43 protein-coding genes (1 of these 43 running past the window's edge) are annotated in these 57,671 nt (G+C 37.3%); 19 read left to right on the forward strand and 24 right to left on the reverse strand.

Going from position 1 to position 57,671, the window contains the following annotated elements; translation table 11 throughout:
* Window positions 1–921: 921 nt before the first annotated feature.
* Entirely contained in the window at window positions 922–2,319 is a 1,398-nt protein-coding gene (locus IEV57_RS12770) for a sensor histidine kinase (RefSeq protein ID WP_188443427.1), read from the forward strand.
* A gap of 177 nt (window positions 2,320–2,496) precedes the next feature.
* On the forward strand, window positions 2,497–3,183 hold the full coding sequence (locus tag IEV57_RS12775; protein ID WP_188443429.1) for a LytR/AlgR family response regulator transcription factor: 687 nt from the start codon (window positions 2,497–2,499) through the stop codon (window positions 3,181–3,183).
* 17 nt (window positions 3,184–3,200) lie between these two features.
* Here IEV57_RS12775 and IEV57_RS12780 read toward each other — a convergent pair whose 3' ends face one another.
* From IEV57_RS12780 to IEV57_RS12790, 3 genes are all read right to left on the reverse strand, one after another.
* Window positions 3,201–4,292, reverse strand: a complete 1,092-nt coding sequence (locus IEV57_RS12780; RefSeq protein ID WP_188443431.1) for an AI-2E family transporter — start codon at window positions 4,290–4,292, stop codon at window positions 3,201–3,203.
* A 202-nt stretch (window positions 4,293–4,494) separates the two neighbouring features.
* A complete protein-coding gene (locus IEV57_RS12785) occupies window positions 4,495–5,910 on the reverse strand; it encodes a DEAD/DEAH box helicase (protein ID WP_188443434.1) in 1,416 nt (471 codons plus the stop codon).
* A gap of 12 nt (window positions 5,911–5,922) precedes the next feature.
* Window positions 5,923–6,267 (reverse strand): DoxX family protein, encoded by a 345-nt coding sequence (locus IEV57_RS12790; protein WP_188443435.1) that lies wholly within the window; start codon window positions 6,265–6,267, stop codon window positions 5,923–5,925.
* Between the two features lie 108 nt (window positions 6,268–6,375).
* On the opposite strand from IEV57_RS12790, the gene IEV57_RS12795 reads away from it, so the two are divergent.
* The 4 genes from IEV57_RS12795 to IEV57_RS12810 all read left to right on the forward strand — a co-directional run bounded on the left by IEV57_RS12795 (window position 6,376) and on the right by IEV57_RS12810 (window position 13,371).
* The gene (locus IEV57_RS12795) at window positions 6,376–8,217 is read left to right on the forward strand and encodes a gamma-glutamyltransferase family protein (protein WP_188443436.1); all 1,842 of its coding nucleotides are present in this window, start codon (window positions 6,376–6,378) and stop codon (window positions 8,215–8,217) included.
* A 374-nt stretch (window positions 8,218–8,591) separates the two neighbouring features.
* Window positions 8,592–9,884, forward strand: coding sequence for a tyrosine--tRNA ligase (gene tyrS / locus IEV57_RS12800; protein ID WP_188443437.1), 1,293 nt, complete (start codon window positions 8,592–8,594; stop codon window positions 9,882–9,884).
* 228 nt (window positions 9,885–10,112) lie between these two features.
* The gene (locus IEV57_RS12805) at window positions 10,113–10,814 is read left to right on the forward strand and encodes a TetR/AcrR family transcriptional regulator (protein ID WP_188443438.1); all 702 of its coding nucleotides are present in this window, start codon (window positions 10,113–10,115) and stop codon (window positions 10,812–10,814) included.
* A 76-nt stretch (window positions 10,815–10,890) separates the two neighbouring features.
* Complete coding sequence (locus IEV57_RS12810; protein WP_188443439.1) at window positions 10,891–13,371, forward strand: S9 family peptidase; 2,481 nt, start codon at window positions 10,891–10,893, stop codon at window positions 13,369–13,371.
* 673 nt (window positions 13,372–14,044) lie between these two features.
* On the opposite strand, the gene IEV57_RS12815 is transcribed toward IEV57_RS12810, so the two are convergent.
* Window positions 14,045–15,013 (reverse strand): zinc-dependent alcohol dehydrogenase family protein, encoded by a 969-nt coding sequence (locus IEV57_RS12815; RefSeq protein ID WP_188443440.1) that lies wholly within the window; start codon window positions 15,011–15,013, stop codon window positions 14,045–14,047.
* A gap of 171 nt (window positions 15,014–15,184) precedes the next feature.
* On the opposite strand from IEV57_RS12815, the gene IEV57_RS12820 reads away from it, so the two are divergent.
* From IEV57_RS12820 to IEV57_RS12840, 5 genes are all read left to right on the forward strand, one after another.
* Entirely contained in the window at window positions 15,185–15,952 is a 768-nt protein-coding gene (locus IEV57_RS12820; protein WP_188443441.1) for an SDR family NAD(P)-dependent oxidoreductase, read from the forward strand.
* Window positions 15,953–15,980: 28 nt separating this feature from the next.
* Window positions 15,981–17,186: an acyl-CoA dehydrogenase family protein gene (locus tag IEV57_RS12825; protein WP_188443442.1), complete on the forward strand. Its 1,206-nt coding sequence runs from the start codon at window positions 15,981–15,983 to the stop codon at window positions 17,184–17,186.
* Between the two features lie 106 nt (window positions 17,187–17,292).
* Window positions 17,293–18,321, forward strand: a complete 1,029-nt coding sequence (locus IEV57_RS12830) for a phosphotransferase family protein (RefSeq protein ID WP_188443443.1) — start codon at window positions 17,293–17,295, stop codon at window positions 18,319–18,321.
* 3 nt (window positions 18,322–18,324) lie between these two features.
* Window positions 18,325–19,203 carry a 3-hydroxyacyl-CoA dehydrogenase gene (locus IEV57_RS12835; RefSeq protein ID WP_188443444.1) on the forward strand — a complete coding sequence of 293 codons (879 nt, stop codon included), beginning with the start codon at window positions 18,325–18,327 and terminating at the stop codon, window positions 19,201–19,203.
* A 56-nt stretch (window positions 19,204–19,259) separates the two neighbouring features.
* A complete protein-coding gene (locus tag IEV57_RS12840; protein ID WP_229744447.1) occupies window positions 19,260–21,671 on the forward strand; it encodes a hybrid sensor histidine kinase/response regulator in 2,412 nt (803 codons plus the stop codon).
* Between the two features lie 86 nt (window positions 21,672–21,757).
* Here the strand turns inward: IEV57_RS12840 and trmB are convergent, their stop codons facing one another.
* From trmB to holA, 9 genes are all read right to left on the reverse strand, one after another.
* Window positions 21,758–22,420, reverse strand: a complete 663-nt coding sequence (trmB, locus tag IEV57_RS12845) for a tRNA (guanosine(46)-N7)-methyltransferase TrmB (protein WP_188443445.1) — start codon at window positions 22,418–22,420, stop codon at window positions 21,758–21,760.
* Window positions 22,421–22,422: 2 nt separating this feature from the next.
* On the reverse strand, window positions 22,423–23,706 hold the full coding sequence (locus IEV57_RS12850; RefSeq protein WP_188443446.1) for a bifunctional folylpolyglutamate synthase/dihydrofolate synthase: 1,284 nt from the start codon (window positions 23,704–23,706) through the stop codon (window positions 22,423–22,425).
* Between the two features lie 8 nt (window positions 23,707–23,714).
* Window positions 23,715–24,671 carry an energy transducer TonB gene (locus IEV57_RS12855; protein WP_188443447.1) on the reverse strand — a complete coding sequence of 319 codons (957 nt, stop codon included), beginning with the start codon at window positions 24,669–24,671 and terminating at the stop codon, window positions 23,715–23,717.
* 2 nt (window positions 24,672–24,673) lie between these two features.
* Window positions 24,674–25,066, reverse strand: coding sequence for an ExbD/TolR family protein (locus IEV57_RS12860; RefSeq protein WP_188443448.1), 393 nt, complete (start codon window positions 25,064–25,066; stop codon window positions 24,674–24,676).
* 2 nt (window positions 25,067–25,068) lie between these two features.
* Window positions 25,069–25,761, reverse strand: coding sequence for a MotA/TolQ/ExbB proton channel family protein (locus IEV57_RS12865; protein ID WP_041779401.1), 693 nt, complete (start codon window positions 25,759–25,761; stop codon window positions 25,069–25,071).
* A gap of 1 nt (window position 25,762) precedes the next feature.
* Window positions 25,763–26,614: a hypothetical protein gene (locus IEV57_RS12870; protein WP_188443449.1), complete on the reverse strand. Its 852-nt coding sequence runs from the start codon at window positions 26,612–26,614 to the stop codon at window positions 25,763–25,765.
* 82 nt (window positions 26,615–26,696) lie between these two features.
* A complete protein-coding gene (locus IEV57_RS12875) occupies window positions 26,697–28,364 on the reverse strand; it encodes a TonB-dependent receptor (protein WP_188443450.1) in 1,668 nt (555 codons plus the stop codon).
* A 25-nt stretch (window positions 28,365–28,389) separates the two neighbouring features.
* Entirely contained in the window at window positions 28,390–31,377 is a 2,988-nt protein-coding gene (locus tag IEV57_RS12880) for a tetratricopeptide repeat protein (protein ID WP_188443451.1), read from the reverse strand.
* Window positions 31,378–31,394: 17 nt separating this feature from the next.
* The gene (gene holA, locus IEV57_RS12885; protein WP_188443452.1) at window positions 31,395–32,417 is read right to left on the reverse strand and encodes a DNA polymerase III subunit delta; all 1,023 of its coding nucleotides are present in this window, start codon (window positions 32,415–32,417) and stop codon (window positions 31,395–31,397) included.
* Between the two features lie 130 nt (window positions 32,418–32,547).
* Between holA and IEV57_RS12890 the strand changes: the two genes are divergently transcribed.
* Window positions 32,548–33,267 (forward strand): tetratricopeptide repeat protein, encoded by a 720-nt coding sequence (locus tag IEV57_RS12890; protein ID WP_188443453.1) that lies wholly within the window; start codon window positions 32,548–32,550, stop codon window positions 33,265–33,267.
* Here the strand turns inward: IEV57_RS12890 and IEV57_RS12895 are convergent.
* Together IEV57_RS12895 and IEV57_RS12900 are read right to left on the reverse strand one after the other, a co-directional pair.
* Complete coding sequence (locus IEV57_RS12895) at window positions 33,254–34,096, reverse strand: universal stress protein (protein WP_188443454.1); 843 nt, start codon at window positions 34,094–34,096, stop codon at window positions 33,254–33,256. The genes IEV57_RS12890 and IEV57_RS12895 overlap by 14 nt on opposite strands.
* A 14-nt stretch (window positions 34,097–34,110) precedes the next feature.
* Window positions 34,111–35,031, reverse strand: a complete 921-nt coding sequence (locus tag IEV57_RS12900) for a 2-hydroxyacid dehydrogenase (protein ID WP_188443455.1) — start codon at window positions 35,029–35,031, stop codon at window positions 34,111–34,113.
* A gap of 220 nt (window positions 35,032–35,251) precedes the next feature.
* Between IEV57_RS12900 and IEV57_RS12905 the strand changes: the two genes are divergently transcribed.
* The 7 genes from IEV57_RS12905 to IEV57_RS12935 all read left to right on the forward strand — a co-directional run bounded on the left by IEV57_RS12905 (window position 35,252) and on the right by IEV57_RS12935 (window position 43,419).
* Complete coding sequence (locus IEV57_RS12905) at window positions 35,252–36,103, forward strand: DUF2911 domain-containing protein (RefSeq protein ID WP_188443456.1); 852 nt, start codon at window positions 35,252–35,254, stop codon at window positions 36,101–36,103.
* Window positions 36,104–36,182: 79 nt separating this feature from the next.
* The gene (locus IEV57_RS12910; protein WP_188443457.1) at window positions 36,183–36,671 is read left to right on the forward strand and encodes an NUDIX hydrolase; all 489 of its coding nucleotides are present in this window, start codon (window positions 36,183–36,185) and stop codon (window positions 36,669–36,671) included.
* Window positions 36,672–36,824: 153 nt separating this feature from the next.
* Window positions 36,825–38,717: a phosphoglycerate dehydrogenase gene (gene serA, locus IEV57_RS12915; protein WP_188443458.1), complete on the forward strand. Its 1,893-nt coding sequence runs from the start codon at window positions 36,825–36,827 to the stop codon at window positions 38,715–38,717.
* Window positions 38,718–39,012: 295 nt separating this feature from the next.
* A complete protein-coding gene (locus IEV57_RS12920; RefSeq protein WP_188443459.1) occupies window positions 39,013–39,657 on the forward strand; it encodes a SatD family protein in 645 nt (214 codons plus the stop codon).
* The gene (locus IEV57_RS12925) at window positions 39,654–40,361 is read left to right on the forward strand and encodes a DUF3307 domain-containing protein (RefSeq protein WP_188443460.1); all 708 of its coding nucleotides are present in this window, start codon (window positions 39,654–39,656) and stop codon (window positions 40,359–40,361) included. Before IEV57_RS12920 ends, IEV57_RS12925 begins: the two co-directional genes overlap by 4 nt.
* Before the next feature lie 145 nt (window positions 40,362–40,506).
* Complete coding sequence (locus IEV57_RS12930; protein ID WP_188443461.1) at window positions 40,507–41,889, forward strand: exonuclease domain-containing protein; 1,383 nt, start codon at window positions 40,507–40,509, stop codon at window positions 41,887–41,889.
* Window positions 41,890–42,045: 156 nt separating this feature from the next.
* A complete protein-coding gene (locus IEV57_RS12935; RefSeq protein ID WP_188443462.1) occupies window positions 42,046–43,419 on the forward strand; it encodes a Gfo/Idh/MocA family protein in 1,374 nt (457 codons plus the stop codon).
* A 175-nt stretch (window positions 43,420–43,594) separates the two neighbouring features.
* Here the strand turns inward: IEV57_RS12935 and IEV57_RS12940 are convergent, their stop codons facing one another.
* The 9 genes from IEV57_RS12940 to IEV57_RS12980 all read right to left on the reverse strand — a co-directional run.
* Window positions 43,595–46,837: a S41 family peptidase gene (locus tag IEV57_RS12940; RefSeq protein ID WP_188443463.1), complete on the reverse strand. Its 3,243-nt coding sequence runs from the start codon at window positions 46,835–46,837 to the stop codon at window positions 43,595–43,597.
* A gap of 1,413 nt (window positions 46,838–48,250) precedes the next feature.
* The gene (locus IEV57_RS12945) at window positions 48,251–49,840 is read right to left on the reverse strand and encodes a glycoside hydrolase family 99-like domain-containing protein (protein WP_188443464.1); all 1,590 of its coding nucleotides are present in this window, start codon (window positions 49,838–49,840) and stop codon (window positions 48,251–48,253) included.
* A gap of 274 nt (window positions 49,841–50,114) precedes the next feature.
* The gene (locus tag IEV57_RS12950) at window positions 50,115–51,083 is read right to left on the reverse strand and encodes a transketolase family protein (RefSeq protein ID WP_188443465.1); all 969 of its coding nucleotides are present in this window, start codon (window positions 51,081–51,083) and stop codon (window positions 50,115–50,117) included.
* Window positions 51,084–51,094: 11 nt separating this feature from the next.
* Window positions 51,095–51,946 (reverse strand): transketolase, encoded by an 852-nt coding sequence (locus IEV57_RS12955; RefSeq protein ID WP_188443466.1) that lies wholly within the window; start codon window positions 51,944–51,946, stop codon window positions 51,095–51,097.
* 15 nt (window positions 51,947–51,961) lie between these two features.
* Window positions 51,962–52,411: a thioredoxin-dependent thiol peroxidase gene (bcp, locus tag IEV57_RS12960; protein WP_188443467.1), complete on the reverse strand. Its 450-nt coding sequence runs from the start codon at window positions 52,409–52,411 to the stop codon at window positions 51,962–51,964.
* 24 nt (window positions 52,412–52,435) lie between these two features.
* On the reverse strand, window positions 52,436–54,295 hold the full coding sequence (locus IEV57_RS12965; RefSeq protein WP_188443468.1) for a M23 family metallopeptidase: 1,860 nt from the start codon (window positions 54,293–54,295) through the stop codon (window positions 52,436–52,438).
* Window positions 54,282–54,893, reverse strand: a complete 612-nt coding sequence (locus IEV57_RS12970; RefSeq protein WP_188443469.1) for a fumarylacetoacetate hydrolase family protein — start codon at window positions 54,891–54,893, stop codon at window positions 54,282–54,284. The genes IEV57_RS12965 and IEV57_RS12970 overlap by 14 nt, the downstream gene beginning before the upstream one ends.
* An 89-nt stretch (window positions 54,894–54,982) precedes the next feature.
* Entirely contained in the window at window positions 54,983–56,563 is a 1,581-nt protein-coding gene (locus IEV57_RS12975) for an NAD(P)/FAD-dependent oxidoreductase (RefSeq protein WP_188443470.1), read from the reverse strand.
* Between the two features lie 341 nt (window positions 56,564–56,904).
* Window positions 56,905–57,671 carry the 3' portion of a tryptophan 2,3-dioxygenase family protein gene (locus IEV57_RS12980; RefSeq protein WP_188443471.1) on the reverse strand. It continues 193 nt past the right edge of the window, so only the last 767 of its 960 coding nucleotides appear in the window; its start codon lies off the right edge, out of view — the gene reads right to left on this strand; it ends in the stop codon at window positions 56,905–56,907.

Raw genomic sequence — 57,671 nt, forward strand, 5'->3', positions numbered from 1 at the left:
TTGCCACTTGCTTGGCTTCGGGACGTTACCCCCGCGCTTAAGGGACTTTCACCCGTTGGAACGGTCAACTTTTTGACCTATATTCACCATTCAAGGCACACACAATGTATATAAAAAATAGGCGAAACAGTAACAAATTCAAGGCTTTTAGCTCGCATCAAACTTTGTGCTTAACCGAAAGTTCCGTGCTTCGAAATCGCCTACTTTTCATATACTAAACGTTATTATTTTGGCTAATGCTTTCTTTTTAATTGCTCCTTCATTTCCCCCAACTGAAGCAGGAGGCAATTAAAGAGCATTATCACTAAAAAATTGGCATTTTTCCAAATAAGATATTAATTCAATTGGGATGGTGCTTTAGCCCATCCACTAATAGGTAATATTTATGATTGTAGGCTTTAGCCAAATCTACATTTTTCAAAAGCCTATTGATAATGTCTGTATTTTTCACTCTTGTTTCCAAAAACCTAATATTTTCTAATACATTAAGGATTTAAATAAACTGCCATGAAAATCACCCTCCTATCATTTGTACTTATCGCGTTTTCCAATCCAATATTTGCTCAAGAAGTCTCCTCTATCGATCAACTTCGGTTGTTGCTGGATAAGAATTGAAAGACTGATGATTTGAAAATTGGTGAAAATTAAATTTCGGTAGTACTTAGCATTTCCATCCCTAAATCCCCCTATTTCATCACATTTTTTTGCCTAGATATACCCTGATGTCTATTGTTGTGTCATGTTTAAATGGAGGGACATGAAAAAGAATAAGCGAATCTATTATTGGATCATTTTGGTAGGTGTACTTTATAATTTTATCCTGCTTGCTAGGAGTGAAAAACCAACTTCCCAAAAGTCCTCAGAAAGTTTATAAGTAGATATTCCCTCAATTCCAGTTACAAATACTAATTTCAGCAAACTATGAAAGACAAAATTTTAGCCTTTAGACAAATCGAGTGGTGGGTAGTCACTTTCCTTTTTGTAAGTATCATACTTTCCAATGTTTTATCCTCGCCCACATTCAGTCTTAATTACGAGCAAGGAACCATCTATTTTGCAAAGATTTTCATCCCTTTGATTTTCCTTGCAACCTTTTATTTGTTTCATATGAAAGTATTTCCCACATATTTGAAAGATGGAAAAACAGCAAAATTTATAATTTATACCATTTTAATTTTCTTTGGTTCTTTTATATTGATAGGTGCATTCTCTATAAATGCCAATTTCACCTCTGATTTTTTGATGCCTTATTATTTCAATTCTTTGGCAGTCTATGCAGGTTACGGAGCTATTGTATACATCCTAAAGCAAATAATGCTTAGGAATGATGACCAAGACTTCCGATTGTATAATTCCATCAGATTAATTCTGATTTATATTTTCATAGTCATCTTTCTCTTACAGTTTCAAAAAATAGCGGGTGAACCCATTTTAATTCTATTTGTAATAATTATTCCTTGTATTATCGGATTGATCTTGTACAATTTTTTCTTTATCTATGGACTTAATAAGCAAGGAAGAAAAGGAGAAGCAACGGCATTTTATGTTTTGATAATTGCCATTACTTCTATTCCATTTATCGTGATAAAAATCAATGGTTATTTTATTCTTCTTGGCTTTGTTGCCATAATAAGTGTAATGGTAATAATTTTTCCTATCTCCAACTTCTTCTTCAGAAAATATGAAAACTACCTTGGTCAATTGAATACGCTTTCTGTGAAAGTTGACCGAAGTTTAGCTGATCTTTCTTTCTTGCGCTCCCAGATTAATCCTCACTTCCTATTTAATGCACTGAATACCCTTTATGGAAATGCCTTGCATGAAAATGCTGATAAAACAGCAGAAGGCATTCAAAAACTGGGAGATATGATGCGTTTTATGCTCCATGAAAATAATCAGGACAAAATCCCTGTTATCCGTGAAAAAGAATACCTTGTCAACTATGTAGATCTTCAGAATTTGAGAATCAAAGAACAAGAGAATATTGAAATCCTCTTTAGCCAATCGGAAGAAAACTGTCCGGGAGAAATCGCTCCCATGCTTTTGATTCCTTTTGTAGAAAATGCTTTCAAACATGGTATCAGTTTTCAGAAAAAGTCATGGATAAAAATCAGTTTACGCTGCCTAGATGGCTCTGTACACCTTGATGTGAATAATAGCATCCACCGCAGCAATGAAGAGGACCCAGAACGCAAATCATCCGGAATTGGCTTAGAAAACGTCAAACAAAGACTCAAACTCCTCTACCCGAATAAGCATGAACTTATCATCAGAGAAAATGAATTGGAGTATTTTGTACATTTGAGTGTGAAGCTTTGAAATAGACGGGAGATGATAGATACAAGAATTAAGAGTCAAGAATCAAGAAACAAGAGAATTTCCAAGCCAAATCCACACAACAAATCTGGCAGACTTCAACAACCTTTGAACTTTCCAACATTAAAACTTTAAAACAATACCCTAATCTAAAATCTGAATTCTAAAATCTAAAATTTAATGCTAACAGCAATCGCAATAGACGACGAACCCATGGCTTTGGAAGTGGTGAAAGCCCATGCTTCTAAGGTGCCATTTCTTGAGTTAAAGGAAGTATTTACAGATGCGATCAAGGCTTTGGAATATCTCAAAAGCAATCAGGTAAACTTGATTTTTTTGGATATCAAAATGCCTGATATCTCAGGCTTAGAATTGGCCACCTTGATTCCAAAGGACACCATGATCGTATTCACTACTGCTTATTCCGAGCACGCTGTCAAAAGCTTTGAGTTGGATGCTATAGATTATTTATTGAAGCCTTTCAATCTCAGTCGATTCCTTAAATCCTGTCAAAAAGCTCAGGAATTGTTTGATTTGAAAAATGGTCAAAAACCTTCTTCCGACTCAATTTTCATCAAAACAGGTTCAGAGCAGGTGAAAATAAATTTTGAAGAATTATTGATCTGTGAAGCAAATGGAAACTATGTGAACTTCCACCTAAAAGACAAGAAAATCCTCAGCAGAATGACGCTTTCAGAAACTGAATTGCTGCTTCCCTCCCACTTTATCAAAACGCATCGCTCTTATCTGGTTAATACCCAGAAAATAGAAAAAGTAGAAAGACATCAGGTTTCCTTACAAGGCAAAACTGCACCCGTAAGCAATGGGTTTTATGATGATTTGTTGAGCAAGCTGAACAAATCTTAAACAATTATTAGACTATGCTATGATTCGCTTTTTGAGCTAACTTTCCTCAGAATTTTCCTGAGATAGTTTTCCTTCTTTTCAATTACAGGATAATCATCTCCCAATAAATAGCCATAAGCCTCCAAACTTGGGACTCTTTCGAAGATGATTTTCAATAGACCGACCATTGGAATAAACAAAATCATTCCTGAGATCCCCCAAATATAGCCACCGAGTAAAATCGCCAAGATGACTGCAAAAGCATTGACCTTCACTCTTGCTCCAACTACAACTGGTGTGATCAAATTATTTTCAATCAGCTGAATCATCCACAAAAGCAACATGGTCGCAAGAGGATAAAAAAGGCTATCTGTCGTTAACAAAACATAGATGATCAGCAACAAAGAACTCAAGAATACCCCAACAAAAGGAATCAAATTCATCACAGCTACAAAAACTGCAAAAAGTATGAAGTACTTGACACCAAGAAAATATAAGACCACTCCTGCCATCAAGCTTACGATTATTGTCACGATCAACATTCCAAAGAGGTAATTTTGAATCACTTTTCCAGAATCTTTGATGAAATTTAAAATAGAAGGACTTTCTGTGGTTGAACGCTTTTTTAAAAACTCAACGAAAAAGTCTCTGTAATAGAGCATTAAAAAAATGAATAGAGGTATTATCCCTACCAATATCAATGACCTACCAGCTCCAAAAAGCGCTGATTCTAAGTTTTTTTGGTTTAAAAAAGAAAACTCAAGCGGAATATCCGAGCCTAAGCCAATAGCTCCTTCAATTTCTTTGAGATAAGTATTTATTTTTGTCTCAAAAGAAGCTCGTATTTCTGGTATATCTTTAATCAAGCCAACAACCTGATCAGTCAAAAAATATAAAAGTGCAACCGCAGTTACAGTAATAAAAATCAAAGTGAGCACGATTGCTACTGCTCTTGGGAGTCTTTTCTCTTCAAGCCAATTCGAAATAGGATAAAGTGCAAATGCAAAAAATGCTCCCCAAACGAGTGGCAAAAGGATCACGGACCCCTCTTTCATAATGATGATAATTAATATAAAAAACAAAAAGGAATAAACTGTCTTTTGCAGAAACTTGATGTCAGTTGAGCCCATATTGTATTGGATTATAACTTTATATTAAGATACGGGACAAGTGATTCAAAAAAAATATTAATCTCTCATTTTTTGGAATAAAAAAAGCTTGAACCATCAGTTCAAGCTCGTTAAGTATTTATAAATGGTAAAAAAAGTCAGCTTAAATTTCAATCAATCTAAATTAACTGTTAACAAATTTTTCTGGAATGTAGCTCAATGATCAATCAATCACATTTTTTCTAGAACCGTACTTTGATGTATTTGGTTTTTCTTGAAATTCAGGGCTTTTGTCCACCTTTGGATTTTGTCTAGGTTTGAATCCACCTTGAGTCTCTGGATTTTCTTGATCTTGCACCACATGTGCTTGAGAAGTATTTTCCCTTGGCTTTCTATGTGGCTTATGCTCTGACTTCGGGTGATTGGAAGACTTGTTTCCAGATGAAGCGGGCTTTTTACCTTTACTAAAATCGGCTTTTGGCTTGGTATTTCCAGCTGAAGAATAGCTCGGTCCTGATTCGAATCCTTCTGGTAAAGGGACTTTTTCTATCTCCATTCCAATCAACTTTTCAATGTTATTGAATTTGAATTTATCCTTGTCATTGACAAATGTGATCGCAGTACCTTTACTATCCGCTCGAGCAGTTCTACCGACTCTGTGCACGTAATCCTCGGGATCATTTGGTGTATCAAAATTGATCACCAACTCGATTCCTACCACATCAATTCCACGAGAAATGATATCCGTTCCGACCAAGATCCTTAAGTTTCTATTCTTAAACCTTGACATGATCTGCTCTCTTTCAACCTGCTCTAAATCAGAATGAAATGCCTCGACTTCAAATTCCTTTTTCAAGACTTTATATAGACTCTTCACTTTATCTTTTGTAGATGCAAAAATGATCACAGCTTCATAATCTTTTTGTCTTAGGATATGCTTTACAAGATCTTCTTTTTGCGTATCATAAGCCAAGTACGCAGACTGAGTTACTCCTTCCGCTGTCTTCCCTAATGACAAACTCACCTCTTCAGGATTGTTCAAAAGCTTCTTGGAAAACTGTCTGATTTTCGGTGGCATCGTCGCCGAGAAAAGAATCGTCTGTCTGTCCTTTGGTAAGTAATTCACGATCGTCAACAAGTCATCTGAGAATCCCATATCGAGCATTCTGTCTGCTTCGTCAAGGATCAGGTGTTGTAAGCTGTCCAAGTTGATTTTTCCACCTGCCAATAGAGCAATAAGTCTTCCCGGTGTGGCAACGACAATTTCAGCTCCTTGCTCAAGCGCACGCTTCTGCTGCTCCCAAACCAGACCATCTCCACCTCCATAGATCGAGATTGAGCTAATTCCTAAGAAATAAGCAAATCCTTGAATCTGCTGATCAATTTGAATTGCTAACTCACGCGTGGGAGCTAATACTAAAGTATTGAGTTTGTTATTACCTGATTTAGCAATTTTATTCAAAACAGGCAGTATAAAAGCAGCCGTTTTACCTGTACCTGTTTGGGCACAAGCAATGATATCTTTTCCGTCTAAAATTATTGGAATAGCCATTTCCTGTACGGGGGTTGGCTTTTCGAAACCCATGGCGTCAAGACCTTCTTGTAATGACGCTTCAAAATTAAAGCTATTGAAATTCAAAATTGTGATGATTTAAGTATATAAATAAGCCCATGCAATCAATCCAAATTGCAATGGAAGTCGGAGCAGCAAAGCCCATTTTGGGATGCCTCTTGCTCCTTTTTGATACATATAAAGATTTGCAGGAAATACTGCTATCAATAAAATGATTATCCCAAAAGCCGCATAAGCCCTTGTTTCAGAAAACAACAAACCTAAACCAAAAAGAATTTCGAAGGCTCCTGCCAACAAATTCATCAATTTAGGATTGGGTATGTAAGGGGGAATGATGCGGAGGTACATTTTCGGTTTAAGAAAGTGCATTACTCCAGCGAAAACATATAATCCACTCATTAAATAAAGAAAAAATGAATACATGTAGAATTGCGCTTGTAAATGATAATCAATGTTTATATTGACAATAAATGTATCACAATACTCCCACATTAACAATTATCAGTCCTAAAACCCTACAAATAAGCTTATATGAAAAAAATATTTACACTCCTGCTCTGCTTTAGCATTTTTTCAAACTCCTTTTCGCAAACCCAAAAGCCACAATTGCATGGTAAACATTGGATGGCGATAACAGGCAAACCCCTTGGAGCAACAGCAGGTGCTACAACCTTCGCGAAAGGCGGAAATGCCGTAGATGCAGCTTGTGCCATGCTCGGTGCTGTCTGCACGATGTGGGATGTACTGAGTTGGGGCGGAGAAACACAAGCACTCATCTACAATCCAAATACAGGAAAAGTCATTGCTATCAATGCCATGGGCTATGCACCAACAGGCGCTACTCCTGAATTTTTCCGAGAAAAAGACATGAATTACCCACCAGAATTCGGTCCCCTTGCAGCAACCACGCCTGGCACACCAGGAGGTTTGATGACCATGTTGGCAGAATATGGAACGATGTCATTGGCGGAAGTTTTGGCTCCTGCTATGGAAATGGCAAAAGGCTACCCTATCGAAGCCCAAGCTGCTAATAGCATCGAAGCGCAAAAAAGAAGAATCAAAGAATGGCCTTATTCAAAGAAAGTGTTTTTACCTCATTTAGGAGAAGAAAGAGAAGCACCCTATCCGGGAGAAGTGTTTGTTCAGGAAGATTTATATCAGACTTTATTCAAGTTGGTAGAAACAGAAAAACAAGCCTTAGCTGATGGAAAAAGTAGAAAAGAAGCAATTTATGCTGCTTACGAGAGATTTTATAAGGGTGATATAGCAAAAGAAATCGTGCGAGGTACCAGAGAACAGGGTGGCTTATTCACCGAGCAGGATTTGGCCAATTGGAAAGTAAAAATTGAAGAACCTCTGTCTATTAATTACAAGGGAATAGATGTATACAAGTTGCAGGAATGGACCCAAGGACCCGCATTACTTCAGTCATTGAATATCTTAGAAAACTTTGACTTAAAGTCAATGGGCTATAATTCGGCCAATTATATCAATACAGTTTATCAAGCTATGAGCTTAGCATTTTCTGATAGGGATTTTTATTATGGAGATCCAGATTTTGGACCTAAAAGCCCAATGAAAGGACTACTTTCAAAAGCTTATGCCAAAGAAAGAGCAAAATTGATCACAGAGAATAATGATCCCAAAATCGGTCCAGGTGACCCGTATCCATTCCAAGGTGAAAGCAATCCTTTTATTAATTTGCTCAAATCAAGAAATGATGTTTTGGCTTATGACAGACCTGAGTTACCCATCCAAGGACTTGACGATCCTTTTTTGGAGCATTTCCTAAAAGGTACCACCACGATCCAAGCAGCTGACGAAGAAGGTTGGGTGGTTTCTATAACGCCTTCGGGTGGATGGATTCCTGCTGTGATTGCAGGAAACACAGGTGTTGGGTTGAGCCAAAGGATGCAAAGCTTTGTTTTGGACGAGAAACTGAACCCTTTCAATGTCCTTGAACCCAATAAAAGACCTCGGGTAACGCTGACGCCAAGCATGGCATTGAAAGACGGAAAACCATTTCTTTCCTTTGCAGTACAAGGAGGAGATACTCAAGATCAAGATCTTTTACAAATGTTCTTGAATATCGTTGAATTTGATATGACTGTTCAAGAAGCTGCTGAAGCTGCAAATATCCACAGTTATCAGATGCAATCTTCCTTCGGCGCCCATGAAATCAAACCCGGCTCCATCACCCTCAACACCGAAGTCCCCTCTTGGGTACGCAACAATTTGAAAAAGAGAGGTTACAAAATGGACTTCCAGAACAGAACATCTGGTCCACTCAATGCCATTTGGTTTGACTGGAAACACGGCACCTTCTGGGGCGGCTCCAGCAATCACGGGGAAGATTATGGGATTGCATGGTAAGGTTTTAGGTGATAAAGTGATTAGGGAATTGGTTAATTAGGTTGGAAGGTTTAAAAAGCTTGTCCGACGTGGCGGATTGGAAGGTTTGGGAGACGCTTGGGGGATGGCGTCTTTCAATTCTTTTTTTGGATCTGAGAATTATAAGATTACAAAATTATAAGATTCTAAAATTGAAAAATTCATCATTGGTCATATCGAACAAAGTGAGATATAACCTTTCTGTCGATATGACTTCAAAGTATCAATTATACTCCTCATAAATCTAAAATCTACCATCGGAAATCTAAAATCACTTATAAATCTGCGTGCTCCCCTCTTCGGGCATCCGAAACAATCTTCTATATTTGCAAATTCAAAAAACCAAAACGATTACAATGAACAACTTTATCGAAGAATTGCGCTGGAGAGGAATGCTTCAGGACATGACACCGGAAATCGAAGAACACCTCAATAAAGGAATGGCTTCTGCATATCTGGGTTTCGATCCTACTGCGGATTCTTTGCATATTGGGCATTTGGTGGGTGTAATGACACTTCTACACTTCCAAAGAGCTGGTCACAAACCTTTTGCACTTGTTGGTGGAGCTACAGGAATGATTGGTGATCCTAGCTTCAAATCTGCTGAAAGAAATCTTTTGGACAAAGCCACACTCGATCACAATATCGCTTCAATCAAAACCCAATTGGGTAAATTTTTGGATTTCAATCAAGGTTCTGAAAATAAAGCTGAACTGGTCAATAACCATGATTGGATGGCTGAATTCTCTTTCTTGGACTTTATCAGAGACGTTGGAAAGCACATCACGGTAAATTACATGATGGCGAAGGATTCTGTAAAAAGAAGACTTGAAGATGGAAATGGTTTATCATTTACAGAATTCACTTATCAATTGATCCAAGGATATGACTTTTACCATCTTTGGAAAAATAACAATGTAAGCATTCAACTGGGAGGTTCTGATCAGTGGGGAAATATCGTCACAGGAACAGAAATGATCCGAAGAATGGGCAGCGGTTCTGCATTTGCATTGACCGTTCCTTTGATTACCAAAGCTGATGGAACAAAATTCGGCAAAACCGAAGGAGGTTCTGTTTGGCTTGACCCTGAGAAAACATCTCCTTATGCTTTCTATCAGTTCTGGCTGAATGTATCAGATGAAGATGCTTCAAAATATATCAGAATTTTCACGACGCTAGATCAGAATACGGTAGAGCAATTGGAAAAAGAGCATCAAGAAGCGCCACATTTGAGAGCGCTACAAAAGGAAATAGCCAAGCAAGTGACTATAATGGTTCACAGTGAGCAGGATTATGAAATGGCATTGAAGGCCTCTTCCATCCTATTTGGTAAATCATCGACTGAAGATTTAGCTTCTTTGGATGAAAGAACATTCTTGCAAGTTTTCGATGGAGTACCTCAAGTTCAGATTTCAAAAGCTGAATATGATGCTACAGGAAATGTTTTGGATTTGTTGGCTGAAAAAGCTGGCAATGCAATTTTCCCTTCCAAAGGTGAAGGTAGAAAAATGATCCAAGGTGGAGGTGTAAGCATCAATAAGGAGAAAATCATGGATCCAAACGCTGCTGTGGAAGCTTCGCTTTTACAGAATAAATACCTACTGATCCAAAAAGGAAAGAAAAACTACTACATCATCGAAGTAAATTAATAAATAGAATTCAATGATTTCTTTCATGGATTAAAAAAACAAAACAGGCAATTAGGATCTTTCCTTTTTGCCTGTTTTATTTTTATTCCAAGTTCTGATTTTTGCATTAAAAATCTTTCAAATTTTTTACTCCTCATTTCCATCGGTTTAGGATCCAAGGTCAGTTTTTTGATCAAATCATTGAATTTTGTTTAATATATTTGAATATAATTCAAAAATGAGTAAATCATGGGTGCACAAGAGAGAACACAGAGAGAAAAAGCGATTTTAGAGTCTGCAATCAAACTTTTTAATGAAAAAGGTTATCATGCTACCAAAATGGATGAAGTCGCTAAGGGCGCTAAAATTTCAAAGGGACTGACCTATTTTTACTTCAAAAATAAAGAAGATCTCTACATGGCTGTTACCCGAAAAGCTTTTGAAGGATTGAAGGATGTATTTCGGGATGTGTTTAGAACAAAGAATAAAAATGGACTTCAAATGCTTGTTGATTTGGTCCAGAAGTACTTGGACTACAGTCAGGAAAACAGAATGTATTATCAAGCCATCTTGAATTTTATGGGTATGTTAAATTTGTACAACAATCATGAATTAAGAAAATCTATTGATCCATTAATATTAGAAAGCGAACATTTTCAAAAACTACTTGACATTCATCATGATTGTGGGAAATTTGGAATTCAGATGGTTTCCTTGGGTATCAAAGATGGCAGTATCAGACCTGAATTACAGCCAGAAATTACTTTTTATACCATTTGGAGTATGCTTATCGGCTATGAAAGACTGAGTGGACCTGTGAATTATGAAAACAAAGAAATCAAGATCCACATTGACAATTGGAAGCCAGGATTTATTCGTTTGATGCAAGATATGCTAAAAGGTAGCATCCAAGCCTCACGACCAAATGTGGTTCAAGGAAGTCTCTTCTAAATCATTCAGTTTTACATCAGCGGTGTGAACGTAGTTCAAGGATTTGATATTTTTACAAATCAATAAATCAAGATTTATGAAGAAAATATACGCAATCCTTGTCTTGTTCATTTCTATCGGATTTGTACAAGCACAGGACACTCCAACTAAGGGGAATTATGAATTAGCTTCTCGCTTTTCACCCGAAAAAGTCAGAAAAATGATTTTTTCCACCAGTGTTGATCCGCATTGGTTAAAGAGATCAGATCGATTTTGGTACACTTACGAAACTACAAATGGTAAGGAATGGTACATTGTCGATCCTGCTGCAAGAACAAAAAAATCATTCTTTGATAAGGACAAGTTAGCAGCTGAAATCACCAAAATCGTAAAAGATCCATTCGATGGACAAAATTTACCTATCACTAGCTTGAAGTTTCTTGAAGATGAGAACACCATCCAGTTCAAAATCAGAAGTACACAGGACGTAGTCAAAAAAGACTGGGCAGAGATCAAAGAAAAAAACAAGAGCTCGAAAGACTCTTTGGAAAAAAAGACGTTTGTTTTTCGCTACAATTTACAAAACAATCAATTGATCGAAGTGGAAGATCCTGAGGAAGATGCAAAACGTCTATCTTGGGCCAATATCGCACCAGATTCTTCTAAAATTGTCTTTGCTAAGCATGACAATCTATTTTGGATGGATAAGGAAAATTTCCTGAAAGCTGTAAAAGACGACAAAGACAGCACTATTGTAGAAAATCGAATCACTGAAGATGGTGAGAAAGACTACAGCTATGGCGGTGGTCGTGGTGGTGACAATGTGGAAGAGGAGAAAAATAAAGACAATAGAAAAAGAGCTGGCGTGATTTGGTCAGAGGATTCTAAGCAGTTTATATTAACTCGTTCGGATGTTCGTGAAGTAAAAGATCTTTGGGTAATCCAAAATGTAAAGGACCCAAGACCAACTCTTGAGACTTATAAATATGCCATGCCAGGGGAAAAGGAACAACCGATCACTGACTTATTGCATTATTCATTTGATTCTAAAGAGATGTCCAAACTGGATGTTGCAACTTTCAAAGATCAATCAATAGGACTTTGGACGGCCACAAGACCTGTTGTAACTAGAGATGATGACTTTACTCCTGTTGTTTGGTTGGGGGATAATAGCAGTTTTTATTTCTCAATCACTTCTAGAGATTTGAAGAAAATAGATATTGTAAGATGGAATATTGCAGAAGGTAAAAAGGAAGTTGTTATTGAAGAAAGAAGCAATACTTACATAGACATCATCAAGCCTGAGCTCATCAACAATGGCTCTGAGATTGTACATTGGTCAGAGAGAGATGGTTGGGGACATTTTTACCTTTATGGAAAAGATGGTAGCCTTAAACGTCAATTAACATCTGGACCATTCCACACAGACAGAATTGGTACGATTGATGAAAAAGGAAGATTCCTTTATTTTATTGCCAATGGAAGAGAAAAAGGCGAAGATCCATATTACGAGCACATGTATAAAGTGAGCTTAAATGGTGGAGCTATCACACTTCTTAACCCAGGTGATTATAATCACAGCCCATCTCCAAATGACAGAGGAACTTACTTTGTGAATAATTACAGCAGAGTCAACACCGTTCCTGCGTCAACACTACATGACAACACAGGAAGAAAAATCATGGATTTGGAAGAAGCTGACTTGTCAAATTTATTTGCAGCTGGATACCAGTTCCCAGAGACATTCAAATTTAAAGCTGACGATGGAATCACAGATCTTTATGGTGTAATGTACAAGCCATTTGATTTTGATTCTACTAAAGTCTATCCAATTATCGAGTATGTTTATCCAGGACCACAAACAGAGGCGGTAAATAAGTCTTTTGGAAGAGGTTTTGACAGAACAGATCGATTGGCACAATTTGGCTTCGTCGTAGTCACAATAGGAAACAGAGGTGGCCATCCAGGCAGATCAAAATGGTATCATAATTATGGTTATGGTAACCTGAGAGATTATGGTTTGGCTGATAAAAAAGCTGCTGTTGAGCAATTAGCTGACCGTCATCCTTTCATTGATAGAAATAGAGTTGGTATTCATGGACATTCAGGAGGTGGATTTATGTCTACAGCTGCGATGCTCGTTTATCCAGATTTCTTCAAAGTGGCAGTTTCTTCAGCAGGAAATCATGAAAACAACATCTACAACAGATGGTGGTCAGAAAAGCACCATGGTGTGAAAGAATTAATTTCTCCTAAAGGTGATACCTCTTTTGTATACAAAATCGAGAGGAATCCAGATTTAGCGAAGAATCTTAAAGGTAAGTTGCTTTTGGTAACAGGTGATGTGGATAATAATGTCCATCCAGCCAACACCATTAGAATGGCAAATGCCTTGATCAAAGCAAACAAGAGATTTGATTTTATTATCCTTCCAGGCCAGAGACATGGTTTTGGAGATATGACAGAGTATTTCTTCTGGAGAATGGGTGATTATTTTGTTCAGCACCTATTGGGTGACAATACTCCCCCACCAACAGATATGATAGAAGTTCAGCGAGAAAAAGCCATGACTAAGTAATTAAAATACAACCACTAATAAATGAACTCTTAACAAAAAAAACCGACCAATTAGGTCGGTTTTTTTTGTTATACAATTAGCAAATCGATCATATGAAAAGGATCTTTTTTACCCTGAGATTATGGTAGAATGATATCCTTGATATATTTTTCTAAGGGACCTTTAGCCCTGACATCTCAAGAATCCATCTAATTCCAAACAAGCTTGATTTGATCAAACGCATTTTATATTACAGGGCTACGCCACTGAAACACTACTATTGCCACATTTTTCTAAGAAGATTTGAGAGCTCCGCTCCCGAGAAAAATAATCAAATCAAAATTTAGAAGAATAAGGTTTTAACACTGGCAACTTCGTAATATGAGGTCAAAGGTATTTTTTTTCCACAGGGGCTTTAGCCCTGATATCTTCATAAAAAAATCAAGACAATGTCTCTAGAGGGGCGTAGCCCTGACATCTCAAGAATCCATCTAATTCCAAACAAGTTTGATTTGATCAAACACCTTCTAGATTACAGGGCTACGCCCCTGAAAACCTTTCAATATCCACATTTTTCTACGAAGATTTGAGAGCTCCGCTCCCTTGCAACTTTAATAAATATATCAATTCTCAATTTACTAATAACTAATCCCCCAATCACTACTCTCCTAATCACAATTCCCCCAATCAACTCCTAACTAACCAAAATGATCTTCCCGTTCCTCCCCGCTTTTTCATAGGCCTTTAGTGCTTCCTGAAATTCCTCCAAAGGATAGGTCGCTTCAATATCTACTTTTACCTTTTCTGAAAGTAAATGTGTAAAAATCGTTTTGAAGGCCATCTGTCTGGATTCAGCAGTCAAACTTTCCATCCATGTTGACAACCAAAATCCTTCAACTTTCAAATTCTTAAAAATTAACAACCCAGAATTCAATGGGATATTTTCAAGGCTTAATAAGCCGAAAACAAACATTTTTCCATTTGTTCTCAGGCAAGACAATGCTCTTGCGCCAAGCACCCCTCCTACTGCATCGAAGACAACATGTGCTCCTTCACCTGTATGTTCGGCGATAACCTTTGGTAATTTTTCATTCTCGGTATTGATCACTACATCAGCACCCAATTCTTGTAACAAGACTTTTTGATCATCTCTGCGAACAGTACATGCTACTTTGATTCCTTTTTGGCTGGCCATTTGAATCGCCAATTTCCCGAAAGCAGAGGCTCCAGCTGTGATAAGTAACCAATCTCCGGATTTCAAACCACTCGCTTCTATCATCCCGTAAGCTGTCAGAGGATTGACGAAAGCTTGACAAGCGACTTCATCAGACATTCCATTTGGAACCGGAATCAATAAATGCGCTGGCACGGTTACGTATTCTTTCCATGTACCAATTGCAGTAAATATTACTTTTGTACCCTTTTTGAAAGTACCAGCTTCGTCTTCCTCCTCTACGATTCCGGCAGCTTCAAAACCAGCTGAACTAGGTAGTTTTGGGGTGATTCCATACATTCCTCTCACAAACATGATGTCTGAAGGATTGATATTTCTTGCGGTAACTTTAATCAAAACTTCCTTAGGACCAGCCTTTGGCATTTCTGCTTCTTCTAATTTTAAAACTTCTTCTGGAAAGCCCGTGGTGTGAAATACTACTTGTTTCATCTATTGTCTTTTTTAATTTTTTTCGAAAATCTTAATTACAATTTACAAAAAATACTCGGTATGCATAACATTTTTTAAAATATGCTTAGATTATAAAATGGATTTAATTAACTTGAAGAGACTTAGTTTTTAGAAATATAAAATCATCAAAACCATAAATCAGCAATTACTATGGATCTCTCAAATGTCTTTTCATTGGAAAATAAAGTTGCTTTAATTACTGGAGCAAGTAAAGGAATTGGATACAGCATTGCGGAAGTTTTTGCCGCTGCTGGCGCAAAAGTCGTAATCTCAAGTAGAAAACAAGATGATTTGGACGAGTTAGCATCAGCTCTCCAGAACAAAGGATACGAAGTGACTGGTGTAGCGTGCAACGTTGGAAAGCTTGAAGAACTCCATAATCTAGTGGAAAAAACAGTAGCTAAATACGGAACTATTGATATTCTCGTCAATAATGCCGCTGCCAATCCTGTTTTTGGACCTGTTCACGAAACAAGTTCTGATGCTTTTGATAAAATCATGAATGTCAACTTGAAAGCACCTTTTGAGTTGATGAAATTATGCCTCCCATATCTAAGAAATTCTTCAAATGCTTCAGTGATTAACATCAGTTCCGTTGGCGGAATATCTCCAGAGGTTGGTTTGGGAATTTATTCTGTAAGCAAAGCGGCTTTAATTTCTATGTCTAAAGTTTTTGCTAAAGAATGGGGTGATTACAAAATCCGAGTCAATGTCATCTGCCCAGGATTGATTAAAACCAAATTCTCTGAAGCACTATGGAGCAATGAAAAAATCATGACGAGCATGATGAAAATGCTTCCAATCAAACGAGTTGGGGAACCAGAGGAAATCGGTATGATGGCTTTATTTTTAGCCAGTAGCAGTGCATCCTACACAACTGGCGCTGTATTGACAGCTGACGGTGGATTTACGATATAATAAAACAACAAACCCAAAATATACACTTATGCAAACTTCAGTTTTTGAAGCTTCACCAAAAGTAGCCGAGCTACTTCAACGATACGAACATTTTTTAAAAGAACATATCTTCCCAATCGAGTTGGAAGTGATCTATGGATCATTCAAAGCCTTTTTGCCCAAGCTGAATGAATTAAGAAACTTGGCAAAAAAAGAAGGCCTATTCGCTCCTCATTTGTCAACTTCTGAAGGTGGATTGGGCTTAGATTTGTTTGAGTTTGCATACATTTCTGAGCTTCTTGGAAGAAGTCCACTAGGACATTACATTTTCAATTGCCAAGCACCTGACATCGGTAATATGGAATTGATGCATCAATTCGCTAGCGAAGAACTCAAAAACAAATATCTCAAACCTTTGCAAGAAGGTAAAATCAGAAGTTGCTTCGCCATGACTGAACCTCAGCATGCAGGCAGTAATCCTGTTCATTTATCTACAAGAGCAGTAAAAGAGGGTGATCACTATATCATCAATGGTCATAAGTGGTTCACTTCCTCAGCAGATGGGGCATCATTCACGATCGTGATGGCTGTCACTGATCCTGAAAATGAAAACCCATATCAAAAAGCCAGTATGATTTTGGTTCCCCTGGATAATCCGGGTTATCAATTGCTGAGAAATATTCCAATCATGGGTGATGCTGGAGAAGATTACATTTCGCATGGCGAAGTGAAGTTTACAGATTGTAAAGTGCCTGTGACCAATTTGATCGGAAGAGAAGGCGCTGGATTCGCTCTGGCACAAGAGAGATTAGGGCCTGGACGGATTCATCATTGTATGCGTTGGATTGGGATTTGTGAAAGAGCCATGGAGATGATGTGCCGAAGAGCGATTGAACGTGAATTAGATCCCGGAAGACCTCTTGCCTCCCAACAGACGATCCAAAATTGGATTGCAGAAAGTTATGCCGAAATCAAAGCCTCAAGATTGATGGTCTTGGACACGGCTTTTAAAATTCAGCATCATGGAGCAAAAGCTGCCAAAGAAGATATTTCCACGATCAAATTTTATGTTTCTAAGGTGTTGATGAACGTGATTGATAGGGCCATTCAAGTTCATGGTGCTTTGGGAATCACAGACGATACAATGTTGTCATTTTGGTATCGACACGAACGTGGAGCGCGGATTTATGATGGTCCTGATGAAGTGCATAAATCTGTGTTGGCAAGAAAAATCATCAAATCTTACCAAGTTTAAGATTTAGAAATTAAAGCCTAATTATCTGGAATCATAGGTTAATTAAGTTAATGGTTGACTGGTTAACTAAAGTTTAGTGAAAGTTCAATATTACCAGAGGAAAAATATGACATTAGAAGACCTAAAAATAAAAATTGCTCCATTTTTAGAGGACAAACTTGCTATCAACACCGAGAATATCAGCATTTCCCAGTTCAAGGGTGGATATTCAAACCTCACCTATCTGATCAAAGCTGAAGATAAAGAGTTTATCCTGAGAAGACCACCGCTAGGAAAAAAAATCAGTAAGGCCCATGATATGATTCGGGAGTTTAAAGTTCTCGAGGCACTCCAGAAAGCTGGATATAAGAAAATCCCAAAGCCAATTTTATCCTGTGAGGATGAAGCTGTTATCGGCTCTCCATTTTTCATCATGGAAAAAGTTGATGGATTGATTTTAAGAAATCAGATTCCCGAAGGAATAAACCTAAGTTCGCGCTTTTTTCAAGATTTATCCAAAAACACCATCGATGCCATGCTTGAATTGCATCAATTGGAATTGAAAGATTCAGGTTTGTTGAATCTTGGCAAACCCGATGGTTATGTAGAAAGACAAGTCAGTGGTTGGTCGGAAAGGTATTTGAAAGCTAAAACAGATGAAATTCCAGCGATGGAATTCGCCATCGAATGGCTCAAAAGTAATTGTCCAACAAGCAAAGCAGTAAGCTTTCTAAACAATGACTTCAAGTATGACAACATTGTCTTAAGAGACGAATCAAACCCAGAGATCAAGGCTATTTTAGATTGGGAAATGGCCACTGTCGGAGATCCTTTGATGGATTTGGGGACTAGTTTGGCTTATTGGGCAGAAAAAGAAGATGCAGAAATCCTCAAAATGTTCAACCTCACCCATCCAGATGGAAATATGACAAGATCAGAAGTCATCAATTATTATGGAAAAAAATCCGGTTTAGATATGTCCAATATGCTTTTCTACTATGTTTTTGGCGTTTTCAAAGTGGGTGTCATCGCTCAGCAAATCTACCAAAGACATATGCAAGGATTTGCACCTGATCCGAGATTTGCAGGATTAATACATGTTGTGAAAGCTTGTGGTAAAACAGCCAAGAATAGTATAGAAACAGGAAAAATATAAGCTATGAAAATTGAAAAAATATGTATTCTCGGAGCAGGAACTTTAGGTAGTAGAGTTGCTTTACAAGCGGCACTTTCAGGTTATCAAGTGACTGTTTATGATATCAAGCAAGAAGCTCTTGACAGTTCTCTAAAAGTGATGAAGAAAATTCTGTACCAGCTAGAAAAAACCTCTGAATTAAAAGCTGATGAAGGTAATCAAGCACTTAACAAAATCCATTTTACACTTGATCCCAAGATTGCCGTAGAAGATGCTGACCTCATCAATGAAAGCGTCATCGAAGAAATTGATGTGAAAGAGAAAGTCTGGAAGCAATTTGGTGAGTTAGCCCCTGAAAAAACGATTTTCACAACCAATACATCATTTCTATTACCTTCGATGTTTGCTGATATTTCGGGCAGGCCTGAAAGATTTTGTGCATTTCATTTTCACGATGTTTTTTACAGCAAAATTGTGGACATCATGCCTCATCCAAATACCGATGCTGAAATTATTTCAATTTTGGAAACTTTAGGAAAATCTTTGAAGCAAGTTCCTGTCATCGTCAGAAAAGAAAATCATGGTTATATTTTCAATTCCATGTTGATGGCGTTTATTGGTGCTGCGGGTAAATTGCTTACTGGCGAAGTAGCAAGCATAGAAGATATTGACAAATCTTGGATGGTGAATTTCCACATGCCCATGGGTCCTTTTGGAATCTTAGACAGCATTGGGTTAGACACGGCTTGGCATGTCACGCACAAGATGCCAGATAGAGCTTCTCAAGCTTTTGCACAACTTTTAGAAAAATATATAGCAGCAGGAAAATTGGGTGAGAAGGCTGGAGAGGGCTTTTATAAATATCCTAACCCCCGATATAGAGAAATTACTTTTCTAAAGTAAATCTAAAGTGCGTTTTATTTACGTATTTAGCCAAGTTATTAATTTGATTTACGGTTATGGGAAATAAAGTACGTAATTTCATATTCATCGTGATTATTATCATGATTGGAGATGTATTTCAATCTCAAGCACAAAAGCTACTTTCAGGAGAAAATTTCATTCAGCCAATTTCAGTATTTGAGCATGCAAAAATCACAAATGTTGGTTCTACATTTTACAGTATAGAAGAATTTGTAAAGGTAGAAGAAGAGCTAGCTTTTAACTCAATTGAAGGTGCAAATACTAATTTAGGATTCACTAAAGATAATTATTGGCTAAAGTTTTCTCTGACTAATACATCTGAAAGACCGATTAGTCTGTATTTTGAGACTGGAAGACCGATTACTGATATTGTAGAATTGCATCAAGTCATTGCAAATGGTAATATTCTTTCTCAAGTCAGTGGTGATTTGATTCCTTTTGATGAAAGACCAACAAGCCATAGAAAGATTATTTTCCCTATTGAACTGGAAGCAAATACTACTCAGGATTTTTATGTTCAATATCAAAGTGACGGTGAAGTCATCAATCTTCCTCTAGACATTCACAGTGCATCATCTTTAATACTAAGCTCCTACCGAGATCAACTGATTTACGGTGTTTTTTATGGAATATTATTGCTCGCAGGAGCTATTTATTTGTTCTTCTATTTTGGAATAAGAGAAAGAAGTTTTATCCTTTATTTCGCCTATGTATTCTCCATAGCTTTCTTGCATTTATCACTAGATGGATATTTCTTCCAATACATTACTCCAAATGGAGGTTGGTTTTCAAATAATGCAGTACTTATTGCAGCCGCATTCTCAACCCTAGCTTTTGGTAGATATACACAGATTTATATGAAAGTTAAGACTTTCAGTCCTATACTTCATAAAATATATAATGGACTTCATCTTGCTGTTTTGACTTTAATTGCTGCAATTTGCTTTATCCATGCTGGACAGCATTTATATTACCCACTGGTAAATGTATTGGGTATATTTTTACTTTTCCTCATTGTAATCACTGCTACCACTTCACATTTTAAAAATGCTGCGCAGGATATCTTCTTCACACTCGGTATTCTTTCATTCTTTGGAGGATTTATTTTCTTTTTGTTGAATAATTTTGGTGTGATACCAAATTCATTTCTCACAGAAAACTCTTCCAAATTGGGAACAGGTTTAGAAATCATTTTCCTATCCCTCTCTATGGCAAACAGAATTAGGATTCTGAAGTCTGAAAAAGAAAAAATGCAAGGTATTGCTTTGGCGCAATCACAAGAATCCAACGAGATAAAATCATTCTTCTTATCTAACATCAGTCACGAACTTAGAACGCCATTGAATGCTGTAATTGGTCTATCAAAATCCATTCAGGAATCAACAACAGACGAAAAAACCAAAAGTGATTTGGAGGTAATTCAGTATTCTTCTTTAGGCCTTTTGTCTGCCATCGATGATATTTTAGATTATTCTAAAATTGAGAAAAAAGAGCTTAAGCTGGAAGAAAGGCAGTTTGACTTAATTAAAATGATCAAAGAACTGAGGTCATTAACAGAAAATCAAGCTAAAGATAAAAACCTGAATTTTGTCTATGAAGAGATCAATCAACTTCCAAAATTCGCTTTAGGAGATCGGTCAAGGTTGAGACAAATAATCCTAAACCTGTTGAATAATGCCATCAAATTCACGAATTCGGGTGATGTAAAGCTAAGTATCAAAACAGAAATGTTGCCTAACAATGTACTCGATCTTAAGATCAAAATTTCAGATACTGGTCTGGGAATAAGGAAAGAAAAATTAGATCGAATTTTTGAATCTTTCATCCAAGAACAAATTGATGATAAAAGAAAATTTGGTGGTTTTGGATTGGGATTGTGTATAGTAAAAGCTTTAGTGGAATTGCATAACGGAAAAGTTACTATTCAAAGTGAGCATGGTGAGGGAACTACTGTTGATGTTAGTTTGACCTTGAACCTTCCAGAAAAAAACACAAAAGAAATACAATCACCAACACATGAAAAGGGCGTTTATGACCTTAATGGAAAAAACATCTTGATCGTAGAAGACAATCCTGTAAATCAAATGGTGATGAAATCCATCCTTAGAAAATGGAAAAATACCACATTTGACATTGCTAACCATGGTTTGGAAGCTTTGGATAAATTGAATGTAAAACAATTTGATTTGATCTTAATGGATCTGCAAATGCCTGAAATGGATGGTTATGAAGCAACTGAAGCAATCAGAAACGGCGTTTGCGGAAAGCAATATGAAAATATTCCAATCATAGCAGTAACCGCAGATGCGACAGACAAGGCAAAGAATAAAGTGAAAAGTATTGGTATGGATGATTACATGACCAAACCCGTTGATTCAGATGAATTATATGGAAAAGTGATGAAGTGCTTCTATCTGCAAACAGTTGATTTATCAGAAGTCTTGTAGGGAAAGTTTCAGATTCATATAAAAGAACAAAAGGCATTGGAGTTTTTCCAATGCCTTTTGTTCTTTTATTCTAGATATATTTTTGATCAATCATTAAACTTAAATTTTAAATATTTAATTTTTTCTCCCTTTTCGCTGAAAATTCCCTCGTACCTAGTTTTTATACCATGATGGTCATCTTTGAATTCAGATTGATAAAAATCATGCGTAAAGGCCAAAATCTCACAATCTTCTCGCTCAGAAATAACTTCCAAAGTATACTCAAATAGTCCAGTATTATCCGTCTTGAAATTGACAATACCTCCCGATTTGATCATTGGCTTGTACATATCCAAATATCTCGGACTGGTGAGTCTTCTTTTTTCATCCCCATCTCTCGGAAACGGATCAGGGAAGGTAATCCACAATTCAGAAATCTCTCCATGCGAGAAGAAATCTTCTAATAACTGAATTTGAGTTCTCAAAAAAGCCACATTTTCCAAACCTTCAGCAAGAGCGATTTTACTCCCTTTCCAAATTCTTGAGCCTTTGATGTCTACACCAATGAAATTTTGCTCAGGATATTCTCTTGCCAATCCAACAGTAAACTCGCCTCTTCCACAAGCCAACTCTACTACCAAAGGCTTTTCATTTTCAAACTGAAGTTGATTCCAGTTACCCTTTATATTCTTAAAAATGTCTTTACCATCCTGAACGACATTTCTATTTTCTTCATTTTCTTTAAATCTCTGTAGCTTATTCCTACCCATTTTTACAATTCATTAATTTCGGCGACTACAAAGGTACTCCCTCCGATAAATATTAAATCATCTTTTGTTGCCTTTTTCTTAGCTTCGGTTATTGCTAGATTCACATCTTCAACCACTTCTCCTTTTAATCCTGCTTCATTCCCTTTGGAATACAGGTCATTAGCTGTCATCGCTCTTGGGATATTAGCTTGTACAAAAAAGTAATAGGCATCTTTTGGAAGCATAGACAAAACTTTGGATACATCCTTGTCATTGACCATTCCAATAACGATAAAAAGCTGATTGTAAACATATTCATGGATCTGATCAAGGATATACTTTATTCCGTCTTCATTGTGTCCAGTATCACAAATCATCATCGGATTACTTCCCAATTGTTGCCATCTGCCCTTTAAGCCCGTATTTTTTATAACTTGAAATAGACCTTTCTCGATATGATTTTGAGTAATTTGGTATCCTAAGCTTTGAAGAACCTTAAGAGCTTGTAATATTCCAGCTAAATTCTTCTGCTGATAATTCCCTTTCAAATCGAGTTCGATAGAAAACTGCTCTGAATTGGTATTAATTTGAAAAACTCCAGCAAGTGAATTTTCAATTTTTAGAACTGCGAAAAGTTCCTCAGCATAATAAATAGGAGCATTCTTTTCCTTTGCTATTTCTTCGAAAATAGACGAGGTTTCCTCTTGCCTTTGACTGATCACTACAGGAATATTCTCCTTGATGATTCCGGCCTTTTCTCCTGCGATTTTTGGGAGTGTGTCACCTAGAAATTGCATGTGGTCGTAACCAATATTGGTAATGACCGAAAGCTCAGGTATAATCACATTTGTACTATCAAATCTCCCTCCCATTCCTACTTCAATCACTGCGATATCGACTTTTTCTTTGGCAAAATACCAGAAAGCAAGACCAACAGTCATTTCAAAAAAACTGGGCTTGAGTTCATCTAGAAAGTCCTTCTGATTCACCACAAAATCAACCACTTCGTTCTGAGGGATTTCTTCCCCATTGATTTTGATTCTTTCTGTAAATGATTTGAGGTGTGGAGAAGTGTAAAGCCCAACCTTATAACCAGCTTCCATCAAAACAGAACAAATTGCATGGGAAGTACTTCCTTTCCCATTTGTTCCTGCTACATGAATACTTTTAAATTGGTTTTCAGGATTCCCAAGTTGTTTACAAAGTGCAATTGTATTACTCAGATCCTTTTTGAAGGCAGATGCACCAACTCTCTGAAACATGGGGAGTGCATTGAACATGTAGTCCAATGTTTGTTCATAATTCATCGTGTAAATTAATCTACTTTGATGATAAAAGTTATTTTTCCAGAAGAATAATCTGCAGTAGGGTTTCCACTTTGGCGTTTGAAGGAAACTTGATTGACTACAGTTCTGTAGTAAGCCAGCACTTCATTGGATACATTATATTCCAACGGAATCGCTTGGACAATCTTACCAGAATCATTTACTGTGATTTTAAAAACTATTCTCCCATTTCGGGTAGAAACATTATCTCGAATATTAGGCTTGGAAGCAAAATCCCATCCAGCCAAATCCAAATTATATCCTGCACCAGGACCGGCCACTCCGGCGCCTGTTCCTGAACCCATCAAAGATCTTCCATCGACAGTCCCAGTGGGTTTGCCTTCGTCTCCTTTTTGTGTTGATGACCCTTGAGCACTTCCTTTAGCAGCTTGAGTTCCTGTTCCTGTAGTTCCTCCTGCACCCATTAAGGCACGTTGATCTACTTTGGGTTGCTCTGCTGCTTTCGGTGTGGTTTTCTCTGCCTCAGCTTTCGCAGGTTGTGTAACCGGTGTAGTTGCCCTTTTCTCTGGGACTACTTCTTTAACGACAGGCGTAGTCTTTTCAGCACCTTTTATGATACTTGGGGTTTTGGATACTGCCTCCAAACTAGATTTTGTTGGTGTAGAAGTTGGTCTTGCTTGTGCTGCTGGTGTTGAAGCAGGAGTAGCAGCCTCAGTTGGTTTTGATGAAACCTCTCCAGGAGCTGCGGGAGTTGTTACTTCTGATTGGATGTCATTTGGTGCAGAAAGAGTTTGTGTATTTCCACTTCCAAAGTCAGAAAAACCCAAATTCAATTCCAGACCATATTGTGGCAAAGGAGGAATAGGTTGTTTCCAAACAACCATAAAATAAATGAAAAGCAATACCAGAACGTTTACAACGATGGTAATGATCCAAGCTTTGCGCTTATTCTCTGCTTCTTCATTATTTGATTGCCAAATTTCCATTTCTATTTATAGGGTTTAGTTGCTATGGAAACATTTGCCTCCAAGCCTGCTGCAATACCTCCGATTTCTACTAAGTATTCTACGGGAACTTCTTTATCTATGTGGAGAACGACTTGACCTTTCTTTTCTTTCAATAATGTCGTCAGTTCTCCTTTTACAGCTTCTCTGTCAACAATTCTATCGTTTACAGAAAATCTAAGATCTTTTGTAATAGTAACAGTTACTTCCTGCATCACAATGTCAGATGCCTCACTAGAAGGTAAGTTAACTGGTAATCCTGAAGGGGTGATAAAAGAAGAAGTCAACATGAAAAAGATCAATAAAAGAAATATAATATCTGTCATTGATGACATACTAAATGAGGACTCGACTTTATGTTTGGATTGTAATGCCATCTTTATTTCTCTTGTAAAATATCCATAAACTCAATCGAAGTATATTCCATATTGTGAACCAATTTCGATACTTGTGACACGAGGTAATTGTATCCCAAATAAGCGATAATCCCAACTACTAAGCCAGCGGCAGTAGTAATCATGGCTTCATAGATTCCTGTTGAAAGGAGTTTTGGAGAAACCATTCCCTCTTCTTGGGCTACGCCAATAAATGCACGAATCATGCCAGCAACAGTTCCTAAGAATCCAATCATTGGCGCTGCACCTGATACGGTAGCAAGCAGGTTGAGGTTTTTCTCAAGCTTGTAAATCTCGATTTTACCTACGTTCTCTATGGCAACTTCTATATTTTTCAAAGGACTCCCTATTCTCTCCAATCCTTTCGCAATCATATTGGCAACAGGAGTAGTTTCTCCCTGACATAAGATCCTTGCTTTATCTACCTGACCACCTTGTACCAATATTTTGATTTGATCCATCAAATGCTTGGGTGATTTTTCTGCTTTGCGAAGCGTAATAATTCGCTCTACAAAAATGAATATTGCCAATACGAACAAGGCATACAGAGGAATCATCATATATCCGCCTTTGATCAATAAATCGAGAAGACCAATGTCTCCATTTCCAGCATCCATAATTGCTAGGCTGTCGACCGCCATTGTATTGTCGGTAGAAAGGGTTTGTAGTAGAATCATATTAATATTTCAAAATCCAAATAGCGTCTCCAAATTCACCTTTTGCAGTTTCCCATGCTTCGGTGGCCGTCTCTATATTGTCAAACTTACCAACGGCAATTCGGTAGTTTCTGATATCCCCATAAGGGAAAATGATCCAAGTATTTTTATCCATTCCCATAAATTTCTCTGCCTCACTCCTTGCCAACCTCTCAGAAGTCACACTTGCAACGACAACAAAATAGCGAGGATTTGATTCTCTGCTTTGTATCAAAGTCAATTCTGGGGTAGACTGAGCAACAATGGGTTGTTGAACTTCTGGAATCACTTCTACATCAATTTCCTCTCCCATTTCTTCCGCATCAGCTAAAGGTTCTTCATTGGTTGAAATTGCTGATTCATTCTGAGAATCCGAATCATCTTCTTTGATTTCAACATTTGCTGTTTGTGGACCATTTTCAACTTCTGGCAAATAGTATAAAAAGTAAGCCATAGCTCCCAACACGACAAGTATTAACAAAGTAAGTATCATGATCAGCGGACCATTTGACTTTTTCTTTGCTGTAGTGCTTTGAAAAGTTCTCTCAGTTTTTTTGATTTCAATAGGCTTAATTTCAACACTTTCTGGTTTAGGAATTTCAACGACAGCAGGTTCAATTTCAACTACAACTTCTGGCTTGACATCATCAGTAGGATTTATAATTTCATCCTCAGCTATTTTAGCTGACGACTCCAATTCTTCTAATTCTTCTTTTGGAAATTCTTCTGTCAATGACTCCGAATTGAGTGCCAAAGGAACTACCTCTACAAAAGGAAAACCATACTCTTGGTCTTCTTGAAAGTCGTTGTTATTACTGTTTTTCCTATCTGCCATATTTTTATTCTGAATCAGCCTACGAAACTAAGACAATTGCAGCAATTCGCAAATTGTACGTGGGTTAGACGGTTGATTTTCATTAAAATTTGAAAGTTAATCCACCAATCCCCTGAATTCCTCTTACCGGGTAGTTTAGAAACCTTTGATTAGATTGATTCAAAAGGTTATTTCCTACTGCAAAAACAGAAAATTGATCGGTTATTTTATAATCTATTTTCAAATGTAAATCCAAGATCGTGGGCAAAACCTCAGTTGTATCAAGGCCACGATTGAATGATACAATTCCTCCCATCGCATTCAAATTTGCATGAATCAACAACTTTTCCATAGGCTTAAAAGTGTTCCCTAAATTCAACTCCCATTCAGGTCTGTGAAATGCAGCTGCAAGCTCATTTAAAGTATATTGATAATAATTTATTGAAGCGTTTAACTTGTACCAATCCTGATACTCCCATCCAACTTTTGCAACATAGTTTATCAACCTAGTATCCGAATCATAAGCAAGATTGAATTTCAAGCTGTCTGTTGGTGATGTATTGAAGAAATGCATATTCGCAAATTTGCCAACATTCACTCCAGCTTCATAGGTCAACTCTCCATTAACCGTTCCTTTCAACCCAACTTTAGCCACAAAATTTTGAATAGTATTCAATAATTGGTCACTCGGACCTAAAAACTGATTTTCCATCACAAAATCATAATAGGTTTTTCTCAATACATCTCCTTCGAAACCTGCATAAATCCCAAATGCATCATCCAACATATAGCTCGCTTGAATATCAGGATAAACATGAAAATCAGACTTTTTATTGGTGGTAATATCATTTTCAAAGATGATGTTTGCACCCGCTTTGACTCCTAGTCCTTCCTTTCTGTATTCTACAAATGGGTTCAATCTAAAATAATTCCGATTTATATCTCGATAAAACTCGTCAGACGGGGTAGTTAAAGATAGTTTTGCGTCGACTGCTGCTCTGAGCTTTTCATTAAACCAAAAATCAACTTCCCCATTGATTCCTAGTTCGTTTTCCACTGCCATAAAGCTATCCCCAAACAATCTCACATTCAGGTTTGCATCATAATTGAGGTCAGACATCTTTTCTAGATTGGAGATTCCTCCTCTAAGTTTGAAGGTGTTGAAAATATTCTGAGAGGTGACATAATCTTCTAAGAGGATGTTTTCAGGATCATAGCCATAGAAATTGTACATGTCTCTGCTGTAATCCACATGACCATAAAGCTGAAAATAATCCTTAAAAAGTGTTCCATCAAGTCCTACAAGTGTATGTGTTTCGGCTGAGTTTTCAGCTCCAACCGGTCCAGTATAAAAACCCTCGTGCTTTACTTTTGCACCAATATTATAATCTCCTTCTTCCCACAAATTATATCTCGCCTCAACTATAGGTGATGTGTAATTTCCAAAACCCAATCTTACAAATCCAGGAAACAACTCCTCTCTATTTCTAGGAAACTGTTTTTGTGAAGCTTCTGGCGCAATCTCTAAAGGTGGCAGTGCGAAGAAAAATGGCTTTACCAAATAGTTGAAATTTGCTGTGCTTTTTGGTGTTGGAAGAACTGGAATTCTTTCGAAATTTCTAGGCTGTATCGGTAATGTGAGTACCCTATCTTTCCTAATTACGAACTCTTGGTCTTGTACCTCTCCCCTTTGCTGAGCAAAGGAATCAAAAGTTAGCCCAGTGCAAATTAGAATAAATATATATCTGAAAATCAATTGTTTATTTATCATTGTCTAAATATAAATCAGGGATTGATTATTTAATTTGAGCTAATTTAGCTTGTGCCATTTTTTTGATTTCTGCATCCTGTGCTTGTTCTACCACTGACTCTAGTGTAGCCTTTGCTTGGAAGGTTTCACCAAGAGCAAGATAATTATCAGATAGCAAAATGAAACATCTTCCATACCAATAGGCATGTGCTGAGAATGGTCCTGAGAAATCAAAAATGGCATCATTCGATTGTGCGTAATTTCCCTTTTTATTATAACTCTCTGCCAATAAATATAAGCCCTCGGCCCCATGCACAGTTTTATATTCATTAATTAGTGTAATCAGAGCATCTTCTGCTTCATTCACCTTTCCGATTTGGAAATTGGCTTTCGCCTTTAGCAACATAGATGAAGGAATAGCATCTGCCATCACATTGCCCAAGTTAATCACCTTGTCTGCATAAAAGATCGCAGAATCAAATTTATTAGTGTAGTAATGGGAATCCATCAAGCCTTTGAAAGCTTCGTACTCTTCTAATTTGTTTCTCGCCCCTTTCACAGATTCTCTTAAATAGAGCATGGCCTTCGCATAATTCTTATTTTCTACTTCTATGGCAGCAATTCTCTGAACAGCCCTCAATCTCTGCGGAGAGTCCCTCAAGGCATCTATCTGGTAGAAATAATTAAGCGCTTCTGCTTGATTTCCAAGCTTAGAATAAGAATCTCCAATAAAATAAGTTACCTCAGCTTTATTGGCAGATTGAGGATAGTTTTTCAAATAATCCTGAAAAGCTTTGATGGCCTGCTGATGCGAATTTGAAAAGAAAAGATTTTTTGCTGCTTCAAACTCTACATTTTGTAAACTTTGATTGTCAGGATTAGCATTTCTGTACCGTGATAAGTAAGTCGAAAATTCCCCGGTCCTATTCTCCAAAGCCAATGCCTCCTGAAGACCAATCAGAGCAGATTCAGCATTGGAAGAGTTTGGGTGACTTTCTAAAATCTTTTTATAGTCATTGATAGTTTCGTCATATTGCTGAAGTGAATAACTTGCAATAGCTCTTCCTTCCAAGGCAAATGGAATAAATTGACTATTCGGTCTGCTCGAAATCAATCTAGTAAATCCATTTTTAGCATCACTGTATTGGGTCATTTCCATATTGATTTGCGCTTTTTGAAAAATCGCATCTTCTAAATATAGACTAGACGGAAAATTATCAATCACTCGATTCAATTGATCAATTGCTTGTGAGTTATTACTTTGGAAATTATGAATTACCCCTGATCTAAAGTGAGCGTAGTCTGTATAAGCGCTTCCTTCTCTAACCGCTCGCTGGAAAACACTAAGAGCATCTGAAAATTTCTTTTGAACATAATATGTATCCCCCAAACGGATAACTGCATCATCATAATTTTCCTTATCCTCCGCTCTTTGCATCTTGTCAACGTAGGATTTAAATTGTCCTTCTGCTTTGACATACTGTTGGGAATTGAAATAAGCGTATCCTAAGCCATAGTGTGATTTGATTAGGAAGGGATCATTTGCACGTGGCCTAAGAGCTTGTAATCTTTCGTAAGATTTGATGGCATCAGGTAAATTCTCTCTTGCGGCATAATTTTCACCTTTCCAAAAATGTGCCTGATTGACCAAGTCTTTATCAATCGGTGTACTGATTGCTTTATCGAAATATTGAGTTGCCAAATCATTTTTCTTGTCTCTGTAATATACAATTCCTTGATAGAAAGAAACCTTTTGATAGGCAGCATTGATCCGATCAGACTTTTTCGGCATTTTCTCAATTTGCTCGATTGCTCTCAGATAATTGCTTGTATTAATCAAAGCATCAGCCAATAAGTCTTCTGCTTCTCGCGCATATTGACCTCTTGGATAATTTTCCAAATAGGTGTCTAACCCAGTCACTGCATCTTGGAAGCTACCCCTTTCCAAATTGACTTTGGCATAATTGAATAGGGCTTCTTCTTTGATTTCAGGATCTGCATCACTTTTGTAAGCTGCATTGAAGCTTGTGGAAGCGAATTGCGGATTGTTTAATTTCAAATATGAATGACCAAGATAATAGCTTGATACTTGACCTATTTTATCATTTTCGCCGGCGGAAACTTTAAAATAATCAGTTGCTCTTTGGTAGTTTTGAATTTCGTACTGAGCAATACCTGCTTTATAAATTTGAGGCCTTTCTAAAGTCCCTTTTCTTGTATTGACAAATTCATCATACTGATTAGCAGCTTTTTGAAAATCTCTCTTGTCAAAATAAGCCTCTGCCAAATACAAATGGATTTCTTCTTTTCTATCTAAATTTCTTCTATTTGCCAAAACTGGTTCTGCATAGGCGATCAGTTCATCATAAAGTCCTTGTCTGTAATAAACCCCTGAAAGCATATACGGAACTTTATTGGCATAAAAATTTGACTTATCTGCTTCTTTGAAATCTGCAATAGCTTGATCATAACGTCTGTTTTCCATATGGATAAAACCCGCATAATAATTCGCATCAGGTGTATAAGCAGATCGCTCTCTTTTGACCAAATTGAAATTGATCAAGGCATTTGCATAATCTTCTAATTGAAATTGAGCGTAGCCCATTTTAAAAAGTACTTCAGCGCGTTGCTCTGGCCAAATCTTATTGGTATCTACTCTTTGAAAAGCAGGTATCGCTTCTCTATAATTTCTTCTATCAAAAAAAAAGTTACCCAAAATGTGAGCAGCTTCATTAACTTTTGGGTGATTGGGGTGGTTTCTAATAAAATCATAAACCAAGTCAGAGGCAGCGGGATTATCTATTTTCAATGCTGATATCGCATGATGAAAATCAACAAAGACTTCATCATTTTTAGAAAGATCAGCGGTTTTAAGATCTTCAAACTCGTACTTGGAAGCACTAAAAAGTTGCTTGTCGAAAAGTTCGAAATTATCATTTAAAATTTTTTGTGAACTTCTTTGGTATAAGCTCGATTGAGCAAAAGACAGCTGAATGGATAGAACCATCCAAAATAACACGAGAATTTTCTTCATATAAGTCAAAACGCTAATTAATGCATGATTTTGAAAATCAATTCTTTAAGGATCAAGGATTCATCCATTTTACTGATATTTACGCCTTTTGAACGTAAATCAGCCTCTTTTATGAAAGCAAAAGCTTCAATAACCTTGCCCAAATTGTAATTTTTAGCTGCTATGTGATATTCTTTGATAAAGAAGGGATTAACCGCTAATTTTCTCGCCAAATCTGCATCGGTAGCACCTTTAAGGTCATGATACAACGCCAATTTGCTGAAATAATTATATATCACTATGATCGTTGGGATCAATGGGTTTGCTTTCGGATTTTGCAAAAAGTAATGGATGATTTTATTGGCTTTCAATACATCCTTGACTCCGATTGCTTTGGTCAATTCAAAATTATTGTAATCCTTGTTGATTCCAATATACTTATGAATATGATCTGCTGTGATTTGGGTAGATTCTGTAAAATTGATCAACATTTTGCCAATTTCATTGGTCATCACTTCAAGATTATTTCCAATACTCTCGGCAAGCAAAACAGCTGTTCGGTTATCTATTTTATGCCCTTGTGACTGAATATATCCTTCAATCCATGGAGCAAGTTTATATTCAGGGATTTTGTCTGATTTTACGAGAATGGCTTTTTTATCAAGTTCTTTGGCAAGTGCTTTTCTACCATCTAGGTTTTTGTACTTAAAAGCAAAAACCAAAATCGTACTTGGAAGTGGATTTTGAATATAATTGATCAGTAAAGTATCTATCTCTTCACGACCGATACCCCATATATTTTGAGCTTCTTTGACAATCACCACTTGTCGATCTGCCATCATCGGAAATCGTCTCGCATTTCCCAATATGGCAGTCATTGGAGCATCTTTTCCGTACATAATGGTTTGGTTAAAACCTTTTTCATGCTCCGCAATAGCGTTTTTTTCAATAAAATCACTGATGACATCAATAAAATGTGGTTCTTCGCCTTGCAAAAAATAGATGGGTGCATATTTGCCTGCCTTGAGGTCTTTGATTACGTCTTCTGGTTTACTTGGCATAGTTGAAATTTTCAATTCAAAGATAGAAATATTTAACCTTTTAAAAAGTCCAATATTAAGTCAAAACTTAATTTATTCTAAACTTTATAGGCCTTACTTTTGTATATCTATAAGACAAAATAAAATACAAGTGGGAAATTTTGACATTGGTGTAGGGTACTTTAAGGAAGGAAAATTTGATCTTGCGTTAGAAGAAATAAACGCCTGCATTACAAATGACAATAAAAACTCCGAGCTCTATTTTTTCAGAGCTAGAGTGTATTCGAGACTAGGGAAATTTGAATTAGCGCTAGAGGATTTTGATTACTTGACAGCATCGGAGCCATATAATCCAAGCTATATCAGTGATAGGGCTGTTGTCTTACATCTTTTGAAGCGGAATGAAGAAGCAGCAGTTGAGTTTGATCGAGCATTAAATTTAGAACCTTCAAACCCATATCGCTATTCAAGCAGAGCTTATTTCAAGGATAGAATTGGTGATTTTCAAGGTGCCATAGACGATTATACCAAAGCCATTGAAATGGATCCTGAAGATGCTGTGGCTTACAATAACCGAGGAATGGTAGAAGAAAAAATGGGATACTTGTCTCGAGCAAAAAAGAGTTTCGAAATTGCTGACGACTTGGTAGGTTATAAATCAAGTCAGCAGGCAAAACCGGAAAGCATTGATAATTCTGAAAAAAATAAAGCAACATTTTCTATGCCTAAGCAAGAAAATGCTGCTTCTAAGGTGAGTTTTGAAAGCTATTTCAATGTCTTTAAGAAAATCTTTACAGACAAATCTACCTGGAGTGAATTTGTAGATTTTATCGGTTCTGGATTCAAGTCCAAAACTCCTAAAGATTCTTAATTACATAAAGCGGCTTGTTAATGAAATAAGACATCTTTCTTGAAAGGTTTTTAGCAAAGAGTTGGTCAAACCAGCTCTTTTTTTTGCTTAAAGTAACAAGCATATCTCCTTTGGCAGTAATAAGATAATTCTCCAATCCTAGCCCCGGTTCATCGCGGTATGATTTTAAAACAAAAGTCTTTTTTTCATACTTGATAAATGGCTCAATTTCTTGAACCATGGTTTGATGAAGAGATTTATCTATAGTTTTGGATCTTGAGCTCACGTGAACTAAGTCAATTTCGGAATCAAAAAAACCAGCCAACTCAACAACTTTCTGAATTGCGATTTTATCTTCCTCTACATAATCAGTCGCATAGACAAATTTCCGTGGAGTTTTGAAATATACTTTCCTTGGAATCAGCATTACATCTATCTCCGAGTTATCTACAAGGTTAGAGGATCTTGTCCCAATAAAGTTTGTCTTAAAATCATTGACTCCCTCAGTTCCCATCACAATTAGATCGGCTTTCAGGTTTTCTGCATATTCTAAAATCGAAGTAACAATCTTACCTTCTTTAATTTCTGCTTGGCAGGATTTCAAACCTTTACTGATACTTTCTTCATTTACAGTTGAAACGAGACTATTTAGCTTCTTTTTAATGAAACTATATTGATCTCCCGAATGAAAGTCATTGGATGATAGTTTTTGATAATCCTCTTTATCTGGCACGTGTACCAAATAAAGGTCAGCTTGATATTTTTCTCCAAGTTTAGAAGCGTATTCAATTGCATTCAATGAACATTCGGAAAAATCAGTGGGGCAAACAATTTTGAAGTTCTCTTTCATAGTTCTTTGGGTTTTCAGTAGCCTTTTTGTCTGTCGACAAGATTGACTAGGGGTTGATTATTGAGCATTTTTTTATAATTCTCTACAATTTGCGGAGCAGCTGCCTTAGGGTTGGTTACGCTAGCAATATGTGGAGTGATAGTTATTTTTTCTTCCTCCCAAAAAGGATGATCTTCTGGAAGCGGTTCTTTTCTGAAAACATCCAACATGGCGCCTGAAATAAAGCCTTCTTGAATTGCAGTCAACAGATCTTCTTCTACGAGATGATTGCCTCTTGCTACATTAATTAGGTATGTCCCTTTTTTACATTTTTTAAAGAAATCTAAATTCAGGAAATTTTCTGTTTGAGTTGTTAAGGGTAGTAAACAAACCAAGACATTCACATTTTGTAGAAAATCATTCAGCTGCTCCCCATAGAAATATGGATAAGTCAATTTTCCTTTCGGAGAGTTTCCATAACCAAAAACATCGAAATTCATCAATTGTAATTTCTCTATAACGTCACCACCCAACTCACCTACTCCCAATACGCCCACTTGAATATCAATTTCAGGACTACTCATATCCCAGACCTTTGACTTCTGAAGTTGGGTAAATCTAGACGTGCGACGATGATGGTTTAAAATGCCCATTATACAATAATTAGTCATTGAAAAAGTCAACTTTTCATCTACTATTCGGGTGATAGGCAGGCTTGGATCAATTGAATCATCTGACAAAATATGATCTACTCCAGCCCCCATAGAGCAAATAAGCTTCAAATTAGGGAATTCACTTAAAACCCCTCTCGGATGTTGCCAAAGCATCACAGTGGAAATTTTTTCTTTATTGACAATATCAGGAAACACTTGAATATCTATTTCCTTGTCAATTTCTTTCATATTTTCAATCCAAACACTGGGATTTCGCCCAGGTGAAATAATTGCAATTCCCATTAAATCTATTTCTAAAATAAAATATTAATAAATAAAACTTTAAACCAATCGATCGTTTGTAGGATAACCAAAGATTGATCAATTTTAGGTTGTTAAATTGAAACCTTAAGTAAAAGAACATGATCGATTAATTGATTTTTTTTTCTTTTATATTATACAATTTCAATTTAACCACACAAAAATGAATTTTAGATGAATTTTACCAAAAAACAAGATTAAAATGAACTTCAAATCTTATTTATTGCTCGTATGTCTTTTGATGGTTTCCTTAAGCTACTCTACAGCGCAGCAAATCGAAATGCCTCAGGCAAGTCCCGCTTCTAGTATTGCTCAAAAAATCGGTCTGACAGATGTCAAAATTGAATACAGTAGACCTAGTGCAAAAGGTAGAAAAATATTTGGCGAATTAGTTCCTTATGGAGATGTGTGGAGAACAGGTGCTAATGCAGCGACGATCATTACTTTCTCAACTGAAGTGATGATCGAAGGCCGTAAAGTACCTGCGGGTTCATATGCACTTTATGCAATTCCAGGCAAAAGTGAATGGACAATGATCTTATCCAAGAATACAGGTCTTTGGGGAGCTGTTGGATATAATCAGGAGGATGACCTTCTGAGGTTCAAAGTAAAGCCGGGAAAAACAGGTCAGAAATACGAAACAATGGAAATCAATTTTGTAGATATGACTGATACAGGCGCTTCCGTTGCGATCAAGTGGGAACAAGTGAGAGTCAAATTCAGAATCGAAACAGAAGTGGATGGAATTGTAATGAGTCAGATCAAAGCTTTGGTTATAGACCAAGAACCTACTAACCCAGGATTGTATTACCAAGCGGCGAACTATTATTTTACAACCAATAAAGATTTGCCTATTGCTCTAGATTGGATCAATAAATCAGTTGACTCAGACCCAAAATATTGGACCATGCATCTTAAAGCAAAAATCGAACTTGCTTTGGGCAAGAAAAAAGAAGCGATCGAAAGTGCTAATAAATCGATGGAAATGGCAAGAGATGCAAAAAATCCGGATTATGTAGGCTTAAATGAAAGGCTTATCAAATCCATTAAGTAATAATTTTTAGCCTCTGAGATATCGAAATCAGAGGCTATTTTTTTATCTTTCTTTGAATTCTTAAAAACCCACATCACCCATGTCAAAAATCAGCCCAGGAATCAAGAAAGTAGCTACAATCTGCGTCTTAAGAAATGGAGATCATTTTCTCCTATTAAAAAGAGCAAAAGAACCAAATAAGGGACTTTACACTCCTCTAGGGGGAAAATTAGATCCTTTCGAGACTCCTTTAAATGCTGCTATTCGTGAAACTTGGGAAGAGTCAGGAATCAAAGTCAATAACATGGAATTTAGGGGTATTCTGACAGAAACTTCCCCAGTTGACTACAATTGGATCAGTTATGTGTATTTGGCAGAGATAGAAAAACAGACTACCGTGGAAAGTGATGAAGGTTCTTTAGAATGGATGCATGTGGATGATCTTCTCAAAATCCCAACACCCAAAACCGATCTTTATATTTACAAATCTCTAATAAAAGGTTCTAAGTTCATCTTCAATGCAGAATATAATGAAGACCTAGAACTTCAACTGATGATTAATGAATTGACAGAAGATAAATTAATCTAAATTAAAATTAGCAAAATTCTGCCTAGATGTTCAATACAATCGATTTCGAGAAAATTATAGGAATTTGCTAAAAGTATTTTTGTTAATAAAAGTGTTTATTTTTTAATAATATTCTAATTTTGAACATCAATTCATTCAAACTTCATTACAATAATGCCCAATAGCACAAAATTCATCATTGACTTTGATAGTACATTTACACAAGTAGAAGCCCTAGACGTTCTTGGTGAAATCAGCCTTGCACAAGATCCTAAGAAGGCGGAGAAGTTGAAAGCCATCAAAGATATCACGGATATGGGTATGGAAGGCACACTTAATTTTCGGGAAAGTTTAGAGCGAAGATTAGCTATTCTTGAAGCAACCAAACCACAGATATCGGAGTTGATTGTTGAATTGAAGAGCAAAGTTTCGAAGTCATTTCAGCGCAACAAGGAATTTTTAAGTGACAATGCTGAAAATATCATCATCATTTCAAATGGATTTAAGGATTTCATCACACCAATTGTAGGTGAATTTGGAATCAAACCTGAAAACATCTTTGCGAATGAATTTGTCTACGATGATTCTGGGAAAATTGTAGATTTCGATAGAGAAAATATCCTTTCTAAGAATGGTGGCAAACCAGAAACCATCAAAAACCTTAACTTAGAAGGTGAGATTTATGTGATTGGCGATGGATATACTGACTATGAAATCAAAGCTTCCGGAATGGCTAATAAATTCTATGCCTTTACCGAAAATATAAACAGACCAAAAGTAACTTCAAAAGCTGATCACATCGCTCCTAGTCTTGATGAAATTCTTTATGTTAATAAAATGAATAAGAAATTTTCCTACCCAAAAAGCCGAATTAATGTTTTGCTTCTAGAAAATGTGCATCCTATTGGGGTGGAACTAATGAAGCAAGAAGGTTATAATGTAGAAGTAATTGCTTCTGCCCTTTCCGAAGATGAACTAGCAGAAAAAATCAAAAACGTAAGTGTGCTAGGGATTCGCTCGAAAACCAATGTGACTAAAAAAGTATTGGAAAATGCCAATAGGCTAATTTCGATTGGCGCTTTTTGTATTGGTACTAATCAGATTGATCTTGAAACCTGCACAGAAAAGGGAATCGCTGTTTTCAATGCTCCTTTTAGCAATACGCGTTCTGTGGTGGAAATGGCCATTGCTGAGATTATATTTTTGATGCGTGGATTTCATGATAAAAGCCATGGAATGCATCAAGGTATTTGGGACAAATCTGCAACGGGTAGTTTTGAAATCAGAGGGAAGAAACTCGGAATCATCGGTTATGGAAATATAGGTGCTCAACTTTCTGTCTTAGCAGAAAATATGGGACTTGACGTCTACTACTATGATGTCATTGAGAAACTTGCTCTTGGAAACGCCACTAAAATAGATTCACTTGACGAACTCCTAGAAACTTGTGATGTAATTTCCTTGCATGTGGATGGTAGAAAAGACAATGAAAACATCCTTGACAAAGCTAAAATCGCAAAGATGAAGCCTGGCTCCTACCTTCTCAACCTTAGCAGAGGTCATGTAGTCGATATCAATGCATTGAAAGAGGCTTTAGAGTCTGGACATATTGCTGGAGCAGCAATTGATGTGTTTCCTGAGGAACCAAAAAACAATTCCGAACCCTTGGTTTCTGAGTTGCTAGGAATGAAAAATACTATTCTCACGCCACATATTGGAGGATCTACACTGGAAGCTCAGCAAAATATCGCTCGATTTGTTCCTGGCAAAATCATGGAATATATCAATACAGGAAATACTTATAACTCTGTAAACTTCCCAAATATTCAATTACCTTTCTTGAAAGATGCGCATAGACTGATTCATATCCACCAAAATGAACCTGGTGTACTTGCAAAAATCAACAATTGCCTCGCTAAGCATGAAATCAATATCGTAGGTCAATATCTCAAAACCAATGAAAAAATCGGTTATGTAATCACGGATATTGATAAAGCCTATTCTCCTGATGTTATCGACGATATGAAAGAAATCCCAGGGACGATCCGTTTCAGAGTTCTTTATTAATCAGTTATTGGTTACAGTCGATTAGTAACTTGTAACTCCAATTACTTTAAATAAATATCTGGGGACTGTTTAGAAAGCAAATATTTATAAAAAATTTATCTCTTACCTATTGAACTTAGCCAATATTGCTTTTTGAAGCTTTATTGGCTATTTTTTTCTCCTTCAGCTTTCATATTGAATTTTTATCGTTGATTCCAGAGATATTTAGCATTATCGTTGATTCACATGATAGTTTAAATTATCGCTTAAATCGACGATATTTTGAATTATCGTTTATTTCGACGATATTTAAAATATGGTAGCAATAATTAAAGGTGATATAATAGCTTCAAGAAAGCTGCTGGATCAAGAAAAATGGTTACAGCCACTCAAATCCCTCTTTTCTCAATGGGGAAACACTCCCGAACAATGGGAACTAGTTTGGGGGGATTTTTTCCAATTAGAAATAAATGATCCAAAAGAAGCGATTCAAAAAGCTTTGGAAATAAAGGCACTAATCAAAAAAATAGAGCCGAAAGAAGCAAATAAGCAACTCAGCACACTTGATGTAAGAATGTCTATTGGAATTGGTGATAAAACTTTTTCAGGAAAAAGAATCTCAGAAAGTAATGGACCTGCATTTATCTATGCGGGCGAGAAATTCGAGAAACTCAAAAAAGAAAAGACAAACATTGCCATACAAAGTCCATGGGAAGATTTTGATAAGGAAATAAACATGTATCTCCGACTTGCAGGTAAATTTATGGATAGTTGGTCTGTTTCATCTGCTCAATTGGTTGAGATCGTATTAAAAGATCCTAAAATCACCCAAGAAGAAATCGGAGAGTTATTGGATATCAAGCAAAATTCGGTAAGTGGAAGGTGGAACAGATCCAATATTGACGAAGTGCTTAAAATCGAGGAAGTGTTTCGTCAAAAACTTCAAAAACTAATTCCATGATCATTCTTATCAAACTTATACTCGCCCATTTAATCGGAGACTTCGTCCTTCAACCCAAATCATGGGTCAAAGAAAAGGAGAAGAAGAAAGCTAAATCCTTGAAATTATATCTTCACTTTTTGATTCATGGCTTGCTGGTCCTCTTGGTGTTTTGGAATCTTCAATATTGGCTTTTAGCCTTAAGTGTCTTGCTTATTCATGGGTTGATCGATATAGCTAAACTGTATTTTCAAAAAAAACACAACAAGACAAGCTGGTTTGTGATCGATCAGGCACTGCACCTGATCAGTATTTCTATTTTGTGGCTAATTTGGACAGATACAAATTTGGAAATCAGCTTGTGGTTCGAGAATACCTCACTTTGGATCTATGTTACGGCATTGCTTTTCTTAACATCAGTGTCAGGAATACTGATTCAAGTACTCTTGACAAAATGGTCCAAATCAATCAATGATGGCAAAAATCAATCTTTGGACAATGCTGGTAAATACATTGGGATCTTGGAAAGACTCTTCGTTTTTACATTTGTGATATTAGGGAAGTGGGAGGCAATAGGGTTTTTATTGGCTGCAAAATCTGTTTTCAGATTTGGAGATCTTAAAGAATCCAAAGACAGAAAGCTAACTGAATATATTCTAATCGGTACCCTGCTCAGCTTTGGTGTTGCCATTTTGATCGGAGTCATCGTCCTTGGTATCAGCTAATCATTTCAATAAAAAGAATCTATTTTCAACGATCTGAGACAGCTTGCTTCAATCTCTTAGTATTTATTGAAACCATTCTTCTATTTCCTGATTTATAAGATGAAGGAACATATATTTACAGCGTATATAAATCGGATATTTTTAAGTGAAACAGGAATTTGCAATTGTTGATATCGAAACAACTGGAGGAAACCCAGGGGATGGTGGTGGAATCACAGAAGTCGCCATTGTCATTCATGATGGAAATGAAATTATCGATAGCTACCAAACGCTCATCAACCCTGAGCGATTTATTCCTGGATTTATTACCGGTTTGACTGGAATTGACAGCAGCATGGTGGTTAATGCGCCTACTTTCTCAGAAGTGGCAGAGGAGATATATGCGATCTTAGAAAATCGTGTTTTTATCGCCCACAATGTCAATTTTGATTATACTTTTATCCAAAAAGCTTTAGAAAAAGCAAATATCAACTACAAAGCTCCAAAACTTTGTACCGTGAAACTCAGCAGAAAGGTTTTTCCAGGATACAAATCCTATAGCTTGGGAAGAATTTGTGAACACCTATCTATTCCAATTTCTGCAAGACATAGGGCATTTGGTGATGCAGAAGCAACAGCTATTCTTTTCGGAAAGATCTATCAAAAAGATTTTGCTGCCGTACAAGGCATGCTCAAGAAAAATAATGGTGAGGCTTTTTTACCTCCAAATATTGCCAAAGAAAAATTCACCGAATTACCTGAGGCTACTGGTGTTTATTATTTTCACGATGCCAATGGTCAGGTCATCTATGTAGGCAAGGCTTTGAATATCAAAAGTAGATTCAAAGGACATTTTTCTGGCGATTCGAAAGGCAAAGCCAAACTCGATCTCAAATATGAAATCCATGATGTAAGTTGGGAACTAACGGGAAGCGAACTTTTGGCATATTTGATTGAATTACATGAAATCAAAAGACTTTGGCCAAAATATAACAAGTCCCAAAAATTTGTTAGCAACACTTGGGGAATCGTGCAGTATGAAGATAATCTCGGTTATGTCAGATTTCAGGTTTCCAAAGTAAAACCAAGCCAACTTTGTATAAGGCAGTTTGAAAGTCATGGTGAAGCATGGAAATTCATGCTTGACGCAGTCGAGAAATATGATCTCTGTCCAAAGCTTTGCGGTATTCAAAAATCTAATGAGGCCTGTTTTGATTATGCTACCAAACAATGTAAAGGAGGCTGCTGTGGGCAAGAAAATAGTGCGGAATATAATCTTCGGGTTTCCGATTTTTTAGACAAAATAAAAGGCGAAGACGGGACACTGATCATCAAAGAAAAAGGTAGAAATACCTCAGAAGAAACAGCTTTACTTTTTGAAAAGGGGATGTTTATTGGATACAGTTTTATCAATAAGGAAGAAGAACTAACTAGCACAGAGACTCTTTTAGATCAAATAACAAAAATCAAACCTTACCAAGAAAGTAAGTATATCTTAAGAAGCTTCCTTCCTAAATTAAATTTCAAAAACATTGTATTAGTAAGATAAACAATTCATTTATAGATATTTGACAAACAGATTAACTACAATAAATCAGGATTTACCCCTTTTTACTTTTTTATATTAGATAAAAATTCTCTAGGTACAGGATAGTTTATTTTGAATAAATTGATATTTTGGAAAAACCATTAAACCCAAAATCATATGAAATCAAAACAAACAGATACCTCAAGAAGAGATTTTCTACTGAAGTCTTCCACCTTTTTAACGGGATCAGTTTTTCTCAATGGAATCGCTGAAGCTCTGACACTTCACAACAACCCAAACAAAAAAATGCGGATCGCACTCGTGGGATTAGGAGTAAGAGGGGTAAATATGTTTGGTAGGCAAGTGCAGCAAGATTATGATGATAAAATTGAGTTTGTAGGATTTTGTGATAGCAATCCAGGAAGATTAGAATTTGGAAAAGAGTACATTGGAGCTGACTGTCCTACATTTGCTGATTTTGACAAGATGCTTACGGCTACCAAGCCTGATTTAGTTATCGTTACTACAGTAGACAATACACATCATACTTTTATCGTAAAAGCTTTGGAGTTTGGGGCAAATGTCATTACCGAAAAACCAATGACCACCGATGAAGACAAGTGTCAGCAGATACTAGATGCTGAGAAAAAAACTGGAAAAAGTGTCATTGTTACTTTCAATTATAGGTATTCACCCCACAGACAACGCATATATGAAATTCTCCGCAATGGAGAAATTGGAGATGTGACTTCTGTTGATTTTCATTGGTACTTAGACACTTCACATGGTGCAGATTACTTCAGAAGATGGCATGGATTTAAAGAAAAAGGCGGGACTCTTTTGGTACATAAATCGACCCATCATTTTGATTTATTGAATTGGTGGCTGAATTCAGATCCTGAAGAAGTTTTCGCATATGGTTCTCAAGAATTTTACGGAAAAAATGGACCTTTCCGTCATACCAATTGCCGACCATGCCCGCATAAATCCAAATGTGATTTTTATTGGGACATCACCAAAGATCAACATATGGTGGACCTCTATGTCAAAAACGAAAAGCATGACGGTTACTTGAGAGATGGTTGTGTGTTTAGGGAAGAATTGGATATTTATGATAAAATGGCTGTCCAAATTCGATATATGAATGGTGTTCAAGTGAGTTACTCTTTGACTTCTTATTCTCCTTATGAAGGCTATAGAATAGCATTCAATGGTACCAAAGGCAGATTAGATGCTTGGATCAAAGAATCTCAACCTTGGGAAGAACCCAATGTGGATGAAATCAGACTTACCAAGAATTTTGGTGAAACTGAAATCATCAGCATTCCTCATGGAAAAGGTGGACATGGAGGTGGCGATATCAGACTGAAAGATAAATTATTCAAAGATCCGAGCATGTCAGATCCATATCGCCAATCTGCTGGAACTAGAGACGGAGCACTTTCTATATTAGTGGGTATAGCGGCCCGGAATAGTATTGAAACTAATTTACCGGTAAAAATTGCAGATCTAACAGATATAGAACTGAATAAAACTGGTAGAGGAGCTTAGGTTTTTTGACGAGTATCAAAAATCAATGAAATATTAAAAAGCCTCCAAAATGCTTATGCATCTTGGAGGCTTTTCATTTAATTCATATAATTAATCATATTATCGAAATTCAGCGATAGTCTGATCAAATCATTTCATTCACCAGTTATCAATTGACCATTATCTGACAACCATTTTAATTCTTCTTCTCTGGTCTAAAATATCTGATCGGCGCTTTTGGTTCTGGCTTGAGCTCCACTCCTTCTGTTTCTAAGAGTCTTAAAGCTTCCTGAACAGCTCTTTCCAGCTGCGGGTCACGTCCTTCGATCACATCCTTAGGCGTTTGCTCCACCTGAATATCAGGCTTGATCCCCACTCCTTCTACTGCCCATTCTCCATCTACGTCGAAGAATCCACCACGGGGTGCAACCATTCTACCACCATCTACAAACGGAGGTGTATCCCAAGTACCCACTAATCCGCCCCATGTCTGTGTTCCGATCATAGGTCCGATTTTCATTTTACTAAACAAATAAGGTAATAAATCACCTCCTGAGCCTGCTCTTTCATTGATTAGCATAACTTTTGGACCCCAAATTCCCGCCATTGGTGTTGTAAATGGCTTTCTATCATTTGCTCTGCTGTTGAAATAACCATGAAGATCTCTTGTCATGATATCTACAATGTAATCAGCCGCTGAGCCGCCTCCATTATTTCTTTCATCTATCACAGCGCCTTTTTTATCCTGCTGCGCAAAATAATAACGATTGAATGATGTGTAGCCAGGTTGACCTGTATTTGGAATATAGACATAAGCCAGTTTCCCATCAGAAAGCTCATTCACTTTTCTTCTGTTCCCTTCCACCCAATCGATGTTTCTCAATCCACTTTCATTAGAGATTGGAACCACCGTTATTGTCTTTGCGCCAATCTGAGAAGGAGTTGAATTGACTTTCAATTTCACTTGCTTATTGGCTAAGCCTTCAAAATAACTGTAAAAGTTAACTCCTGACTCTACGCCTTTTCCATTCACCTCAAGGATATAATCTCCCTCTTTGACTTGAATTCCAGGTTGTGCCAAAGGTGCAGTCAAGTTTGGATTCCAGCTTTCTCCTGTATAAATTTTCTTAATCCTAACTTTTCCTTGCTCGATTTCATAATCTGCTCCCAAAAGTCCTATAGGAATAGAAGTTACATTTGGAAAATCACCTCCTGATGTATAACTGTGACCTACAGCAACCTCACCGCCCAAAATATCCACAATGTAATTCATGTCTGAGCGGTGTCTCACATGGTCAACCCAAGGCTTGTACCAATCGTAGATTTTATCCCAAGGCGCTCCGTGTACATTGTCAACATAAAGAAAATCACGCTGATATCTCCAAGCTTCAGTGTAAATCTGATTCCATTCTTGCTTTGGCGTAACTTTAACTTTCAAAGAAGAAAGCGCTTTCAGTGATCCATCACCAGCTTTTTTTGGACCTCCGTTGGTATCTACTATTCCCCAGTTTCCATTTGCTTGGTAAAGAATGGATTTTCTATCCATAGACACTACTCCAGCGCTTACCCCTGTCATAAACACTTCAGACTTTTTATCTTTAAAATTATATCTATGAAGCGTCTGACCTCTTTCGTTTGGTATACTTTCTAGATAGAAAACATGGTTTTCAGGACCCATAATTAGCCCTGAATAATCTCTAATCGGAATATCGACAGCAACTATTCTTCCCCACAATCCATCTTCATCAATCACAACAGTCTTAGTCTCTGATTTCTTATCATCAGATTTTGCTTCTGTAGATTTGGCTTTTTCTTCGTCACTTTCAGGCAAAAATGGAGAAATACCAGTTTTACTCAAAACAGCTGCATATAGGCCTCTTGTGGTTGGTCGATCATAAGAACTCATATCCAGCCAACCTGTATTCAATCCAAAATTGGTACTCGCTAAGAAGTATAAATATTCTCCTTTTGCATCCCAAACAGGTGAAATCGCATCAGCCATTCCGTCTGTAACTTGGATTTTCTTACCCATTTCAATATTGTAAACAAAAATCGCCTTAAACTGACTATCGAGCAATTTTGCGTAAGCAAGCCATTTGCTATCAGGTGACCAAATTGGATTCAAAGATCTATTTGGATGCGCATATCTTTCAGTATCGGCAACTTTTGCTGATCCAGTGCTGACATCGATAAACCATAAGTTGTAATCCGTGTCTGTATAAGCAATGAATTTTCCATCAGGAGACCATTCTGGTTTAAAGTAGAAAGTCTTTGTAGGAAGTTGGATTTTCTTGGGGGTGGTCAATCCTTCTTGATCACCAATCATCAAGTGATATTCTCCAGATTCATCAGAAAACCATGCTATTTGTTGTCCATTTGGAGACCAAACAGGTGATCGATCGGCTACACCGGAAGTCTGCGTGATATTTCTTGCATCTCCCTTATCCTTTGGTACGGTGATCACCTCCCCGCGGTATTCAAACAAAGCACGCTGACCTGTTGGAGAAATCGAAGGATTCGTCAACCTTCCGGCACTTACAGATTCCCATCTTTCCCTCGCCCAATGAAAATCTCCTTTAACATTGATTTCCAATTGTCTAGTCTGACCATTGGATGGAGTGAGGATATGTAAAAATCCACCTTGTTCATAGACCACTTCTTCTCCATTTGAATCCAAATTTTTGATGTCAAAATCAACGTGGAAAGTCTCTTGCTTTAGGTCATTTGAATTAGGGTCAAAAGACCAGATATTATTTGCATAATCTCTTTCTGAAAGAAAAAAGACTCGTTTTCCATGCCAAATAGGCTGTGTGTGCCTTTCCATGTCTGTTTGTGGAGTCATCTTCAAGGAATAATCCTTCATATCCACGATCCAAATTGGCTTGGCTTGACCACCTCGATAATTTCTCCACTCAGGATCCCAAAATGCAATCTGTTGATAAGCGATATGTCTAGCATCAGCTGAAAGTCTGCCATTAACAGCCCTTGGAATAGGAAGTGCTTCTTCCATCCCACCCTCAAAAGGAATTTTGTAAAATTTCGATTCTTTGGTTGGAACATTTTCCCTGGCAGAGGTAAACAAAATATGCTTTCCGTCAGGAGTCCAACCCGAAGCTACATCTGCACCTGGGTGCCAAGTCAGTCGTCTTGGTTCCCCTCCTTCAATAGGAAGAACATAAATATCAGTATTCCCATCATACTGTGCTGTAAAAGCTATATGCTTTCCATCTGGGGAAAAGTGAGGATTATTTTCAGCACCGTCATTACTCGTCAAACGGATTGCATCACCACCTGCTTTATTCACCCGCCAAAGATCATTGGCATAAACAAAAACAATGTGATCCTTGCTGATGGCTGGTTCTCGTAGCAAGCGCGTTCCTTGCGCAAATGTGAATTGTACTGTTACTAACAACAGCACTGATAAATATAGTTTTTTCATATTCTTGATTCTGTGTTTCGTCTTCTTTAAAAATAAGGAATAGCTTCATCAGCAAAAAACCATTGATGGAAAAAATATTGGTCGATGAACGATGGATTTCAAGAAAACGATAGATTTCTGTCATTTCGACCATCGGGAGAAATCTCGAACTGATATAGTAAAAGCAAGTCGAATTGCAGGCAACCTTAATTATATCAAGACGAGATCTCTATCTTCGTTCGAGATGACTTAGTAGCAGTTATTTCGACCATCGGGAGAAATCTCGAACTGATATAGTAAAAACAAATCGTTTCTCAGGTAATCTTAATTATATCAAGAAGAGATCTCTCTCTTCGTTCGAGATGACTTAGCGGTAGTCATTTCGACCACCGGGAGAAATCTCGAACTGATATAGTAAAAACAAGTCGAATTGCAGGCAACCTTAATTATATCAAGACGAGATCTCTCTCTTCGTTCGAGATGACTTAGCAGCAGTCATTTCGACCATCGGGAGAAATCTCGAACTGATATAGTAAAAACAGGTCGTATTTCAGGCAACCTTAATTACATCAAGACCAGATCTCTCTCTTTGTTCGAGATGACTTAGAAGCAGTCATTTCGACCATCGGGAGAAATCTCGAACTGACATTGTAAATACAAGTCGTATTTCGGGCAACCTTAATTACATCAAGACGAAATCTCTCTCTTCGATCGAGATGACTTAGTAGCAGTCATTTCGACCATCGGGAGAAATCTCGAACTGATATAGTAAAAACAGGTCGTATTTCAGGCAACCTTAATTACATCAAGACGAGATCTCTCACTTTGTTCGAGATGACTTAGAAGCAGTCATTTCGACCATCGGGAGAAATCTCGTACTGACATTGTAAATACAAGTCGTATTTCGGGCAACCTTAATTACATCAAGACGAGATCTCTATCTTCGTTCGAGATGACTTAGTAGCAGTTATTTCGACCATCAGGAGAAATCTAGAACTGATATAGTAAAAACAGGTCGTATTTCGAGCAAACTTAATTATATCAAGACGAGATCTCTCACTTTGTTCGAGATGACTTAGTAGCAGTCATTTCGACCATCGGGAGAAATCTCGAACTGATATAGTAAAAACAAGTCGTTTTTGAGGCAACCTTAATTACATCAAGACGAAATCTCTCTCTTCGTTCGAGATGACTTAGAAGCAGTCATTTCGACCATCGGGAGAAATCTAGAACTGATATAGTAAAAACAAGTCGTGTTTCTGGCAACCTTAATTATATCAAGATGAGATCTCTCTCTTCGATCGAGATGACTTAGTGGAAGTCATTTAGACCATCGGGAGAAATCTCATTCCCGTATCAACGCGACATCCTGAAATTCAGAAAACCCTCAGAAAACCAATTCGATATCTCTCACTTCGTTCGAGATGACTACGGCTATTTTCTAGAAAAAACCTCCCTAATAGCTTCCAAATAATCAAATTTATGACCTTCAGTAGGCTCAATGTAATTGCCTTCCAAATATTCATTCCAACAACACACCATTACCGTATTGCCATTCGTAGCATTATTCTGGTCAGCAATCAATCTTGCTTCTTCTAGCTTGGCTTTAAAAGTAGATTTGTTGCTATGAACTTTGTCTTTGCCGGGCTCACTTGGTACGCCAGACTGCTGCGGCCAAGTCCCTCCCATTGGTCTCATATCCCAACCCATCGCTACTGGAGGCTGATATTCAAAACTAGGGTCATTTCTAAATTCTTGAGTCCATTTTTCCCAATGACTTCTATAATTCTTTCTCATATCATCATAGCTCCAATTTGCCTGATTACCATAAGTGTGATAAATGTAAGCCGTCATTCCTTCAAATCCCATTCCCTTTAGCCTTTTAGCATAATCTTGAAAGAGCAGCTTGTCAGTGTATCTACCACCTTTCCATGGTTGTCTGGAGTTATTGGCAACCCAATTTGTATGCATGGCATAGGGCATTTCTGCCTGTGTCATTGCACCAGAGGTCGTTGCTATAAATTTGATTCCTGGAAATCCTGCCTTTCTAGCCAAGGCCTTTGACCTATCTAGCAGTTCTTTCATACTAATCCCGTAAAAAGCGGCCCTCGCTTCTGTATCGTGTGGGAAATAAAAATATACAATAGGTCTTCCAATCGGATCTTTGAGATAGTCTTTTCTTTTAAAATATTTATCAATCCAAAGCATAGTGATTTTGTCATGAACTTGCAGATAAGTAGCTCTGTCTGCTTTTTCACCAGCTACATTTCTTTTGGCTGCTATACTTTCAGGTGAGCCAACATCCAACCAAAGCATCCATTTGGCATCATCGTCATCACACCAATTGATTGCCCACTTCATTTGCTTAGACTCGGGAAGTTTTTCATTTTCACGCAACAATACTGACAACTGATCCTCCCACTGCTCAATCCCTGGTACTGCTACTCTCTTGTAATTCGAATTATCAACTTTCCATCCCTTTGGATAATATGTATTAGCCTGCGGGGCAAAGCCTAAATGGTAATAATAGTGCCTACCAAAAAACCAATTGTAAGCAAAAAAGTCTATCCCGTAGCTTTTCATATATTCCAATTGCTTTCTGGCTACCTTAGGATCATCTCTTTTATAAAATCCACCCAAACTGCTATGTGGCTTTCTTTCCAAAAAAGGACCTTCATAAGGATAATTTTTGTTGTAAACGCGACCTCTAGGCCCCCACATTCCAGTATTTTTAGTAAAACCACAGTCTTCAGGCTTATACAAACAAGGCCAAAAGCTATCAATATCCCTATTGGGATCTGTGGATACATTCCAAGAAGGCATAAAATATACGCCAACTAGAGTTTTATCAGAATTCAAAAGTGTTCTTAAACCCAAACTCTGAGTATCTTCTGAATTTATTTGATTAACTCCTACACCTGAGTTTAATTCTGTATTATCTTCTGGGATTTGTTTCACATTACAGGCATTAAAAATATGAATCGCAAAAACTATGATAAACAAAAAAGGAAGAAATGATTTCATAAGTATAAAGCTTTAAGGTTCAATTTACACATAAACGAAGCAAAAGAAAAGCCAAGGTTTATTTCGGATGGATAAGTTAATTTGATATGGATGGGGATGAATTTATTCAAAATTTTCTCATTTGATTAGAATTTATCTTAACAAGATAATAAATCTCTAAACTCCTTCCTCACTCCAGAAAACATAAAAACCACAGCTTATCTCTAAACTGTGGCTTTTTTTTGATTTTAGATTTAAGGTTTTAGGTTTAAAACCTGAATCTGAAATTTAAACCTTACTTTCTTGCGATCGCTTTTTTAGCTGCTTTTACTATATTTTCAGCGTTCAAGCCGTATTTCTCCATCAATTCTGTAGGAGTTCCTGATTCTCCGAAGGAATCATTTACACCTACATATTCCAATGGAGCTGGATTGTTTCTAATTAAAGTTTGTGCGATGCTATCACCAAGTCCACCATTCAATTGGTGCTCCTCGGCTGAAACTGCACAACCTGTTTTCTTCACAGAAGCCAAGATCGCTGCTTCATCCAATGGCTTGATCGTATGGATATTGATCACTTCAGCAGAGATGCCTTCTTCTCTAAGCATTGCCTCAGCAACTACCGCTTCCCATACCAAGTGGCCGGTAGCAAAGATGGTCACATCTGTTCCTTCGATCATGTGCCAAGCTTTTCCGATTTCGAACTTCTGATCAGCCGGTGTAAATATCGGCCAGCTAGGACGTCCGAATCTTAGATAAACTGGACCTTCGAACTCAGCGATAGCCATCGTAGCTGCTTTTGTTTGGTTGTAATCACATGGGTTGATCACAGTCATGTGAGGAAGCATTTTCATCATACCCACATCTTCCAAGATCTGATGCGTAGCACCATCTTCACCCAATGTCAATCCTGCGTGAGAAGCACATATCTTAACATTTTTGTCAGAATAGGCTACTGATTGTCTGATTTGATCATACACTCTACCAGTAGAAAAGTTAGCGAAAGTCCCTGTGAAAGGAATCTTTCCTCCAATCGTCATCCCTGCTGCCAAACCGATCATGTTTGCCTCAGCAATACCCACTTGGAAGAATCTTTCCGGAAATTCTTTCTGAAAAGCTCCCATTTTCAAAGAACCAATCAAATCTGCGCAAAGACCGACTACGTTAGGATTTCTTCTACCTGCTTCCAGCAATCCATCTCCAAACCCAGAACGCGTATCTTTTTTCTCTGTATATGTATATTTTAAATCTAATGTCTTATCCATTGTTCCTGTTATTAATAATCCCCTAAAGTTTCTTCTAATTGACCTAGTGCATTTTCAAGTTGCTCGTCGCTTGGTGCGATTCCGTGCCACTTGTGCGTACCTACCATAAAATCAACTCCATATCCCATTTCGGTGTGTAAAAGATTCAATACAGGCTTACCTTTTCCAGTCAAGGATTTTGCTTTTTCCAATCCTTCAAGCACAGCTTCCATGTCGTTACCTTTCAAGGTTTCGATCACTTCCCAGCCAAATGCTTCCCACTTTACTTTCAAGTCTTTCAGATCCATCACATCTTTCGTTGGGCCGTCGATCTGCTGTCTGTTGAAATCAATCGTCGCGATCAAGTTGTCCACTTTGTGGTGCGCTGCATACATACATGCTTCCCAAACTTGACCTTCTTGCTGCTCTCCATCTCCCATCAAAACATAGACTAAGCGATCATCTTGATTGATTTTCTTCACTTGAGCTGCTCCGATTGCTGCAGAAAGTCCCTGACCGAGTGAACCTGAAGCGATTCTGATTCCTGGAAGGTTTTCTTCTGTAGCTGGGTGTCCTTGTAGACGGCTATTCAGTTTTCTGAATGTTTTCAATTCATCTGCTGAAAAATAGCCACTTCTTGCCAATACGGAATACCATACGGGTGAAATGTGACCATTTGACAGAAAGAATAGATCTTCATTGCTGCCATTCATATTGAAATTGCTGTCGTGCTTCATTTGGTTGAAATAAAGTGCTACGAAGAATTCCGTACAGCCTAAAGAGGCTCCAGGATGGCCAGATTGAACTGCATGAACCATGCGAAGGATGTCACGTCTGACTTGGCTTGAAATTTTTGTGAGTTGTGCTAAAGGTTGTTTCTCCATTGGTTTGGAATATTGTTATTTAAGAATTTGATTCGTGTGTTCTTTGGTCTTTACTTTCTCGATAATCTCCTCAATTTTCCCTTCCTCATCAATAATAAATGTTGTTCTTGCTGTTCCCATGTATTTTCTTCCATACATGGACTTTTCTACCCAAGTACCAAAGGCTTCATGAACAGTTTTATCTTCATCGGCAATCAGTGAAAAAGGCAATTCTTGCTTTTCGATAAATTTCTGGTGGGATTTTTGAGAATCTGAACTTATGCCCAAGACAACATATCCCGCTTTTTGTAAAGCTTCATAATTGTCTCTGAGGTTACATGCTTGGGCAGTACAACCCGGAGTATTGTCCTTTGGATAAAAATAAAGGACTACTTTTTTTCCTTTGAAATCTGAAAGCATGATCACATTTCCATTTTGATCTTTTGATTCAAATTGTGGTGCTAAATTTCCAACTTCTAATGACATCTTATTTTGTTTTTAAGGTTAAGTTTATTTTATCATCCCTGACCAAGTGGATTCATTTCCAGCCATGTCACGAACTTTTAATAAAACCTCTCCCTTGAAAGGTTGTTTATCATTTTTTTCAGACCAGATTACAGCCTGCTTGTGTTCATACCGCATCAATACCCATTCTCCATTTACGAAAGCTTCAAAATCCTTAATTCCAGATTTCTCATCTGATATTTTGAACCTTATTTCGTTTGAATTGATGCGTATAGGAAGAATTTTTGGTGACACTTCATCGCTCTCGATTACAAAAGTACCAAAATTTCTTGTTTTAAACTGTATGTCATCACCTTCCCAAGTGCCACCTACAAAACTTTTCCTGCCATTAGGCGCAACAGAATAAATGTGAGCTTTACTCTTGTTTCCTTGATAGTTTGTTTGGTGAATTTTTACTCCAAGATTTTGCTGGAGATAGTCACCTGATGGATTGAGACTTAGGCTAACAGTGTTTCCGCTTTGCTTTCGATTCATTCTCAAAAACAAATCGTCCAATAGCGTATTTTCTTCAAAGTCTAAGCTAACATTTCCGTCGGTGAAATAAAGCTTTTCTCCAAATGGAATCTTGGAGAGAACTTCAGGATAAATCATCTCTGTGCAAACATCTAAAGAGTCAGGAACTCCATAAGTCATGTCCCAAAGGTAAATTCTCCTCCCTTTTTCTTCATAAGCAGGAGGGATTTCCATGATCTTATCGCCAACAAATACTTTAGCTAAGTTTCCCACCTCAGAAAGTTTTGTATTGATTACCACTACTTCTCTTTCATACTTAATGCGTGTAGGAGCATGATCGGACTGGATTGTAGTGAATTGAAAATCAACGCTTTCCCCTACTACTCCTAAAGTTAAAACTCTCGTATTTCCGAAAAAATCCTTCAAATTGACTTGAAGAGACTTTTGTTCTCCATTCATCGCAGAGATCTTTCCTTGAGATAAAGAGTCTATTTCATATAAATCTAAGGGGTTGTTGGGATGCGGATACAAACGGATAAAACGATTAAGATAAGTATGCGTCAGCAAAAATCGCCCTTGATTGAAATCAATATGATCGACATTGATCCTAAATATGGGCCTGCCGTTTTCAAGAAGTTCATAAACAGGAACCCCAAAAATATTTCCAACTCCATCTTGCTTGTCTACAGCATACACTTCTAGACCTACTCTACCCGAAATTTTTATATCTCTCGGAAGAACATATCTCCCACCTTCGAGAATCGGTGTATATTCCTGTCTTTCGAATTTCCCATCCACACGAGATTCATAATCTAGAGGACTTAATGCGACTTTATAAAGTATTGGTGGCGTATTGTCCACAATCTCTTTTTCAAAATCAAAAGCAAAAGGATCAATCGCACGATCTAGGCTATCTCTAATCTCAAAATGCAAATGTGGTCCACCCGACCCACCTGTATTTCCACCATTACCAATAATTTCTCCTCGAGTAACAGGAAGCGAAGTTTCATCAAAATAAACTTCCAAATCATTCTTGCGCTCGGTATACATTTCCTGACGCGTGCGCTCAGCAATCTTATCTGAAAACTTTTGTAAATGGGCATAAACTGAAGACTGTCCATTGTAATGCTTTACATAAAGCACATTGCCATAACCGTAGGTAGAAATTTTTGCTCTGTAAACATAGCCATCTGCAATCACTCTGATCGGTTCACCATCTACACCACCGATTTTGACATCTATTCCGCTATGGAAGTGATTGGGTCTGATTTCTGAAAAATTCCCTGACAAGAAATTTCGCTGTCCGGGTTTGACTGGAAAGAGATAATCTTGAGCAGATAAATTCAGACTCAAAAAATAAATAAATAGAAATAGCGGCTTATTTAATTTCAAAATCCAACAATTTTTGATCTTCTATAAATGCTTCCAAGCGATCCCCAATATTCACTTTCCCTACTCCTGCGGGCGTTCCTGTAAATATCAGGTCACCTTTTTTCAAAGTGAAAAATTGAGAAACATATTCTATAATCACCCCAAAGTCAAAGAGCATCATAGACGTATTTCCCTTTTGCCGCTGTTCGCCGTTGATCAAAAGATGAAAATTAATGTCATTGAAGTCTTTAAATTCAGAAACGGATAAAAACTGTCCTACGGGCGCCGATCCATTAAATCCTTTGGCAATTTCCCAAGGAAGTCCTTTTGATTTGCACTGATCTTGCAAATCTCTAGCCGTAAAGTCAATCCCAATCCCTATTTCGTCAAAATATCGATGGGCAAATTTCTTTTTGATGTATTTGCCTTCTTTATTGATCTTCAATACCAATTCTACTTCATGATGGATATTTTGAGAAAAGTCAGGATGGAAAAAGGGCATGTTATTCTTTAAAACAGCTGTATCAGGCTTCATAAAAACAACTGGAGCGGACGGCCTTTCATTGTTGAGCTCCTCAATATGCTCCGCATAATTTCTACCTATGGCAATGATTTTCATTTTCTTGAATTTTGGTTAACTCAATATATTCAACCTGCTTGATGACTTAAATATAAGCAAGTAAAATTTATTAAGTGTATATTTTACATTTATTTTCTAATATAAGTTTCAATCAACTTTTCAGCGCATCTTTCACCATCCATAGCAGCAGAAACTATTCCTCCTGCATACCCAGCTCCTTCAGCACAAGGATACAATCGCTTGATTATTGGATGCTCGAAAGACTCTTTATCTCTAGGAATTCTCACAGGCGAAGAAGTTCGACTCTCCACTCCTATCAATTGAGATTCATTGGTATAATAGCCTTTCATTTTATTCCCAAAAGCCTTGAATCCATCTGCAAGTCTAGACGAAATGAAATCTGGTAGCACTTCATGCATGTTGACAGAATTCAATCCAGGTTGATAAGACGTATCTAGAAGAGAGGAACTTTCCTTTCGATTGACAAAATCAATCATACGCTGTGCAGGCGCAGTTTGTGTTTCTCCTCCTGCTTTCCATGCCGATCTTTCTATTTCGGCTTGGAACATCATCGCTGCCAAAGGACCATATTTTTCATATTGTGGAAGGTCTTCTAACTCCACAGCCACCACAATTCCAGAGTTAGCAAATTTGCTATCCCTTCTACTTGGACTCATGCCATTAACAACCAATTCACCTGGGGCAGTTGCAGATGGAACAATAAAGCCACCTGGACACATGCAGAACGAAAAAACACCGCGTTGCTTGCCATTGAATTTTGCTTGATGCACCAAAGAATAACTTGAAGCAGGTAGATACGGTCCACGATCTGTTTGGCAGTGATATTGAATTTTGTCGATTAGGTTTTGACTATGTTCTATTCTTACTCCTAAGGCAAAGGGTTTGGCCTCGATCAAGATTTTTTTCTGATGTAATAAATGGAAAATGTCTCTTGCCGAATGTCCTGTTGCCAGAATCACTCCAAGTCCTGTGATTTTCTCCTCTTCTTTGGTAACCACACCTTTCATTTCATTATTTTCTAGGATGAAATCTACGACCTTGGTATTAAATAGCACTTGACCACCTGCTTGTAGGATTGATTCCCTTAGCTCGGTTACAATTTTAGGGAGTTTATTCGTCCCAATATGTGGATGGGCATCGACGAGGATTTCTTCTGTGGCACCATGGGAAACAAAAATCTCCATAATTCTACGAATATCTCCTCTTTTCTTAGATCGGGTATAGAGTTTACCATCAGAATAGGTACCTGCACCTCCTTCTCCGAAACAATAATTAGATTCAGGATTGACGATGTGATCTTTGTTGATCGCTGCCAAGTCTCTTCTTCTGGCGCGGACATCACTTCCTCTTTCAATCAAAATAGGTTTCACCCCAAGTTCTATCGCCCTCAAAGCCGCAAACATACCCGCGGGACCTGCACCAACGATGATGATTTGCTCTGCATTACTCACGTTCTTGTAGGGCTTGGAAGCATCCAACATGGGAGGAACTTGCTCATCAATAAAAACTTCAGCAGTCACATTTACCTTGACTTGTCTTCCTCTAGCATCGATAGATCGCTTTGTCTGTCTTGCATGAATATCAGCCTGACGCAGAGAGATTCCTAGTCTCTTAGCGACCGTCTCCTGAAATATTACCTCATCATAAGCTTCCTGAGGTGTGAGTTGTAATTGAATTTCTTTTTTCATTTTTATGTAAGGTATTTATCCTTAAAGGTTTGTGAATTAAAATATTTGAAAATTGAGAGGTAATGGTTGGAATGTTTTAAAGTTGGAAAGTTAGAAGGTTTTTTCAGATTGAAAGATTATAAGATTTTAAGAACTTGTTAGTCGTGGCGGATTGGAAGATTGTGGTTTCTGATGGTTATAATGCTTTAAAGTTGGAAGGTTGAAAGGTTATGGGAGTTTGGATGATTTGCTATGTGGATTTGTATTGGAAAGTCTCTTGTTTCTTGGTTCTTGACTCTTGACTCTTGTTTAACTCACCTGTCACACTCTTGTCTCAAATCTTGCGTCTCACATATCACGTCTCACTCTTCTCCAAAGATCTCCTTCACAACCCAGCCTTTTCCCCATTCTGCTTTTTCTTGATCGGTCCAGAGTTGTGGGTAGAAAATAACTTTTTGAAAGCGCGGAGGCAAGTATTTTTGCCAGTTTGTCCCTCCTGTAGCAGCGATATCAACAGGATCTCTTTGCAGATATCTTACTGCAGATTTGTAATGAGCTAGTGGCCAAAATACATTTGCTTTCAAATCTAAAGTCTGCATCAATTTCTTGAGTTCTTCGTCTTTATCAGTGCAAGATTGGTATTGTTTCCAAATATTTTTGGTTTTATTTGAGTCAATTAGCTCCTTCAATTCCTTGCCATATTTGATTTCGAAAGTCTTTAAAGTCAAAGTTTTTTCGCCAGTTGCAAGTTCTATCGCTCCTTGTTGCCAGTAGAGATTATTGAACAAGTCGTCGGTAGTCATGTTATTTGATATGGAGTCCCTTTTATCAATATGGACAAGATTGACCACATCAGATGAAAGTATTTCGATCACTCTATATTGTGCGCTCTGGAAACCACTAGATGGCAGCAGTGACATTCTGAATTTCAGGAATTGTTCTCTTTCCATGCCTTTCCACATCACTGCAAAAGATGAAATCAAGTGATCAAAATACATAATGACTCTTTCTAATCTTTCTTTGAAGAAATCAGCCTTGATTCCATGCTTTTCAGAAATTTGCTCAAGTTCCCAAATGATTAATTTGAAATAGAGTTCTGTTATTTGATGGTAAATGATAAAAATCTTTT

The sequence above is a fragment of the Belliella aquatica genome (assembly GCF_014637795.1).
In the GTDB taxonomy this organism is placed as follows: Bacteria; Bacteroidota; Bacteroidia; order Cytophagales; family Cyclobacteriaceae; genus Belliella; species Belliella aquatica.

Excerpts from the sequence above, each read along its gene's own strand:
- IEV57_RS12770 (WP_188443427.1), top strand. The coding sequence starts at position 922 with ATGAAAGACAAAATTTTAGCCTTTAGACAAATCGAGTGGTGGGTAGTC.
- IEV57_RS12775 (WP_188443429.1), top strand. The coding sequence starts at position 2,497 with ATGCTAACAGCAATCGCAATAGACGACGAACCCATGGCTTTGGAAGTG.
- IEV57_RS12780 (WP_188443431.1), bottom strand. The coding sequence starts at position 4,292 with ATGGGCTCAACTGACATCAAGTTTCTGCAAAAGACAGTTTATTCCTTT.
- IEV57_RS12790 (WP_188443435.1), bottom strand. The coding sequence starts at position 6,267 with ATGTATTCATTTTTTCTTTATTTAATGAGTGGATTATATGTTTTCGCT.
- IEV57_RS12795 (WP_188443436.1), top strand. The coding sequence starts at position 6,376 with ATGAAAAAAATATTTACACTCCTGCTCTGCTTTAGCATTTTTTCAAAC.
- tyrS (WP_188443437.1), top strand. The coding sequence starts at position 8,592 with ATGAACAACTTTATCGAAGAATTGCGCTGGAGAGGAATGCTTCAGGAC.
- IEV57_RS12805 (WP_188443438.1), top strand. The coding sequence starts at position 10,113 with ATGGGTGCACAAGAGAGAACACAGAGAGAAAAAGCGATTTTAGAGTCT.
- IEV57_RS12810 (WP_188443439.1), top strand. The coding sequence starts at position 10,891 with ATGAAGAAAATATACGCAATCCTTGTCTTGTTCATTTCTATCGGATTT.
- IEV57_RS12815 (WP_188443440.1), bottom strand. The coding sequence starts at position 15,013 with ATGAAACAAGTAGTATTTCACACCACGGGCTTTCCAGAAGAAGTTTTA.
- IEV57_RS12820 (WP_188443441.1), top strand. The coding sequence starts at position 15,185 with ATGGATCTCTCAAATGTCTTTTCATTGGAAAATAAAGTTGCTTTAATT.
- IEV57_RS12825 (WP_188443442.1), top strand. The coding sequence starts at position 15,981 with ATGCAAACTTCAGTTTTTGAAGCTTCACCAAAAGTAGCCGAGCTACTT.
- IEV57_RS12830 (WP_188443443.1), top strand. The coding sequence starts at position 17,293 with ATGACATTAGAAGACCTAAAAATAAAAATTGCTCCATTTTTAGAGGAC.
- IEV57_RS12835 (WP_188443444.1), top strand. The coding sequence starts at position 18,325 with ATGAAAATTGAAAAAATATGTATTCTCGGAGCAGGAACTTTAGGTAGT.
- IEV57_RS12840 (WP_229744447.1), top strand. The coding sequence starts at position 19,260 with ATGGGAAATAAAGTACGTAATTTCATATTCATCGTGATTATTATCATG.
- trmB (WP_188443445.1), bottom strand. The coding sequence starts at position 22,420 with ATGGGTAGGAATAAGCTACAGAGATTTAAAGAAAATGAAGAAAATAGA.
- IEV57_RS12850 (WP_188443446.1), bottom strand. The coding sequence starts at position 23,706 with ATGAATTATGAACAAACATTGGACTACATGTTCAATGCACTCCCCATG.
- IEV57_RS12855 (WP_188443447.1), bottom strand. The coding sequence starts at position 24,671 with ATGGAAATTTGGCAATCAAATAATGAAGAAGCAGAGAATAAGCGCAAA.
- IEV57_RS12860 (WP_188443448.1), bottom strand. The coding sequence starts at position 25,066 with ATGGCATTACAATCCAAACATAAAGTCGAGTCCTCATTTAGTATGTCA.
- IEV57_RS12865 (WP_041779401.1), bottom strand. The coding sequence starts at position 25,761 with ATGATTCTACTACAAACCCTTTCTACCGACAATACAATGGCGGTCGAC.
- IEV57_RS12870 (WP_188443449.1), bottom strand. The coding sequence starts at position 26,614 with ATGGCAGATAGGAAAAACAGTAATAACAACGACTTTCAAGAAGACCAA.
- IEV57_RS12875 (WP_188443450.1), bottom strand. The coding sequence starts at position 28,364 with ATGATAAATAAACAATTGATTTTCAGATATATATTTATTCTAATTTGC.
- IEV57_RS12880 (WP_188443451.1), bottom strand. The coding sequence starts at position 31,377 with ATGAAGAAAATTCTCGTGTTATTTTGGATGGTTCTATCCATTCAGCTG.
- holA (WP_188443452.1), bottom strand. The coding sequence starts at position 32,417 with ATGCCAAGTAAACCAGAAGACGTAATCAAAGACCTCAAGGCAGGCAAA.
- IEV57_RS12895 (WP_188443454.1), bottom strand. The coding sequence starts at position 34,096 with ATGAAAGAGAACTTCAAAATTGTTTGCCCCACTGATTTTTCCGAATGT.
- IEV57_RS12900 (WP_188443455.1), bottom strand. The coding sequence starts at position 35,031 with ATGGGAATTGCAATTATTTCACCTGGGCGAAATCCCAGTGTTTGGATT.
- IEV57_RS12905 (WP_188443456.1), top strand. The coding sequence starts at position 35,252 with ATGAACTTCAAATCTTATTTATTGCTCGTATGTCTTTTGATGGTTTCC.
- IEV57_RS12910 (WP_188443457.1), top strand. The coding sequence starts at position 36,183 with ATGTCAAAAATCAGCCCAGGAATCAAGAAAGTAGCTACAATCTGCGTC.
- serA (WP_188443458.1), top strand. The coding sequence starts at position 36,825 with ATGCCCAATAGCACAAAATTCATCATTGACTTTGATAGTACATTTACA.
- IEV57_RS12920 (WP_188443459.1), top strand. The coding sequence starts at position 39,013 with ATGGTAGCAATAATTAAAGGTGATATAATAGCTTCAAGAAAGCTGCTG.
- IEV57_RS12925 (WP_188443460.1), top strand. The coding sequence starts at position 39,654 with ATGATCATTCTTATCAAACTTATACTCGCCCATTTAATCGGAGACTTC.
- IEV57_RS12935 (WP_188443462.1), top strand. The coding sequence starts at position 42,046 with ATGAAATCAAAACAAACAGATACCTCAAGAAGAGATTTTCTACTGAAG.
- IEV57_RS12940 (WP_188443463.1), bottom strand. The coding sequence starts at position 46,837 with ATGAAAAAACTATATTTATCAGTGCTGTTGTTAGTAACAGTACAATTC.
- IEV57_RS12945 (WP_188443464.1), bottom strand. The coding sequence starts at position 49,840 with ATGAAATCATTTCTTCCTTTTTTGTTTATCATAGTTTTTGCGATTCAT.
- IEV57_RS12950 (WP_188443465.1), bottom strand. The coding sequence starts at position 51,083 with ATGGATAAGACATTAGATTTAAAATATACATATACAGAGAAAAAAGAT.
- IEV57_RS12955 (WP_188443466.1), bottom strand. The coding sequence starts at position 51,946 with ATGGAGAAACAACCTTTAGCACAACTCACAAAAATTTCAAGCCAAGTC.
- bcp (WP_188443467.1), bottom strand. The coding sequence starts at position 52,411 with ATGTCATTAGAAGTTGGAAATTTAGCACCACAATTTGAATCAAAAGAT.
- IEV57_RS12970 (WP_188443469.1), bottom strand. The coding sequence starts at position 54,893 with ATGAAAATCATTGCCATAGGTAGAAATTATGCGGAGCATATTGAGGAG.
- IEV57_RS12975 (WP_188443470.1), bottom strand. The coding sequence starts at position 56,563 with ATGAAAAAAGAAATTCAATTACAACTCACACCTCAGGAAGCTTATGAT.